This window comes from Streptomyces sp. VRA16 Mangrove soil, assembly GCF_017377775.1.
Classification (GTDB): Bacteria; Actinomycetota; Actinomycetes; order Streptomycetales; family Streptomycetaceae; genus Streptomyces.
The window spans coordinates 1250385-1305936 of the sequence record NZ_JAFVLN010000001.1 but is presented as its reverse complement, the minus strand read 5'-3'; the positions used below and the strand labels follow the sequence as shown (position 1 = coordinate 1305936).

General features: G+C 69.2%; 56 protein-coding genes and 1 riboswitch (2 of these 57 only partly in view). Of the genes, 17 read left to right on the top strand and 39 right to left on the bottom strand.

Annotation, left to right across the window (positions count from 1 at the left end; genetic code table 11):
• The 5 genes from J3486_RS05865 to J3486_RS45155 form a co-directional block, all read right to left on the bottom strand.
• Positions 1–344, bottom strand: partial view of a transporter substrate-binding domain-containing protein gene (locus tag J3486_RS05865; RefSeq protein WP_207818833.1) — the 5' end (the start) only. Its footprint begins 679 nt before the window's first position; 344 of the gene's 1023 nt are visible here — the first part of the coding sequence; it begins with the start codon at positions 342–344; its stop codon lies beyond the left edge, outside the window.
• A 114-nt stretch (positions 345–458) separates the two neighbouring features.
• The gene (locus J3486_RS05860) at positions 459–1256 is read right to left on the bottom strand and encodes an amino acid ABC transporter ATP-binding protein (RefSeq protein ID WP_207818832.1); all 798 of its coding nucleotides are present in this window, start codon (positions 1254–1256) and stop codon (positions 459–461) included.
• A complete protein-coding gene (locus J3486_RS05855; protein WP_207818831.1) occupies positions 1253–2233 on the bottom strand; it encodes an amino acid ABC transporter permease in 981 nt (326 codons plus the stop codon). The genes J3486_RS05860 and J3486_RS05855 overlap by 4 nt, the downstream gene beginning before the upstream one ends.
• Before the next feature lie 328 nt (positions 2234–2561).
• A riboswitch (SAM riboswitch) is annotated at positions 2562–2670 on the bottom strand.
• A 65-nt stretch (positions 2671–2735) separates the two neighbouring features.
• Complete coding sequence (locus J3486_RS05850) at positions 2736–3602, bottom strand: glutathione S-transferase C-terminal domain-containing protein (protein ID WP_207818830.1); 867 nt, start codon at positions 3600–3602, stop codon at positions 2736–2738.
• Positions 3603–3734: 132 nt separating this feature from the next.
• Complete coding sequence (locus J3486_RS45155) at positions 3735–3824, bottom strand: putative leader peptide (RefSeq protein WP_374194692.1); 90 nt, start codon at positions 3822–3824, stop codon at positions 3735–3737.
• A gap of 223 nt (positions 3825–4047) precedes the next feature.
• On the opposite strand from J3486_RS45155, the gene J3486_RS05845 reads away from it, so the two are divergent.
• Complete coding sequence (locus J3486_RS05845) at positions 4048–4473, top strand: hypothetical protein (protein WP_207818829.1); 426 nt, start codon at positions 4048–4050, stop codon at positions 4471–4473.
• A gap of 57 nt (positions 4474–4530) precedes the next feature.
• Here J3486_RS05845 and J3486_RS05840 read toward each other — a convergent pair whose 3' ends face one another.
• The 5 genes from J3486_RS05840 to J3486_RS05820 all read right to left on the bottom strand — a co-directional run bounded on the left by J3486_RS05840 (position 4531) and on the right by J3486_RS05820 (position 9143).
• The gene (locus J3486_RS05840; protein ID WP_207818828.1) at positions 4531–4944 is read right to left on the bottom strand and encodes a VOC family protein; all 414 of its coding nucleotides are present in this window, start codon (positions 4942–4944) and stop codon (positions 4531–4533) included.
• Positions 4941–5120, bottom strand: coding sequence for a hypothetical protein (locus J3486_RS45150; protein ID WP_374194680.1), 180 nt, complete (start codon positions 5118–5120; stop codon positions 4941–4943). The genes J3486_RS05840 and J3486_RS45150 overlap by 4 nt, the downstream gene beginning before the upstream one ends.
• A gap of 232 nt (positions 5121–5352) precedes the next feature.
• The gene (locus J3486_RS05830) at positions 5353–5832 is read right to left on the bottom strand and encodes a hypothetical protein (protein ID WP_207818826.1); all 480 of its coding nucleotides are present in this window, start codon (positions 5830–5832) and stop codon (positions 5353–5355) included.
• A 434-nt stretch (positions 5833–6266) separates the two neighbouring features.
• Positions 6267–8255 (bottom strand): glycoside hydrolase family 43 protein, encoded by a 1989-nt coding sequence (locus J3486_RS05825; RefSeq protein WP_207818825.1) that lies wholly within the window; start codon positions 8253–8255, stop codon positions 6267–6269.
• A 300-nt stretch (positions 8256–8555) separates the two neighbouring features.
• The gene (locus J3486_RS05820) at positions 8556–9143 is read right to left on the bottom strand and encodes a TetR/AcrR family transcriptional regulator (protein ID WP_207818824.1); all 588 of its coding nucleotides are present in this window, start codon (positions 9141–9143) and stop codon (positions 8556–8558) included.
• Between the two features lie 109 nt (positions 9144–9252).
• On the opposite strand from J3486_RS05820, the gene J3486_RS05815 reads away from it, so the two are divergent.
• Positions 9253–9828 carry a hypothetical protein gene (locus J3486_RS05815; RefSeq protein ID WP_207818823.1) on the top strand — a complete coding sequence of 192 codons (576 nt, stop codon included), beginning with the start codon at positions 9253–9255 and terminating at the stop codon, positions 9826–9828.
• Positions 9829–10008: 180 nt separating this feature from the next.
• On the opposite strand, the gene J3486_RS05810 is transcribed toward J3486_RS05815, so the two are convergent.
• The gene (locus tag J3486_RS05810; protein WP_207818822.1) at positions 10009–10314 is read right to left on the bottom strand and encodes a hypothetical protein; all 306 of its coding nucleotides are present in this window, start codon (positions 10312–10314) and stop codon (positions 10009–10011) included.
• 575 nt (positions 10315–10889) lie between these two features.
• Between J3486_RS05810 and J3486_RS05805 the strand changes: the two genes are divergently transcribed.
• A complete protein-coding gene (locus J3486_RS05805) occupies positions 10890–11252 on the top strand; it encodes an STAS domain-containing protein (RefSeq protein ID WP_207818821.1) in 363 nt (120 codons plus the stop codon).
• Positions 11253–11382: 130 nt separating this feature from the next.
• Here J3486_RS05805 and J3486_RS05800 read toward each other — a convergent pair whose 3' ends face one another.
• Positions 11383–11772, bottom strand: coding sequence for a peptidoglycan-binding protein (locus J3486_RS05800; protein WP_207818820.1), 390 nt, complete (start codon positions 11770–11772; stop codon positions 11383–11385).
• A gap of 404 nt (positions 11773–12176) precedes the next feature.
• Positions 12177–13172, bottom strand: a complete 996-nt coding sequence (locus J3486_RS05795; protein ID WP_307804699.1) for a helix-turn-helix domain-containing protein — start codon at positions 13170–13172, stop codon at positions 12177–12179.
• A gap of 358 nt (positions 13173–13530) precedes the next feature.
• Here J3486_RS05795 and J3486_RS05790 point away from each other — a divergent pair, with 358 nt between their 5' ends.
• Both J3486_RS05790 and J3486_RS05785 read left to right on the top strand, forming a co-directional pair.
• Entirely contained in the window at positions 13531–14394 is an 864-nt protein-coding gene (locus tag J3486_RS05790; RefSeq protein ID WP_229377432.1) for an aminoglycoside phosphotransferase family protein, read from the top strand.
• 436 nt (positions 14395–14830) lie between these two features.
• Complete coding sequence (locus tag J3486_RS05785; protein ID WP_207818819.1) at positions 14831–15595, top strand: alpha/beta hydrolase; 765 nt, start codon at positions 14831–14833, stop codon at positions 15593–15595.
• Between the two features lie 123 nt (positions 15596–15718).
• On the opposite strand, the gene J3486_RS05780 is transcribed toward J3486_RS05785, so the two are convergent.
• Positions 15719–16507 (bottom strand): trans-aconitate 2-methyltransferase, encoded by a 789-nt coding sequence (locus J3486_RS05780; protein ID WP_229377430.1) that lies wholly within the window; start codon positions 16505–16507, stop codon positions 15719–15721.
• Between the two features lie 115 nt (positions 16508–16622).
• Here J3486_RS05780 and J3486_RS05775 point away from each other — a divergent pair, with 115 nt between their 5' ends.
• From J3486_RS05775 to J3486_RS05765, 3 genes are all read left to right on the top strand, one after another.
• Positions 16623–17195 (top strand): helix-turn-helix domain-containing protein, encoded by a 573-nt coding sequence (locus J3486_RS05775; RefSeq protein WP_229377428.1) that lies wholly within the window; start codon positions 16623–16625, stop codon positions 17193–17195.
• A gap of 232 nt (positions 17196–17427) precedes the next feature.
• On the top strand, positions 17428–18225 hold the full coding sequence (locus J3486_RS05770; protein WP_207818817.1) for a thymidylate synthase: 798 nt from the start codon (positions 17428–17430) through the stop codon (positions 18223–18225).
• A gap of 14 nt (positions 18226–18239) precedes the next feature.
• On the top strand, positions 18240–18734 hold the full coding sequence (locus tag J3486_RS05765; protein ID WP_207818816.1) for a dihydrofolate reductase: 495 nt from the start codon (positions 18240–18242) through the stop codon (positions 18732–18734).
• Positions 18735–18884: 150 nt separating this feature from the next.
• Here the strand turns inward: J3486_RS05765 and J3486_RS05760 are convergent, their stop codons facing one another.
• Both J3486_RS05760 and J3486_RS05755 read right to left on the bottom strand, forming a co-directional pair.
• A complete protein-coding gene (locus tag J3486_RS05760; protein ID WP_207818815.1) occupies positions 18885–19772 on the bottom strand; it encodes a Sir2 family NAD-dependent protein deacetylase in 888 nt (295 codons plus the stop codon).
• A gap of 131 nt (positions 19773–19903) precedes the next feature.
• The gene (locus J3486_RS05755; RefSeq protein ID WP_207818814.1) at positions 19904–20569 is read right to left on the bottom strand and encodes a deoxynucleoside kinase; all 666 of its coding nucleotides are present in this window, start codon (positions 20567–20569) and stop codon (positions 19904–19906) included.
• A 469-nt stretch (positions 20570–21038) separates the two neighbouring features.
• On the opposite strand from J3486_RS05755, the gene J3486_RS05750 reads away from it, so the two are divergent.
• Positions 21039–21653 (top strand): TetR/AcrR family transcriptional regulator, encoded by a 615-nt coding sequence (locus J3486_RS05750; protein ID WP_207818813.1) that lies wholly within the window; start codon positions 21039–21041, stop codon positions 21651–21653.
• Here J3486_RS05750 and J3486_RS05745 read toward each other — a convergent pair.
• Positions 21634–22998 (bottom strand): MATE family efflux transporter, encoded by a 1365-nt coding sequence (locus J3486_RS05745; RefSeq protein WP_207818812.1) that lies wholly within the window; start codon positions 22996–22998, stop codon positions 21634–21636. The two genes, J3486_RS05750 and J3486_RS05745, sit on opposite strands and share 20 nt — an antisense overlap.
• Positions 22995–23981: a phosphotransferase family protein gene (locus tag J3486_RS05740; RefSeq protein WP_207818811.1), complete on the bottom strand. Its 987-nt coding sequence runs from the start codon at positions 23979–23981 to the stop codon at positions 22995–22997. Before J3486_RS05740 ends, J3486_RS05745 begins: the two co-directional genes overlap by 4 nt.
• A gap of 370 nt (positions 23982–24351) precedes the next feature.
• On the opposite strand from J3486_RS05740, the gene J3486_RS05735 reads away from it, so the two are divergent.
• Both J3486_RS05735 and J3486_RS05730 read left to right on the top strand, forming a co-directional pair.
• Positions 24352–24933: a sugar O-acetyltransferase gene (locus J3486_RS05735; RefSeq protein ID WP_207818810.1), complete on the top strand. Its 582-nt coding sequence runs from the start codon at positions 24352–24354 to the stop codon at positions 24931–24933.
• Positions 24934–24943: 10 nt separating this feature from the next.
• A complete protein-coding gene (locus tag J3486_RS05730) occupies positions 24944–25489 on the top strand; it encodes a TetR/AcrR family transcriptional regulator (protein WP_207818809.1) in 546 nt (181 codons plus the stop codon).
• Between the two features lie 353 nt (positions 25490–25842).
• Here J3486_RS05730 and J3486_RS05725 read toward each other — a convergent pair whose 3' ends face one another.
• Complete coding sequence (locus J3486_RS05725; RefSeq protein ID WP_229377425.1) at positions 25843–26382, bottom strand: hypothetical protein; 540 nt, start codon at positions 26380–26382, stop codon at positions 25843–25845.
• 184 nt (positions 26383–26566) lie between these two features.
• A complete protein-coding gene (locus J3486_RS05720) occupies positions 26567–27757 on the bottom strand; it encodes an amidohydrolase family protein (protein WP_207818808.1) in 1191 nt (396 codons plus the stop codon).
• Positions 27758–28153: 396 nt separating this feature from the next.
• On the opposite strand from J3486_RS05720, the gene J3486_RS05715 reads away from it, so the two are divergent.
• Positions 28154–28669, top strand: a complete 516-nt coding sequence (locus J3486_RS05715) for a hypothetical protein (RefSeq protein WP_207818807.1) — start codon at positions 28154–28156, stop codon at positions 28667–28669.
• A 106-nt stretch (positions 28670–28775) separates the two neighbouring features.
• Here J3486_RS05715 and J3486_RS05710 read toward each other — a convergent pair whose 3' ends face one another.
• Positions 28776–29129 carry a hypothetical protein gene (locus J3486_RS05710; protein ID WP_229377423.1) on the bottom strand — a complete coding sequence of 118 codons (354 nt, stop codon included), beginning with the start codon at positions 29127–29129 and terminating at the stop codon, positions 28776–28778.
• Between the two features lie 157 nt (positions 29130–29286).
• On the opposite strand from J3486_RS05710, the gene J3486_RS05705 reads away from it, so the two are divergent.
• Positions 29287–29886: a GNAT family N-acetyltransferase gene (locus J3486_RS05705; protein WP_207818806.1), complete on the top strand. Its 600-nt coding sequence runs from the start codon at positions 29287–29289 to the stop codon at positions 29884–29886.
• A gap of 55 nt (positions 29887–29941) precedes the next feature.
• On the opposite strand, the gene J3486_RS05700 is transcribed toward J3486_RS05705, so the two are convergent.
• The 8 genes from J3486_RS05700 to J3486_RS05665 form a co-directional block, all read right to left on the bottom strand.
• A complete protein-coding gene (locus J3486_RS05700) occupies positions 29942–30631 on the bottom strand; it encodes a pyridoxamine 5'-phosphate oxidase family protein (RefSeq protein WP_207818805.1) in 690 nt (229 codons plus the stop codon).
• Positions 30632–30933: 302 nt separating this feature from the next.
• Positions 30934–32220, bottom strand: a complete 1287-nt coding sequence (locus J3486_RS05695; RefSeq protein WP_207818804.1) for an RICIN domain-containing protein — start codon at positions 32218–32220, stop codon at positions 30934–30936.
• Between the two features lie 28 nt (positions 32221–32248).
• A complete protein-coding gene (locus J3486_RS05690; RefSeq protein WP_374194691.1) occupies positions 32249–34405 on the bottom strand; it encodes an RICIN domain-containing protein in 2157 nt (718 codons plus the stop codon).
• Positions 34406–34500: 95 nt separating this feature from the next.
• Entirely contained in the window at positions 34501–35898 is a 1398-nt protein-coding gene (locus J3486_RS05685; RefSeq protein ID WP_229377420.1) for a ricin-type beta-trefoil lectin domain protein, read from the bottom strand.
• 287 nt (positions 35899–36185) lie between these two features.
• On the bottom strand, positions 36186–37043 hold the full coding sequence (locus J3486_RS05680; protein WP_207818803.1) for an aldo/keto reductase: 858 nt from the start codon (positions 37041–37043) through the stop codon (positions 36186–36188).
• The gene (locus J3486_RS05675) at positions 37040–37474 is read right to left on the bottom strand and encodes a cupin domain-containing protein (protein ID WP_207818802.1); all 435 of its coding nucleotides are present in this window, start codon (positions 37472–37474) and stop codon (positions 37040–37042) included. Before J3486_RS05675 ends, J3486_RS05680 begins: the two co-directional genes overlap by 4 nt.
• A 69-nt stretch (positions 37475–37543) precedes the next feature.
• Positions 37544–38530 carry an aldo/keto reductase gene (locus tag J3486_RS05670; RefSeq protein WP_207818801.1) on the bottom strand — a complete coding sequence of 329 codons (987 nt, stop codon included), beginning with the start codon at positions 38528–38530 and terminating at the stop codon, positions 37544–37546.
• Between the two features lie 2 nt (positions 38531–38532).
• A complete protein-coding gene (locus J3486_RS05665; protein ID WP_207818800.1) occupies positions 38533–39426 on the bottom strand; it encodes a helix-turn-helix transcriptional regulator in 894 nt (297 codons plus the stop codon).
• A 151-nt stretch (positions 39427–39577) separates the two neighbouring features.
• Here J3486_RS05665 and J3486_RS05660 point away from each other — a divergent pair, with 151 nt between their 5' ends.
• The gene (locus J3486_RS05660) at positions 39578–39913 is read left to right on the top strand and encodes a carboxymuconolactone decarboxylase family protein (RefSeq protein ID WP_207818799.1); all 336 of its coding nucleotides are present in this window, start codon (positions 39578–39580) and stop codon (positions 39911–39913) included.
• A gap of 109 nt (positions 39914–40022) precedes the next feature.
• On the opposite strand, the gene J3486_RS05655 is transcribed toward J3486_RS05660, so the two are convergent.
• The 6 genes from J3486_RS05655 to J3486_RS05630 form a co-directional block, all read right to left on the bottom strand.
• The gene (locus J3486_RS05655) at positions 40023–40787 is read right to left on the bottom strand and encodes a DUF3472 domain-containing protein (RefSeq protein ID WP_207818798.1); all 765 of its coding nucleotides are present in this window, start codon (positions 40785–40787) and stop codon (positions 40023–40025) included.
• A gap of 212 nt (positions 40788–40999) precedes the next feature.
• Positions 41000–42862 (bottom strand): alpha-L-fucosidase, encoded by a 1863-nt coding sequence (locus J3486_RS05650; protein WP_207818797.1) that lies wholly within the window; start codon positions 42860–42862, stop codon positions 41000–41002.
• A gap of 87 nt (positions 42863–42949) precedes the next feature.
• Positions 42950–44707, bottom strand: coding sequence for an alpha-galactosidase (locus J3486_RS05645; RefSeq protein ID WP_307804698.1), 1758 nt, complete (start codon positions 44705–44707; stop codon positions 42950–42952).
• A gap of 34 nt (positions 44708–44741) precedes the next feature.
• Positions 44742–45593 (bottom strand): carbohydrate ABC transporter permease, encoded by an 852-nt coding sequence (locus J3486_RS05640; RefSeq protein WP_207818796.1) that lies wholly within the window; start codon positions 45591–45593, stop codon positions 44742–44744.
• Positions 45590–46540 (bottom strand): carbohydrate ABC transporter permease, encoded by a 951-nt coding sequence (locus tag J3486_RS05635; protein WP_207818795.1) that lies wholly within the window; start codon positions 46538–46540, stop codon positions 45590–45592. Before J3486_RS05635 ends, J3486_RS05640 begins: the two co-directional genes overlap by 4 nt.
• Before the next feature lie 2 nt (positions 46541–46542).
• The gene (locus J3486_RS05630) at positions 46543–47850 is read right to left on the bottom strand and encodes an ABC transporter substrate-binding protein (protein ID WP_207818794.1); all 1308 of its coding nucleotides are present in this window, start codon (positions 47848–47850) and stop codon (positions 46543–46545) included.
• Positions 47851–48147: 297 nt separating this feature from the next.
• Between J3486_RS05630 and J3486_RS05625 the strand changes: the two genes are divergently transcribed.
• Together J3486_RS05625 and J3486_RS05620 are read left to right on the top strand one after the other, a co-directional pair.
• On the top strand, positions 48148–49170 hold the full coding sequence (locus tag J3486_RS05625; RefSeq protein ID WP_207818793.1) for a LacI family DNA-binding transcriptional regulator: 1023 nt from the start codon (positions 48148–48150) through the stop codon (positions 49168–49170).
• A gap of 210 nt (positions 49171–49380) precedes the next feature.
• Positions 49381–50211, top strand: coding sequence for a hypothetical protein (locus J3486_RS05620; RefSeq protein ID WP_207818792.1), 831 nt, complete (start codon positions 49381–49383; stop codon positions 50209–50211).
• Positions 50212–50366: 155 nt separating this feature from the next.
• Here the strand turns inward: J3486_RS05620 and J3486_RS05615 are convergent, their stop codons facing one another.
• From J3486_RS05615 to J3486_RS05600, 4 genes are read right to left on the bottom strand one after another with little or no spacing between them, the layout of a single operon-like run.
• Positions 50367–51569, bottom strand: a complete 1203-nt coding sequence (locus J3486_RS05615) for a Gfo/Idh/MocA family protein (protein ID WP_207818791.1) — start codon at positions 51567–51569, stop codon at positions 50367–50369.
• Positions 51570–51597: 28 nt separating this feature from the next.
• Complete coding sequence (locus J3486_RS05610) at positions 51598–52935, bottom strand: ABC transporter substrate-binding protein (RefSeq protein WP_207818790.1); 1338 nt, start codon at positions 52933–52935, stop codon at positions 51598–51600.
• 22 nt (positions 52936–52957) lie between these two features.
• Positions 52958–53875: a carbohydrate ABC transporter permease gene (locus J3486_RS05605; protein WP_207818789.1), complete on the bottom strand. Its 918-nt coding sequence runs from the start codon at positions 53873–53875 to the stop codon at positions 52958–52960.
• Positions 53876–53893: 18 nt separating this feature from the next.
• On the bottom strand, positions 53894–54859 hold the full coding sequence (locus J3486_RS05600; protein WP_207818788.1) for a carbohydrate ABC transporter permease: 966 nt from the start codon (positions 54857–54859) through the stop codon (positions 53894–53896).
• Positions 54860–55024: 165 nt separating this feature from the next.
• Here J3486_RS05600 and J3486_RS05595 point away from each other — a divergent pair, with 165 nt between their 5' ends.
• Positions 55025–55552, top strand: partial view of an ROK family transcriptional regulator gene (locus tag J3486_RS05595; RefSeq protein ID WP_207818787.1) — the 5' end (the start) only. 633 nt of this gene lie beyond the right edge of the window; only the first 528 of its 1161 coding nucleotides appear in the window; its start codon is at positions 55025–55027; its stop codon lies off the right edge, out of view.

Genomic DNA, 55552 nt, shown 5'->3' with positions numbered 1-55552 from the left:
AGGTCGACCTCGGAACCGGTGAGGGTCTTCTGGTCGCTGCCCACGAAGCCCAGCGGTGCGGAGCCGGAGGGCAGGGTGCCGGAGCCGATCACCAGCTTGCCGCTCTTCTTGATCGCGTCGGGCAGCTCGGCGCTGATGGACTTCACCTCGGCGACCTTGAGGGTGGTCTCCTTGGCGGCACCGTTGGACAGCCGGCCGACGGTGACCGTGCCGGCGCTGTCGCTCGTCGTGGTGGCGGCGTCGCTGTCGCCACCGCAGGCGGCGAGCCCGGTGGCGAGGGCGGCGACGGTGGTCGCCGCGGTGATGCCGCGGAGCAGGCTGCGTCGGGTGAAGTGGGCAGACATGGCCGTTCCTTGTCGCTGGAAGTGATGGGGTGATGGGGTGATGCGGGTGTTGGGGGTGTTGGGGGTGACAGAGGTGATGAGGTGGGCGCAGAGGAGTCGAGCGGGTGGCGGGGGTCAGAGGACCTTGCTGAGGAAGTCCCGGGTGCGCTCGTGGCGGGGCTTGTCGAGGACCTCGGAGGGCGGGCCCTGCTCGACGATCCTGCCGCCGTCGATGAACACGATCCGGTCCGCGATCTCGCGGGCGAAGCCGATCTCGTGGGTGACGATGAGGAGCGTGGTGCCGCTGGTCGCCAAGTCCTTGATGACGGCGAGGACTTCGCCGACGAGTTCCGGGTCGAGGGCGGAGGTGGGCTCGTCGAAGAGGATGACCCCGGGGCGCAGGGCGAGGGCGCGGGCGATGGCGACGCGCTGCTGCTGGCCACCGGAGAGCTGGCGCGGGTAGGCGCCGGTGCGGTCGGCGAGCCCGACCCGGCCGAGGAGTGCGCGGGCGAGTTCCTGAGCTTGGGCCTTGCCGAGCTTCCCGGTGGCGACGGGGGCGGCGGCCACGTTGTCGAGGACCGTCAGATGGGGGAAGAGGTTGAAGTTCTGGAAGACGAAGCCGATCCGGCTGCGCTGGGCGAGGATGGCCCGCTCGTTCAGCTCCTTCAGCCGCTCGCCCTGCCGGCGTACGCCGATCGGTTCGCCGTTGATGCTGACGTGGCCGATCTCCGGCTTCTCCAGGTGGTTGACGACCCGCAGCAGCGTGGACTTGCCGGAGCCGGACGGGCCGAGCACGACGGTGACCTCGCCGGGACGGACGGTCAGGTCGATGCCGTCCAGGACCCGGTGGGTGCCGTACCACTTGTGCACGTTGTGGACCTCGACGGTGGCGGCCTCGACGGCGGTGAGGGCTTCGAGCGTCGTGGCGGTCATGCGGCTGTCTCCTCGCGGATGCGGGCCCGCAGGCCGGCGAGGCCGGCACGGAGCTTCTGCAGTGGTGTCGGCGGCAGACTGCGGGTGGCACCGCGGGCGTAGTGGCGCTCGACGTAGAACTGGATGACGGAGACCACGCTGGTCAGGATCAGGTACCAGACGGTGACGACCAGCAGCAGCGGCACGATGTCGCCCGGGTAGGTGGAGCCCATGGTCTGCGCGGCGCCGAACAGATCGAGCAGCGAGACGTAGAAGACCAGGGAGGTGCCCTTGATCAGGCCGATCAGCTGGTTGACGTAGTTCGGGACGATCGAGCGCAGCGCCTGCGGAAAGACGATCTTCCGGAACTGGTAGCCCTTGGGCAGCCCGAGCGCCGAGGCGGCCTCGTGCTGCCCCTGGTCCACGGAGAGGATGCCGCCCCGGACGACCTCGGCGGCGTAGGCGGCCTCGTGAAGGCTGAGGCCGACGACCGCGATGGCCATGTCGGTGGCGAGTTTCGACTCGTCGAAGGAGAAGAAGGCGGGGCCGAAGGGGACTCCGACGCTCAACGTCTTGTACAGCGCACTGAAGTTGTAGAGGAAGATCAGCACCACGATGAGCGGGACGGAGCGCAGCGCCCAGACGTAGGTCCAGCTGACCGCGCGCAGCACCGGGCTCTTCGAGAGCCGGGCCAGGGCGAGCAGGATGCCGCCTATCAGCCCCAACACGGCACTGTAGACGGTGACTTCGAGAGTGATGAGCAGCCCGTCGAGGATGGTCGGCCGCAGGAACCAGTAGCCGAAGCGGTCCCACTGGTAGAAGGGGTTGGAGATCAGGCCGTGTACGAACTGGGCGGCCAGGACCAGGACGACCGCGGTGGCGATCCAGCGTCCGGGACGCCGTAGTGGCTGAACTCGCTGAGGGCGCAAAGTGTTTGACGGTTCGTCGGCTACCGGCGTCACGGGCAGGGTGACGGTGGCGCCTGGGGGTTCACTCATGGTGGGCTCCGGCTGGGTGGGATCACCCCGGAGGCACGGCTGCATGCGGCGGCGTGCGCACGACGGCGAGGTACCGGGGGCTGGGAAGGCGACGGCACACCGCATGGGCGGTGTTCGTCAGGGGAGGCGGGTGCTGCGGGGGGGGGTGTCAGCCCCGGCAGCGGGCACAGCCCGGTGCGGTACACAGTGCGCTGTTCACGCGGAGCAGATCGACGGTGCGATCGGCGACGAGGAGGTTCGCCGACGCGCGTACGCAGCCCGGGGAGCGGCGCGTGGCCGTCCTGGGAGCTGCGTACATGGCGTCACCGTCACTGTTCCGGCCCTGTGGGCCTCGCGCTTACCGAAACTTCATCGGTCGGGTCGTCACCTGGGGCACCCCACCGCGCTGGGAGGGTTGCCAGTCAGCCAGCCAGGGCTTGTCGCTGACACTCATGACCGTTCTGGTCCGTAGTTAAGACAATGATCCGAACGAATGTCAACGTCCGTCCGTCAGGTGGAACCGCTAACTCGCCGCGTGTGCCGCCCAGTCCAGGATCCGGACGGCTGCTCCGGCGGCCTCCAGGCCGTGGCAGCGGGCGTGGTGGCCGCGCTCGATGCCGTCGAGGTCGAGGTGGGCGCCGAAGCCCGGGTGGGCGGTCAGGCGGCGGGCGTAGGCCCACAGTGCGGGGTGGTCGGCGATGCGCTGGGCGGCACGGGCGTCCAGGTGGTGGAGGTGCACGGTGTCCAGGTGGACCAGCGCGACCCACAACTCGACGTCGGCGGCCGTGACTTCGTCCCCCGTCAGGTACGCCCGCCCGGCCACCCGGTCTTCCAGCGCACCCAGCGTTTCCAGCAGGGTGTCCAGCGCCGCTTCGCGCACGGGCTGTTCGGCGCCGGCCGATCCGGCGTCCTGCGCGGCCCGTTCGATGCCCTGCGTGCACATCCGCTCGACGGCTTCGATCTCCGGCTCGGCGCCGCACGGGTAGAGCGAGGGGCCGTCGCCGCCGAAGCGGTGGGCGAGGTCGCGCATGATGCCCGGGACGTCGGTGCTGACGATCCGTCCGGACCAGTCGTCGCTGAGCACCGGCGCCATGGCCGGACCGGTGTACCGGTGCATGCTGGCCTCGTAGAGCGGGCGCAGCACCGAGTGGCCGTCCTCGGAACGGTCGGGCACGGCGGGCAGGAAGGTGACCGGACAGGCGCTGTCCAGAACGAGCAGACGGTGGACGACGGCGAGACGCAGTCCGTCGGGACACGCGGTCGACAGATACAGGCGATAGCGGCCGGGTACGGCGTAGTGGCCGCTGCGCGCATCTTTGCCGATACGTCCTCGGAACGCGGCGCGCTGCGGCCGGGCGGCCGTGCGGGCGGGCGGCGGTGTGACGGTCATGAGTCTCCCCTGGAGTGGGCGCGGACCTGCGCGCGGCAAGAACGTCATCGGGTGGAGGGAGCGGAGCTCATCAGTGCGCGCCGGGCGGTTCGCGCAGGAGGGGCGATGTCAACGGCGCGGGACGGGCGTCGCTCAGCCCTGGAACCTGATCGCGCTGCAGACACGTTGCAGGTCGATGTGACGGCGCGTGGTGAGAAGGAGGGGTGAGCGAGTCGCGCACACGGTGGCCTGTTCGACACCCTTCACGATTCCCTACCTTTTCACTAGGATTCCTCAGTGAGTGTCGAGCCCGCCCACTTCGGCGTCAAGAGGTCCTCCCGCATCGTGGACACTCCATCGGCTGCGGATGGTCGTGCGGCAGGCCGGTCCTGGAGAACGACGTGACGAGCGCCTTTCGGCGCGGAGTCCGTCGGAAGACCCCGGCGAACCCCTGGGAGCGCACAGCGTGAACGCACCGACGAAACTGCTGCCGGCCCTGCTTACGGGCGTCCTCCTGCTCGTCGGCTGCGGCTCCGCCGAATCCGGCGAGGGGAATGAGGGCGTGAGCCTCTCTGTCAGCGGCGGCTTCGCCGGAGTCCGGCACGGGGTGGAGATCACCTCCGGCGACGAGGTGTTCCTCACCGGCCGCGAAGGGGACCGCAGACAGGTCGGCGGCCTGACGCCGCAGGAGAAGACCAAGCTCGATGCGCTTCTCGAGGCGGTGGAAATGACCGCTCTGCCTGCGCGCAGCATCGCCGAGGACGCCCGGGACCGCTTCGCATACCGTCTGCGGCACGACGGCCACACGCTGGTCACGGACGGCACAAAGGATCTGGGCTCGGCCAGTGATCTCATCGCTCACCTGGAGAGCATCATGGCGGCGCGGCGCTGAACGACCGCGGTGACCGCCACGACAACAGTTCGCGCTCCGCAGACCGGTCCCGGCGTCTCACGCGAAGTCTGCCGGAGTGATGCCGTCGGAGTGTCCGGACGGCCACTCCACCATCTCGATCCGGTACCCGTCCGGGTCCGTGAGCCACAACGTCTTCGGGCCGTCCGCGCCGCCCGGGTACTGGACAGGTCCCGGGCCCAGACCGGCATCGGTCAGTGCCTGCAGGGTGGTGGCGATTTCCTCCACCTGGATCGCGAGGTGGTCGAAGCCGGTGCCCACCTCGACCGGTCCGTCGCCGGGGCGGTGGACCAGTTCGAGGGAGGCCGCCGGTTCGCCGGGGAACTTGAGGATCACGAGCCGGGCCGCGTCGCCGGCCTCGACTCTGCCCAGTTCTTCGTAGCCCAAGGCGGTGTAGAAGCCGAGCGAGCGGTCCAGGTCGGTGACGCGGTAGGAGACGAAGAGCGTCTTCACGCTGCCTCCTCGGGTCGGTGCACCCGGAAGCGGAGGTGCGTGACGTCCCGGTCCTCGGGCCGTCGGACGAGGTCGAGTTCGAGGTCGCGTTCGATGTGCTCCTCACCCAGCTGATCGAACAGCCGTCGGCCGTCCCCGAGAAGGACCGGAACCAGGTGGATCTCCCTCTCGTCCACCTGCCCGGCTCGCAGAAGTGCTGGGGCCGGCCCCTGCCCCGGCCGATCGTCCGGACCAGCGATACAGCCGTCCAGCGACAACGACATGTACAGCCGAACAGGAGTGTTCATCCTGACCTCATCTCTCCTCCGCGACAACGGGGATCCGGCCTTCCCCGATCCGTCGGCGCGGCGGGGCTGTCACAGGAAAGACTTCACGCAACGGGCCAACTCATCGGCCCGACGCGCAGGCTCAATCGCAACGGTCCGCCTGCGGGTACGCGATCGACAGGCTCCACGCCCCGGAGGAGCGCACCTGGTAGTAGCCGCGCCCAGGCCACTGGAACACGTGCTCCCCGGCGCGGCTCTCTGCCACCGGGCCCTGGTAGACGAGGCTGCCGTCCAGCGCTTCCAACTGGATCCGGTTCGGGCCCGCATAGTGCAGGACGCCTGGACCAGGTCCGCCTCGATAATGCACGAGGTCCGAACCGGTCCCGCTGATCTCCTCATGGAAACGCGGGACTTCGCGCAGCGGCGACGCAGCCGCCGTCCACGCGTTCCGGATGCCGGCAGTGAACACGCGGAACGAGACCTTGTCGCTCCCCACCGGCAGCGGAATCCGCGCGGCGACAGGGGTTCCGTCGCCCGACAGTCGGTAGAGACGCGAGGAGCGCCCTTTCAAGCCGACGAAGCGCAGATGCACGTGTCCCGGTTCCGTGGTCGAGAAGACCATGACGGCCGGACGGTACGACGGCATCGCCAGTCGATGCGTCCTCTCGTCCCGGCCCCCCTCTCCGCTGACCTGCGGCCCACGGGCACCCGCCGCTTCGGCTCGCACCTCATCGGCAGGACCGGGCGGGCCGTTGCTGAAGGGGCGGGCGTCCTGAGACTCGCCGGACGAGGTGATGCCGGCCTTGATCTCAGAGCGCGTTGCCTCGTCGCGCCCGCGCCATGGCCACAGTCGGCGCAGCCCCTCTCCTGCTCCTCTACGCATGGTGGCCATACTGCTGCAACAAGGGCCCGCCGACTCCCCGACGGGCTTCTCGGCCTCGCCGCGCACCTCAGCATCCTCCGGGCCGTCGCAGCATGGCCCGGAGGCGTACGCGCCCCCGGTCGCCGAACACCGCGTCCGCGGCGCACGGCGACCGGGCACGCTCACCGCCTGGTTCAGCGTTCCTCCGCCACCATCACCCAGCTCAACTGGATGTCTGGGGACCGCGTCGGGATCACGTCGAGCGTGATGACACCGTCCGCGTCCGGACTGATCCCGGTGTACGCGCCGGCGACCGGCTCATCGGTGAACAGTCGCTGCTCGTCGACGACCGTGCCGTTCACGGTGACCCGTGCGGCACGGTTCGCCCACGGCCACGGGTCGTAGTAGCCGGTGTGCACCGTGTACCTGCGGGAGGTGTCGAGGCCGCCGAGCGTGTACGTGAGGGTCCGCCCGGAGACGGCGTAGCGCAGCGTGGTGTAGATGTCGCCGCCGGAGACACTGCGCGCCTTGCTGCCCTCGCCGGTGTAGCCCCAGGTGGCGCCGGTGGTCGCGTCCGCGCCGAGCGCCTGCTCCGGTACGGAGTTGAGGACGGTGCCCGAGCGCCGTGCCACCGCGACGATCCGGTTCCAGTCGTCGGTGGTGTTGCCGCCCGCGTTCACCGCGTACCGCAGTCGCTTCGGCACGACGAGCAGGTCGCGTGTGAAGGTGCGCCCGGCGAAGTCGACGAGTGTGCCGGTGACGGTGCAGAGCCCCGGCCGGACGAGTCCGCTGGTGTCCCAGGTGACCCGCGAGACGCGCTGCCTGCCGCCGGAGACGTACGCGACCGTGCTCGGCAGGTCGGGGGTGGTGCCGAGCCAGACGTGGGCGGGCAGTTCCGCGTCCACGGTGTAGCGGGCCTGCGCCGTGAGGTCGTCCTCCAGGGTCCAGCTGTCGAGCCACGGCAGCGTCATGGAGTCGCCCTCGCCGAACCTCAACGGCAGCCATATGTAGGGCGAGTTCGCGAGGTCGGACGGGGTCCACCGGTCTCCCATGTACACGTACTTCCCGGCCTTCGGATCGACCGGGATCACGGAGGTGGACTGCGACGTGTACGTGGTCGAGGCGCCGGTGTCGGTCGCCGGGTTCCCGTGATCGGTCCACTCTCCGAGGATGTCCGTCGCGGTGGCGTAGGAGGCCGGGTTGGGGTCCCAGCCGGTGGCACCGGAGGTGATCAGGTAGTAGGTGCCGTCGAACTTGAACAGGGCGGGGGCCTCGCGGTGCGCGCCGATGTAGGGGCGCGTGAAGTCGACGCCCTTGACGGCCTGTTCGGGCGCGGTGGCCAGGTAGGTGTAGTCGGCGTCGAGACGCGAGACGAACAGCGAGTAGTTCTCCTCGCTGGAGTAGATGATGTACGCCGTCCCGTCGTCGTCGACGAAGAGGTTCATGTCGCGGGCCATGCCCGGGCTGGACGGGTAGTAGTTGTCCTCGCCCTCGGGGGCGACGTGCAGCCGGTAGCTGTCGATGTAGCGGAACGGTCCGGTCGGCGAGTCCGCGACCGCCACACCGGCCCGCGCCTTGGCGTACTGGGCGTTGGAGGAGGCGGAGGGCCCGTCGGCGTGGATCCACATGACCCACTTGCCCGTACGGGCGTTGCGGATGACCTTGGGCCGCTCGATGATCGCCGGATTGACGCTGGTGCTGACCTGGTGCGTGCCGAGGTCACGGTAGACGGCGGCGCGCTGATCGGCGTCGTAGTCCGCGTACAGGGTGCTGAAGTACGTGTCGCTGTCGAACTGGTCGGCCGACTCCATCGCGCGCAGCGCGAGGCCCTCGTCGGCCCAGTTGCGCAGGTCGTGCGAGGAGTACACGTGCACGCCGGGGCTGTTGTAGTAGCCGTTGCTGCGGTCCTCGCCGTACCAGTACCAGATCCGGGCGCCGTCCTTGTCCTGGGCGGCGACGACCTGGCCGCCGTGGGCCTGGATGACGTTGCCCGCGGTGTCACGCCACGGCTCGCCGGGAGTGAAGGCGGTGCCTTGTGCGGCATCGGTCGAGGCCGCCGATGCGTCGGTGGCGGGCAGCGCGGCGACGAGCGGCAGCGCGGCGAGTCCGGCGGCGGCGCGCAGGACGGAGCGTCGGCTGGTGCCGGCGCCGGCGGGCGTCGTCGTGAAGGGGCGTGGCAGCAAGGCGGTTCGTCCGATCCCTTGAGGGTGAAAGAGGTACGCGGAGGGGGCGGCTGCGCCGGACGTTAATCAGGGAACGGGAGTTATTCAATGGGTTAGCCCAACACTCATTTAAATAGGCACCGAGGTCCGCCCGCACCACCCGGGCGGACCTCGGCCAGGTGTCCCGCCGACGCCGCCCACCAGCGCCCCCTGCCACCCAACTCCTCGCAGTGCCCGCCGCCTTCGCCCATGGCCTCCCCCGTCAGGCCTGTCGAGTCGAGGAGTGTCGAGGCGACGGCGAGCTGCGCCTCAGGTGTCCGTTCAGCTTGCCGAACGCGCCTGCAGGATCCCTTCGACGCCCTCCAGGAACGTCTCGGTGACCAGTCCGGCATCGGAAAGGCATCCCGCGGCCATGGCTCCGTCCCGGAGCATGACGAAGTGCCGCCCCGCCGCCTCGGCGGGCGCGTCGCCGACCTGCGCCAGCAGGTCCGTGACCATGTCGAGGAACCACTTCCGGTGAGCGAGAACGGCCTGGTGGATCGGATGTGCCGGATCGGGGTACTCGGCTGCGGCGTTGAGGAAGGCGCAGCCGCGGAAGCCCTCCGACCGGATGCCCTCCGCGATGGCGCGGCCGACCGCGCGCACCTTGCCGTCCGGGCTCCGAGCACCCTCCTGGGCGCTCGCCAGTTGCGCTCTGACGCCCTGGTCGGCCTGGTGGAGGTAGGCGAGGACGAGATCTTCCTTGCCGGAGAAGTGGCGATACAGGGTGGCCCGGGTCACCTGCGCTTCCTCGATGATCCGGTCGACGCCGACGGAGTGGATCCCCTCCGCGTAGAAAATCCTGACCGCCGTCCCGAGCAGCCGCGCTCGGGCCTCGGACGTGCTGCCCTCTTTTGTCTTCCGGCTCATGGATCCCACCTTACAGCCGAGGGAGAACGTTCGGTCTTGACATCGAACAGGAGGCCCTCAATGATGAAATGAGACCGAACGTTCTCCCTCACCTGGAAGGCGGTTCGCCATGAACACCGTCGTCAGTCAGCAGCCCGCTCCCCTCACCGGGACCCCGCTGCCCGCAGCTCTGCGCAAGCTTTACCTCCTGCGTTTCGCGTTCGCTGCCGTCTGGGCGGCCCTGCTGTTCACGACAGCCGACAGCCTGAACCTGGCCGGCCGGACGCTGCTGGTGCTCTATCCCCTCTTCGACGCGGCCTGCGCGGTGGTCGACCTGCGGTCGACCCGGGCGGCCGGCAGCGCCCTCACGAGGCTGTACGTGAACATCGGGCTCAGCGTTCTCACCGCTGTCGCCCTGGCGGTCGCACTCGCCTCCGGCATCCCGGCCGTCCTGCGGGTCTGGGGCGTCTGGGCCGTCACCGCGGGTGTCACGCAACTCGCGTTGGGCCTGGTCCGGCGCCAATGGGGCGGACAGTGGCCGATGATCGTGAGCGGGGCCATCTCCACCCTCGCCGGCGTGAGCTTCTTCCTCCAGGCCGGCAACGGCGCCGCCACGCTCAGGAATCTCGCCGGATACGCGTTCCTCGGCGGCGTCTTCTTCCTCGTGTCGGCGCTGCGCCTCAAGCCTGCGGGCCGGAACGACTGAGCGCCCCAGCCTCGTCCCAGGGCCGTGAAGACGGGTAGGCCGACGCGATGGAGGACATGAGCCAGCGGGCCTCTTCGGTTCCTGGCCGGCCAGTTGTTCAGCTCCGGGGCGAGCGCGTGGACCGTACCGACGAGCCGACTGCGGCGTCGCCGGTGTGCTGCCCAGCGCCGTCGAGGTCAGTCAGGCGTCCATGGCGGCGCGGATCAACGGCTCGAACTCCCGCCGCACATAGGCATCGAAGGGGGCTGTCAGCGCTCCGTCGATCACTCGGCGCACCTGGTGCCGCGCGGCGAACCGCTTGAGTTCCGCGCGGGATTCGGACCCCACACCCCCACCGATGATCAGGACTGCGAACCGGCCGGTCTCAAGGAGTTTCCTGGCCTCGTCGTCGGCGCTCACACCCTCCGCGTCGAATCCGTCCGCGCGCAACGTGGCCAGCACCTCCGTGACCCTGGCGGGCGTCCTGCCGAGTACGAGCGTCTTCATGAGCATCCCTCTCGGGTCCGTCGGCATCGGCACACGCCACCGTAGAACCTCAACTGGGCTTGAGGTCAATACCGTTCAAAACAGGCGGTCGTCTTCACGGACCTCGGCAGAGCAGTCGGCACCCACGACCGGATCCAGCCCGCGTCCTGGACGTATCCGCACGCGCAGGAAGGGTGCCAGCCCGGAGCGTCGGCGTGCGGACGATCCCCTCCCCAGTAGTGCCGTCCGCAGCTCACGGGCTGGCTGCGCTCAAGGTGGGCCGAGGTGCCCTGGTGGCCCCACGAGCGCCCCTGGGATGCCACGGACAAGGTCGGGAGATGGCGCCCCAAGCGGTTTGTCTATCGCAGTACTTGGGCGTAATCGACCGCGCATCTGGCCAACTTGAGGGCAAAACAAAGAATGCCCTGCAAGGCCTCGGGCATATGTCAAGTGGGTGGACTGCATTACACGCGAAGGTGCGAGGAGATGAGGAGTGCCCTCGCAGCGTTGGCGCGAACTGTAGGCTGACCAGCCCTCAGGCGCCCCCAGACCCCGGCGCGCTTCGGATTTCGTTGCACAAAGGGGGAGTTGCATATATGCACATGCCGAAGGCATTGAGGTCGGACAGACTGCGTCAGTACGTGCGGGCCGGGCATGTGGTGCTCGAATTGCACGGCGAGATAGACATCAGTGCTGTTCTGTGGATCGGGCCGATCCTTGACGAGGTCACGGCACAGCCGGGGATCCATCTCGTCATCGATCTGTCCCCCGTGCGGTTCATCGACTGCACGGGGATGGAGCTTCTGTGCCGTGCGAACCGGCGTGTTCTGGAGCGGCGAGGCTCCTGGCGTCTGGTCTGTCCCCATCCCTTCGTACTGAGGCTGATGAGGCTGGCCGGGCTCACGGGACGGCTTCAGCCGATGCCGACCCTGACGGAGGCGCTCGCACTCCAGGAGTGACACCCGGCTCAGCAGAGCCGCCACGCCTCCCCCACCGGCGACCGCGCAAGGCAATCCGCGGTCCCGGACTGAGTGTTCCCCGGCCGCCGACAACCGGGGAAACTCAGTCGTCCGCTAGCTCTACGATCCGTCAGCGGTTCGTAGGAACGTACTGGTAGCAGTAGCCCGGAGAGTTGATCGTGCCCATGTAGTAGGGGTCCCCGTAGTACATGAGGTCGTAGCCGGTGTGCGGCCCCACGTATCCGTCGGGAGTCAGTCCGTCGATGTTCTTCTGGAACGCGATCACCGCGGCCTTCGTCGCCGGTCCCCACACGCCGTCCTCACTGACGATGGGCACCTGCGGGTACTGGCCCGCAGCGTTTCTGCTGAAGTAGTTCAGGCTCTCCTGGATGCACCACACAGCGTGCGTGTTGTTCGCGTACCCGTCTCCGACGGTGGGAGCGGTCGTACTGGCCTGGGCCGCGCCGCCGCCCACCAGGACGCATGCGGCGAGCGCTGCCGCCACACCGAGCCTGGTCATGCCCTTCCCCGTTCTCATCATGGACTCCTGTTCGGGCCTCACCGGGTTTGCGCGGTGGGGCAGTCGATCTCCGGTCGCAGTGCCCCCGTACGTGCCGAACGTCCTACGTCCGTCCGGGGCAGCCCGATGCTATGGCGCACTACACCGTGCGCGATGTGCACTGCATGCACGGTTACTTGACTCTCCGTGCGGACAGGGCGACCGCGTATGCCGCGGGCCGGAGCTGCGGCGTCCAGTGTTCTGTCCGGGAAGGTCACTGGGTCACGGGGCAAGCGTTCAGTGCGCTGCATGCGCGGCTGGTGGTCCGTGACCTGCCGGCACACTGTCTCGGCGCCCTCTGTGCAGAGGACGAAGATGCCCTCCGCACCGGTCGCGATCGCGGCCCTCACCCCTCGACTTCATGCTCAGCCGGACACACTCTGGGTCTCGTCCGCGTGCTGCAGGGCGTGGGCTCGGTAGTCGTGGGGAGTGATGCCATAAGCGGCTCGGAAGGTGCGGCTGAAAGCGGTGGCGCTGGCGAACCCCCAGCGGGCGGCGATCAACTGGATCGGTTCCCGACTCATCTCGGGGCGGGCCAGATCGTCTCGGCAGCGTTCGAGCCGACGGCGGCGGATCGTGGCGGCGACGCTTTCGGGCTCGTCCCGGAACAGGGCGTACAAGCTGCGCAGGGAGAGATGGTGCCGTTCGGCTACGACGCGCGGGGTCAGATCAGGGTCTGCCACGTGGTGGTCGATGAAGGTGCGGATCCGGCGAAGCAGCAGATGGGATCGGAGCTCTGCAGGCTGTTGGGCCGTGGCGCCGAGGTGTCCCGCCAGGCATGAGGCGGCCAGATCCACCACCATCGCCTCCAGCACGTCGAGTTCGCCGGGCAAGCAGTCGGGGCCCTTGCGCGCGAGATCGGTCAGGAAGCCGGCCAGAATCCCGGACAGGCCCGCGCCACCGCGAATGCGCCGGGCGAGGAGTCTGTCCATGTGCTGGGAGCGCAATGGCATGCTTTCCTTGGGGATCTGGAGGACGAGGACCTCCACGCCGCGGCCGTCCGTTCCCGAGCCGGACCGGTAGGGGCGGGAGGTGTCCCACAGTGCCATGTCGCCGACCGCCAGCTCGGCTTCTCCGCCCTGCTGCGCGAACCAGGCGGATCCGCCGGTGACGAGAGCGAGTTGGTACTGCTCCGGATCTCCCTGACGGATCAGGGCCGGGGTACGCCGCGAGTGCAGCGGGGCGTAGGCGAAGCGGGCCAGCCGGGCCTCACCCAGGGCGAGTTGTCCACCGTGGGCGTAGAACGCACTCGGGTCCGGGGTCTCGAAGGCGGTGGGCAGCAGTACTTGGGACACGGTCTGCGCGAACCACTCGAATCTGTACTCCGGCGGCACGTCGGCCGCCGTCATCTGCTCCCACACCGTTCGTACTCCCCCGCTTACGGCCATGGGACGCAGGGGACCCCCTCCCCCGCCGGCCGTCAGCAGTTTGATCTATCAAACAAGATCGCGCCACTGGCCACTCCGCGTCCCTCAGCAGGCGGGGGCGCCGCTGGTCCAAGGCCGCTTCCGGGTCTTGGTGCCGTACCGGGTGAGCGGGCGGTGCACCCTGTGTCGCTCCCGCTGAACCGGGCACGGCTCAGGGGGCTGACGCGGGGTCAGCTCCGTCCGGGCCAGCAGACGATGGGCCGTACCGGGGTATTCGCGAGGCCACGCATATGTGCCGTGGTCGCGCTCCGGAATCTTCCTTCGTAGGGTTCTCGCTGTGACAGTTCGGCGAATGCCCGCTGCAGAGGTTCCGGTCTCAGTCGAGTTGGTGCGCCGTCTGCTCGACGAGCAGCACCCCGACCTGGCGGGCCTGCCGGTCGAGGTGCTGGCCAACGGCTGGGACAACCTTGTGTGTCGGCTCGGCGAGGAGTACCTCGTCCGGTTGCCGCGGCGTGCCCTGGCCGGCGAACTCGTCACCCACGAACAACGGTGGTTGCCGGAGTTGAGCGACCGCCTGCCGCTGCCTGTGCCGGCGCCTGTACGTGTCGGGCAGCCGACGGACCAGTACCCGTGGTCCTGGAGTGTCGTGCCGTTCTTCCCTGGCCGGATCGCGGCGCGATCGGAGCCCGACGACCCCTGGTCGGCCGCGGCGGCGCTCGGCGGTTTCCTGGCCGCACTGCATGTACCGGCCCCTTCGGAAGCACCCGTCAACGCGTTTCGTGGGATTCCGCTGGCCGGACGTGCCGAGGGAGTCCTGAGCGGACTGGCGCACGTCGATCCGGCCGACCGTGCCACCGCGCAGCAGGTCTGGGAGACGGCCTCCGCCATGCCGGATTGGGACGGGCCGCCGGTGTGGCTGCGCGCGGACCTGCACCCGGCCAACATCCTGGTCGACCGCGGTCGGATCAGCGCCGTGATCGACTTCGGCGACATCATGTCCGGTGACCCTGCCGCCGACTTGTCCGTGGCCTGGATGCTGTTCACGGCGGAGCAGCGTGCTGCCTTTCGACAGGCGTACGGCAGCGCGGACGACGCGACGTGGGAGCGGGCCCGCGGGTGGGCGCTTGCCCTGTCCCTGGTCTTCCTGACGCACTCGGCTGACAACCCACTGATGCTCGGCATCGGCGAGCGTGCCTTCCGCGCGGTGCTGGAGTAGGCGCACGCCCTTGCGGATGCCGCCTGGAAGGGCGTGGCGCCGTGCACTCCAAGGGCTTGCCTTGAACGAGTCGAGGCGGCAGCGGCCGCCTTCGGTCGTCAGGTGGCCTGGGAGGCGGGCACCTCGTCGACGGCGCGGCGGAGGGTCTCGCGGGCGGCCTCGGCGTCGTCGAGTCCGACGGACTGGAAGGCGCCGTCGTGGAGCAGGGCGAGAAGCCGCGCGGCGTGGTCGTGGCGTGGCGGGGCGTGGCGGGGAAAAGCGTTGAAGGGATGATGATCAGGCTGATAGCTTCAGTTGACCGTGGCATCGGCCCAAGGAGGTGAGACCCATGAACGCTGTACCTACATGGGTGCTCTCCCTTGCTGTCACGGCTGGCGGTTGACGTAGATCTCGCCGGGAGCGCTCTTTCACAAGGCACTCTCGAAGGGCAACTGCCATGAACACTTTCCTCTTCACCGCCGAGTCCACCGCGCACGGCATCGTCGAGCGCGACTTCACCGTCAACGGCGTCCCGGGTGTCCTCTGGTCTCCCGAGTCCGGCGGGGACCGTGCGCCGCTGGTCCTCCAGGCCCACGGGGGCGGCAACCACAAGAAGCACCCCGCGATGTCGGGCCGAGCCCGGCACCTGGTGCACGGCTGCGGCTACCACGTGGCGGTCCTCGACGCGCCCGGTCACGGCGACCGGCCGCGCACCGAGCACGACGAGCAGGAGGTCGCCGCGCTGTTCGCGGCCCGGGCGGCCGGCGAGCCGGAGAGCCCGATCGTAGTCCGCTACAACGACCACCTGGCCAAGCTCGCCGTGCCGGAGTACCACGCACTGCTGGACGCCCTCCAACAGCTCCCGGAGATCGGAACCGACGGTCCAGTCGGCTTCTGGGGCATCAACATGGGTACCGCGATCGGCGTGCCGTTCGTGGCCGCCGAGCCCAGGATCACGGCCGCGGTCTTCGGCCAGCACTGGCCCGACGTGCTGGCCGGTTACGCGGAGCAGATCACCATCCCGATCGAGTTCGACCTGCAGTGGGACGACGAGCACATCTCCCGCGAGGAGGGCCTGGCGCTGTTCGACGCTTTCGCCTCGGCAGAGAAGTCCCTGCATGTGAACTCGGGCAAGCACAAGGAGCTGCCCCGGTTCGAGGTCGACAGCGCGGTCCGCTTCTTCGCCCGTCACCTCGGCCGAGCGGTCAACGCGTCGGCCTGACGTGCGCGGTTGAGGCGTCCGGCCTGCCCGGCAGGGCGATGTTCACGATGGTGGTGACCAGGACCACCATCAGCTGAGCCAGGCCCAGCATGGCCGGGGCTTTGGCGCGGCCCGCCCTACGGATCAGGGGCGGCGCGCGATCCAGGTGGTGCGGGTGGTGTGCACGCGCAGATCGTCACGGTGGGCGACGCTGTTCGGCTGTGCTTCGTCCAGCAGGACGTCCAAGGCCGCCAGGTCATCCGCTTCGAGCAGGTCGGTGGCGTGGGAGCGCAGCTTGGCCAAGAAGGCCTGGGCATAGGCGCTCACGGACGGTCCCGCCTGGGCGTGGTCGAGACGGATCTCGAAGGCCCGCTTCTCGACGATGAACCCGGCGTTCTTGAGCTGGTCGGTCCACTCATGGTCCGGTTGGGTGTTCGTGACGGCGTGCAGGCGGGCCTCGAGGCCGGGCCGGCCGACCCCTGTGTCCTCGGGCAGGCAGAGCGGGAAGAAGTCCATCTCGCTGACGGCCAGGAGCCCGCCCGGCCGCAGCTGCTCGAAGGCCTGGGCCAGAGTGCGGGCGGGGTCGGTCACGTGGTGCAGGAACGAGGCGGCCCAGATCAGGTCGTACGGCCCGTTCTCACCGATTTCGTCCCAGGGCCCGTCTATGTTTGCCTCGACCGTGCTGATCCGGTCGGCGACGCCGTGTACGGCGGCCTGCTTGTTCAGGCGGTGCAGCATCTGCGGGGAAAGGTCCACCGCCGTCACATGCGCCGAGGGGAACTGGCGGGCCAGAGCGAAGCTGCCGGTGCCGGGACCACTGCCCAGATCCAGAATCAGGGCCGGGCCGGAGGACGTGAGTTCCGCGAGCCAGCCGGTCAGCTCAGCGAGGTAGGGAGCGAGGACTTCAGCATCAAGTTCGAGCAGTTGCGCCATCGCGATGTCGGAACCCGCCGCCCGCTCATGCCCGATATGACCGACAGTGTCGTGGTGTGTGTTCATACCCCCGACGGTAAAGCGACCATTGCTTGCCCGTCATAGACTCTTGCCGATGGAGCAAGAATCGACTTTGGACGCCATCGTCAGGATGCGGATCAGATCTCTGCGCAAGGCGCGCGGCTGGTCGCTGGACAACCTTGCCGAGCGCGCGGGCATCAGCCCGTCGCAGCTCAGCCGCATCGAGACCGGGCACCGCCGCATCAGCCTCGACCAGCTCACCGCCATCTCCGGGGCGCTGGGCAAGTCGCTCGACGAACTCGTGGAGTCCCCCGATGACTCCGACGTTGTCATCCGGCCCACCCACGACGAGGCCCGCGGCCTGACCACCTGGCTCCTCACCAGGGGTGACGGGCCCCAGGGGCTGACCGTCGCCAAGATGCGCATCACCGACCAGGCGGGCAGCGTCACGCCGGACGACATGGGTGTCCATCCCGGCAGGGACTGGTTCACCGTGCTGTCCGGGACCGTCGTCCTCTATCTCGGCGAACGCGTCATCCGCGTCGAGGCCGGCCAGGCCGCCTCGTTCTCGACCATGACCCCGCACGCCGTCCGCAGCGACCGCGGCCCCGCCGAGGTCCTGGTCATCCTCGACCACGAGGGCGAGCGCAACCATCTCCAGACCTGAACCGACCGCAGGTGTCAACCCGGACACCACCGTCGCCACCGAGTACGCCGGTAGCGACGGCGGTCGACCGGTTGCCCATGACACTGAGCAGTACCTGCCTCGAAGCCGGCGCTCGGGCGCGCCTCCGAGACGTCGATGAGGTCCAGGCCGACACGCGAGACGACGGCCCTCTCTCCCTGCTCCCTGGCCCCTTGGCCCAGACACCTCGCTCGGGCGATTAAGCTTTCGGACCGTGGTGAACACTCAGTACGAAGACCTGTTGAAGCACGTCCTCACGTCCGGAACGGCCAAGGCCGACCGCACGGGCACCGGCACCCGAAGCATCTTCGGGCACCAGCTGCGCTACGACCTCTCCCAGGGCTTCCCCCTGATCACCACCAAGAAGGTCCACCTCAAATCGATCGTCTACGAACTGCTCTGGTTCCTGCGCGGCGACTCCAACGTCGGCTGGCTCCAGCAGCACGGCGTCAGCATCTGGGACGAATGGGCCGACACCAACGGCGAACTCGGCCCCGTCTACGGCGTCCAATGGCGCTCCTGGCCCACCCCCGACGGCCGGCACATCGACCAGATCAGCCAGGTCCTCGACACCCTGCGCGACGACCCGGACTCCCGCCGCATGATCGTCTCGGCCTGGAACGTCGCCGAACTCGACAAAATGGCCCTCGCCCCCTGCCACGCCTTCTTCCAGTTCTACGTCGCCGACGGCCGCCTCTCCTGCCAGCTCTACCAGCGCAGCGCCGACCTCTTCCTCGGCGTCCCCTTCAACATCGCCAGCTACGCCCTGCTCACCCACATGATCGCCCAGCAGACCGGCCTCGAACCCGGCGACTTCATCTGGACCGGCGGCGACTGCCACATCTACGACAACCACCTCGACCAGGTCACCACCCAACTCACCCGCACCCCCTACGCGTTCCCCGAGCTCAAGCTCCACAAAGCCGACTCGATCTTCGACTACACCTACACCGACGTCGAGATCCACGGCTATCAGCACCACCCCGCGATCAAGGCCCCGGTCGCCGTATGAGCACTATGGACGGAATGAGCGGCACGGCAGGTCTCGGTCTCATCTGGGCCCAGACCTCCGACGGCGTCATCGGCGCCGGCAACACCATCCCCTGGCACCTGCCCGAAGACCTCGCCCACTTCAAGGCGACCACTCTCGGCCACCCTGTCATCATGGGCCGCCGCACCTGGGACTCCCTGCCCACCCGCTTCCGGCCCCTGCCCGGCCGCCGCAACATCGTCCTCACCCGCGACCGGGCCTGGACCGCCGACGGCGCCGAACGCACCGCATCCGTCCCGGAGGCTCTGGCCTTCGTGGCCGGGCCCGCCTGGGTCATCGGCGGCGGCGAGATCTACCGCGCCGCCCTCCCGCACGCCACCAGCCTCTCCATCACCGAGATCGACACCAGCGTGGACGGCGACACCCACGCCCCCGTGCCCGGCCCGGAATGGAAGATCACCCAGGACCACGGCTGGCAGACCTCCACCACCGGCCTGCGCTACCGCATCCGCCTCCACACCCGGGCCTGACCCCCGGACCGGCCCGCCCACGGCTGTCCGCCTCGCGTGCTCGACGCCGCGGGTACGCACCAGGTTCCCTGGGTGCGTCCCCGCGGCCAGCCGCGTCCGCCCCTCCCGCGCCGAGACGTCAAGGCCCCTCAGGTGAGACAGAACGGGCCTCTACACCTGTGCCAATACGTCCCGCAGCGCCTCCCCCAGCGGCAGCTCGACACGCACCGCCCATCGGTCGCCACGCGTCACACCCTGGTTGACGATCAGGACCGGTGTGCCCGCCTGTGCGGCCTGGCGTACGAAACGCAACCCGGACATGACGGTCAGGGACGATCCGAGCACGAGCAGCGTGCTGGCGCCGGCCACGCGGCTGCTGCACATCTCGACGCGGTCGACCGGCACGTTCTCGCCGAAGAAGACGACATCCGGCTTGAGGATCCCGCTCCCGCACACCGTGCACGGCACGATCACAAAAGCCCGGACCGCCTCGTCCGGCAGATCCACGTCACCGTCCGGATTGACCAGCGCCGAGCGGTACCGCGTCGCCGCGGCCTCGAAGTCCGGGTTGGCCTCGCGCAACCGCCGGTCGAGCTCCGCGCGAGTGGAGAGCGCACCACAGTGCAGGCAGACGACCCGGCTCAGGCTGCCGTGCAGCTCGATCACATCGGGCACACCTGCGGCCTGCTGCAACCCGTCGACGTTCTGCGTGATCACGCTGGTGACCAGTCCGGCTTGGGCAAGCGTGGCCACGGCCCGGTGTCCGACGTTGGGCTCGGCGCGGAGCATGGCCCGCCACCCCAGCTGGCTCCGCGCCCAGTAACGCTGCCGGGCCTCGCCACTGCCGGTGAAGTCCTGGTACGTCATCGGGACGTGCCCGCGGCGCAGCGAACCCAGCTCCCCGCGGTAGTCCGGGATGCCCGACTCGGTGGACAGGCCGGCCCCGCTCAACACGACGACGCCGCCCGCACGGACGGCATCGATGACGGGCCGCAGATCGGTCGTGGCGGGCGGCAGGTCCTCGGGCGGTTCCCAGGTCAAGGTGGGACGGGTACGCATGCCAGCAACCTTACGCACGGCAGGCGACACGTGGCGGGTCAGCCGCTTCCTCCGCATCCGCATCCGCATCCGCATCGAAGCCCTGCCCAGCCTCCACCGTCATCTATCGGGCGAGGCCTCCGCACCACCGCTCACGCCACCGGGCGACGGCTCTCCGCGAGGGCGCCCCTGACCCTGTCGACCACTCGGGCCGCGTCCTCGGCGTTGTTCACCACATCAGTGCTGTTCATGTCGATGACGAGAACCTCGCTGGCCGAGTAGTGCTGGTGCACCCAGTCGTCGTAGCCCGACCACAGGGTCCGGTAGTAGTCGACGAGGCTCGGGTCCTGCTCGAAGTCGCGGCCCCGCAGACCGATCCGGTGCAGCACGGTCTCGAAGTCCGCCTTGAGGTAGACCATGAGATCCGGGGCCTTGCGGTACGGCAGGCCGTCGATCTCGCGCATCATCTCCTCGAGGAGCCCCTCGTACACCTGCATCTCCAGGGAGCTGATGCGGCCCAGATCGTGATTGACCTTGGCGAAGTACCAGTCCTCGTAGATCGAGCGGTCCAGGACGCTGTCGCCCTTCTTGTACGCCTCCTTGATGGATGCGAACCGCGTCTTCAGGAAGTACAGCTGGAGCAGGAAGGGGTAACGCTTGGCCTGTATCTCCTCGGGGCTCGCCGTGTAGAACAACGGCAGGATCGGGTTGTCCTCGACGCTCTCGTAGAAGACGTCACCGCCCAGTCCCTTGGCGATCAGTTCGGCGACACTCGTCTTACCGATCCCGATCATGCCTCCGACGCAGATCACCGGCACTCCTCGCTTCTCCTTGAAGTCCTGTGGCCACGCGCAAACCCACCGCCCCCACGAGCCGCCGTGAAGCCTAAACGACGACCTCGTACAGAGGCGCCGGGGGCCGCCCGAGCTCCACGACGGACCACGAGGGACCACGAGGGACCACGACGAGTGAGCCGGAACCGGCTCGGATTCGGGCATGGCCGGTGTGCGGCAGTTCCTGAGTGGTCGAGGAGTGGCCGTGAGGGACTCGATCCTCGGCACGCGGGAACTGCTCGGCGCGGGACCGACAGCCCTCGGGCGAGGCGAAGGGAATCGTGCTGTCCAGTCCTTCACGGGATGAGGAACGGGAGCGTCATGAGGTGCTGGTGCATGCGCTGCTCGACGGGCTGGTCCAATTGACTGCCGCAGAGTGATCGGCCGAGCCGGTCAGGAGAACCGCCTGGGCCACGGTCGTGGTCCGACAGGCTGCTGCTGCGATGATGGGGACATGTCTGCTGGCAAGGCGCCCGGGAAGCACGGCGGGTATGCGAAGGGACGCCTTCGTCGTGAACAGATCGTGTCGGCTGCCGCCGAGGTGTACGCGGATGTCGGCTACCACGGCGCCTCGGTGCGGGAGATCGCGAAGCGAGCCGGGATCAGCCACGTAGGGCTGCTCTACTACTTTCCCGACCGGGAGGCGCTGCTGACGGCTGTGCTGGAGCGGCGGGACGAGGAGGACCGTGCGCACGTCGCGCCGAAGGACTCCTCGCCGCAGGCAGCGGTGCAGTATCTGGTCGATCTGGCCGATCACAATGCCCGGCGTCACGGGATGGTCGACCTGTACGTGCGCCTGGCGGCCGAGGCCATCACCGAGGACCATCCGGCGCACGGGTACTTCCAGGCGCATTACGCGACCACGCGCGCGTACGTGCGTCGGGCGCTCGGGGAGTTGGCCGAGCAGGGAGCGTTGCGCGACGGCGTGGAGGCCGAGTCCGCGGCAGTTGCCTTTGTGGCGTTGATGGACGGGTTGCAGGTGCAGTGGCTGACCAGCCCGCACGAGGTGGACATGGCGAAGGTTCTGGGCTCGTTCGTGCAGCAGCTCCTCAGGGAGCCTTCGGCGTAGCGTCGCGCAGTCGCCACAGGAGAAGCACCGCTGCGGCTGCGGTGGCGAGTTCGCCTGCGGCCAGTGCGGCCCACACTCCGCTGGTTCCCAGGTGCCCCAGGGTGGCGACGAGCGGCACCTTGATCAGGAGGAGGGCGCCGATGGATATCAGGTACGCGGGGGTGGGCCGCCCCAGGGCCTGGGCGTAGGCGGCCACCAGGGGGCCGATGCCGGCGGCGGTCAGACCGATGGCGATGACGCGTAGTGCGTGCGCTGCGGTGGTGATGGTGTCGGGGTCGTTGAGGAACAGGCGGGCCAGGGGCTCGGCGAGCAGGGCCAGGGCTGTGGCGGTGAGCAGTCCGTACAGCAGGGAGGCGAGGAGGGCGAGGTTGCGGGCGCGCAGGGCGCGGTGGGGCAGGCCGCGGCCGCTGTTGTAGCCGACGATGGGCTGCAGGCCCTGGCTGATGCCGGTGTGGGGCATCAGTACGAAGGTCTGCAGGCGGGCGCAGACGGCGTAGGCGGCCAGTGCTGTGGCCGATCCGGCGGTCGCGAGGGTCGCGTTGACGAGGACGGCCAGGAGCGTGACGCCGGTTCCGGCCAGGAACGAGGGCAGGCCCACGCCGAGCAGGGCCCGCAGCGTCGGGCCGTGGGGACGCAGGTCTTGCAGGGTGACGCGGTAGGGGCGGCGGCGCTGCACGAAGAAGAACCACAGGCTCATCGCCGCGGATACGGCCTGCCCGCCGACGGTGCCGAGGGCCGCGCCCCGCACTGCCATGTCGAACCCGAAGATCAGCAGGGGGTCGAGCGTGATCTGGACGGCGACGGGCACCAGCCACAGCAGCGTGGAGTAACCCATCCTGCCCTCGGCGCGTACGAGGCTGGAGAAGCCCGTGGACACCAGGGCTCCGCACAGCAGGACCACGGCGTAGGGGCGTGCGCTCTCGCGAAGTCCGCCCTGGGCGCCGAGCAGGGTGAGCAGCGGGTTGAGGAAGATCAGGCCGAGCACGGTGGTGGCAGTGGCGCAGGCCCAGAAGAGGGTGAAGGAGTTTCCTGCGGCTCGGGCGGCGGCCTGTCGGTCTCCTGCGCCGAGGGCACGGGAGACGAGTGAGGCGCCGCCCGCGCCGACGGTGGTGGACACCGCGCCGAGCAGCAGCAGGAGCGGGGCGACGAGGTTGACCGCGGCCATGGCCGTGTCGCCCACCCCGTGGCCGACGAACCAGGCGTTGGTCAGGGCGTAGATGCCGTAGGCGCCGACGGCGGCGGTGGTCTGGGTGCAGGCCCGCCACAGCAGCCGGCCCACCGGCTCGATGCCGAGCCGTGTGGTGTGGTCGGTCGCCGTGGCAGGTGCGGTACGCCGGCATATCACCGGCGGGTGCGGCCGAGCAGCGCCATCGCTTCGTCGAGGCGGGTGCGGGCCCAGTCGTACTGCTTGGTGTCGGTGTGCCCGCGGAACACCGTCTCGATGACCATGATCAGCATCAGGTGGAGGCAGTACAGGCGGCGGCGTACCTGTTCGGTCCCGGTCGGCTCGGCCTGGCCGTAGCCGCGCAGGAAGGGGGTGGCGTCACCGAAGGCGGACATCTGGGTGCCGGTGAAGCCCGCTTCGATCAACGGGTCGCCGTAGAAGGCCCGTTCGTGGTCGATGATGCAGGCGATCTTGCCGTCGCGGACCATGACGTTGCCGTCCCACAGGTCCCACTCGACCAGGCGCGGTTCGGTCACCTCGTCGAGGGCGGCTGCGTGCTCGGCGACCACCGCGCGCACGGTGTCGTACTCCCATCCGATGTCGACACAGCGCCGCTCGCCGTCGGCCAGGACGTCTTCGACGATGCCGGTGAACACGCGCCGCCAGCTCGGGTCGTGGGGCCCGGCCAGCGGGCCGAATCCGGTGCCCCGGATGGAGTTGATCTCGCGGTTGGCCGCGCCGAGCTGCTCCATGCAGGCGTCACGCTCGGCTGCGGGCAGTTGCGCGGAGATGATGCCGAGATTGTCGGCGTCGATGTACGGCATGAAGAAGTAGTCCGCGTCGCACAACTCGTGGCTCTGGTCGGCGAAATGAACGTCGGGGACCGGTACCGACGTGTGGGTACGGATCAGGTCCAGCGTCCTGAGTTCGATCGACATGGCGCCGCGTTCGTAGGTCATCACCTCCACGTGCGGGGGCGGGGCGATCTTCAGGACGACGTCGGCGCCGTCGCGAAGCCGGATGCGGTAGGCGACGTTGAACCAGCCGTGCCCCAGCTCTTCGGCCCAGCCGTCTCCGGTGGGGACCTGCCCGGCTCCGTAGGCGCGCTCGATCATGGTGCGCAGCACCTCCGGGGACTGCCGGTTCTTGGTGATGCTCTCCACACCCTGTCCTTTCGGTGATGGCGATCGTTCGCGGCGCCGCCGACGGGCGTCGGATCCCCGGATTGAGTCGACGGCCGGCCCGGATCGGGCTGACAGGCGGCAATGCTTACCACGTGGTCTACATTCTCGCCCGCGCGAGTGTACGTTCGTACGCGCAGAGAGCGAAAGGGGCAGGGAGGAAGCCGCGGCAAGACTGCCACCGGGCCGTGACGGGGCGGCCTTCGGCGACGCCCGGGCCGCATCCACGGCGGGACGCCCCCCTGCACCCCTCCGCGCTCCTCCACACACACCTCGCCCCCGCCGTTACGGCGGGACAGGAGGACTCGCCCGGGAGTGTACGTTCGTACGCTCCATGGATAGGGTGGAGTCCATGCCGACGGACTACTTCGCGCAGGATTCGCGCACCAACCTCGAACGCATGCTGGCCGGCGACCTCTACATCGCCGACGATCCCGATATCGCCGAACGGCAGCAGCGGGCCGTACGCCTGGCCGCCCACTATCAGGCCGCCTACATCGAGGACGTCCGCGCCGCCGAGCCGGTACTGGCCGAACTGCTGGGAGCGGTCGGCGACGAGGTGCATGTGCGGCCGCCGCTCCACGTCGACTACGGCAGCAACATCACCATCGGCTCCCGTACGTTCGTGAACTACAACCTGACCGCGCTGGACGTGGCGGCGATCGTCATCGGCGAGGACTGCCAGATCGGGCCGAACGTCCAACTGCTGACTCCCACACACCCGTTGGAGCCGCAGCCTCGGCGCGACAAACTGGAGGCCGCACAGCCCATCACCATCGGAGACAATGTGTGGCTCGGCGGCGGCGTGATCGTCTGCCCCGGCGTCACGATCGGAGACAACAGCGTGATCGGCGCGGGGGCCGTGGTCACCAAGGACGTTCCCGCGAACGTCGTCGCCGTGGGAAACCCCGCCCGGCCGATCCGCACACTCTGAGGGACAGCGCATGACCACCGGACACACCGACCCGCAACGCCGCGAGCGCATCCTCGCCGCGGCCCTCGACCACATCGCGGACGAGGGCGTGGCCGGCGTGTCCCACCGCAAGATCGCCACGCGTGCGGGCGTGCCGCTCGGCTCGATGACGTACCACTTCAGCGGTAAGGACGAGTTGCTCCGTGAGGCCTTCACGAGGTTCGCCGACCAGATCGTGACCGTCTTCGAGAAACACCTGAGCCGGCCCGCGACACTCGAACAGGCCCGACAGGCCGTGACCGACCTGGTGCACACGCTGTCCGAAGGCCCGCGCCGCGACCTGGTCCTGGCCCAGGAGCTCTACACCCTGGCGGCCCGCCGCCCGGAGTACCAGGAACTGACCCAGGCGTGGATGCGCCGCAGCCGCCAACTGCTGGAGCGGCACTTCGATCACGACACCGCCCGCCAGCTCGACGCGCTCATCGAGGGACTCACGCTGCACCGTGCCCTGGACAACGGCGCACCGCACAGCCGCGCGCTGACCGCCGAAGCCGTCAGGCGCATCACGACCGCCTGAGGGCGGCCTCCGAACAGCCCGTGGGGCGCGACCCTGACCCCGCGCCCCACGGGCCTCGCTGTCCCCTCCCCCACCCTTGGACGCTCCCGCGCCGGGGCGCGCCCGGCGCTTGCGCCAGCATGAGCAAGGTGCGGGCGGCTTCGTCGAGTTCGGCGGTCGCCGGTGCCCTGCGTCGCACGCTCGCTGAAGATCGTCGGGGCCGAGGGCGCCGGTTCCGCTGCCGCGCGCATGTCCGGGCTGTCCTCGAAGTCCGCGACGTTCGCACAGCTGCCACACCCGGCACACCCGGCACACCCTGCAAGGATGGACGAAAACCTCCGCGCGATCGCCAACACGACGAACGCGGCCTGGCGCTAGGAGCCGTCGTCCGTGTCGAGGGCGTGTTCCTTGAGGTAGGCGCCCGCATGGGCTGCGGCTTCTTCCGCGGTTGGGTGGCTCGCGCCATCGGTGTTCGCGGCGGATGCTCCATCAGCGCCCACGCCTGTCCAACTCCACTCGCCGGAAGGCGCCTGCACCAGTTCGGCGGTCCCACCGAAGAGCGCGAGCGTGCTCACGCCTGCCGTCGCGGACGTTGCGCGACGGACGGCGTCGGGCCACTTCTTGCGGGCGCCCTGCCGTGTGATGCCCCAGACAGCCCCCAACTGCTCGTAACTGGCGCCGTAGGAGCCAGCGGTCGCTGCCGCGTGCGCGGTCAACCGTTTGACCTCGGCGTCCATCACCTTCCAGGCGGCCAGGACGGACAGCGCCACGTCGACGGGATCCGCATCCCACATGCGGTCCGCGGGCAACCCGGCTTGTCGGAGGCGGATCGCCGAGGCCACCGGATTCAAGGCGTCGTACAGCGCCTCGTCGAGTTCCGCCTGCTCTTGCGGGGTGATCTCAGAGATCGTCATGCGACAACTATAGTTTCCAACTCGCCGCAGGGGAACTAGAGTTTACGTACCACCTCGCCGTATGCGCTCAACCACGGGAAACGTCGGCGAGAGCAACACCGAGGCCGAGCTGTCCACCCGGGAGCAGGGGCGGGCGGTGCGGCCGGAAGGTGCTGCCGCCCATGGCGGCGACGTTGGACGGCCGCTACACGGTGCGTCCGGGCTGATAGTGCTTGCCCGCTGCGACAACCGTCCTCACCGACTTCAGGGCGGCCAGATCGGCGAGCGGATCCCCGTCCACCACAAGCAGGTCAGCGCTGTGTCCCGTGGTGATCCGGCCCGTCACGTCACCGAGGCCGAGGGCGTCGGCGGCCTCACTGGTGGCCATCGCGATGATGCGCTCCGCGGGCAGTCCGAGATGCTCGTAGAAGCCGAGGCTCGTGGGCAGGCCGTCGAAGCCGGCTCGTTGGACACCTGCGTCCGTGCCCGCGATGAGCCGGACCCCGGCCTCCGCCATCCGTCGCACCGCACCGAACATCGCCTCGGCTCGTTCGGCGCCGAACGCCTTGGGCAGCATCCGCCAGTCGGGGCTGACCGTCGGGCACACCCGGATGCCTTTCTCGACGATCCGGGCGAGAACGTCTTCCCGTACCTCGAACCCGGTGGCCGTCATCCACGAGCAGTGCTCGATGGTGTCGACGCCCGCCTCGACCGCGGCGACGATGCCGTCGGTTCCGTGCGCGTGTGCGGCGACCGGGAGCCCGGCCTGGTGGGCCTCGTCGACCAGGGCCGCCAGATCGGCCGGGGCGAACTGCGTCTCCCAGCTCTGGGCGCCGCCCTTGGTCAGGCCGCCGCCCGTCTCCATGACTTTGATGACCTGGGCACCTGCGGCGCTGTTGCGCTGCACCAGGGCACGGATCGCGTCCGATCCGGAGACCTCGCCCCCGAGGAACCAGCAGTGACCGCCGGGCGGGGTGACCGGGATGCCGGCGGAGACGATACGCGGACCGGCCACGGCTCCTTCCGTGATCTGCCGGGAGAGGCGAATCGCGAGGTGGTTGCGGTCGCCCAGGTCTCGGGCGGTCGTGACGCCCGCGGCCAGCAACTGCTCGGCGTGCCGTTGCATATCGGCTAGCAGTGTGCCGTCCTCCTGCCCCCGGAGCGTGGCGACCGGGTCGGTGCCGGCGTCGAAGCACAGGTGGACGTGCGCGTCGATGAGACCGGGCAGCAAGGTCGCGCCCGGATGGGCCAGGCGGGGCTCGCCCGGCAGGGAACGGCGCTGTACCTCCTCACGCGGTCCGACACAGGCGATCACTCCGTCGCGGATGAGGACGGCGCCGTCATGGATGAGATGACGCTCGGGGCCGGCCAGGACGCGGTCTGCGGTGATCAGCATGTGTCAGTCTCTCTTCGTCGTCGCGGGCGGGTCAGTACCCCGTGCTCGGGGTGTCCGACAACGCCAGGAGTTCATGGACTGCGACCTCGCGGCTGCGCTGAACAGGTATCGCAGTCAGGAGCGTCGACGGGACAGGCACGGCGGAAGCCCTGTCTCCGGCTCCGACCACCGCTCGTGGACGTTCGACGACGGGAGGGGCGTCCTTCCTCGCCGCCTCCGCCCGGCTCGGGATCCGTGATGCCACGGTAGCGACCGTATCCACCTCCTCGTGGACGGCGCCGAGCCCGCCACGACGGGGCATCGCCGGGCAGTCGCTTCCGGTCCGAGGATCCACAGGGGATGATCAAGGCGTTCCGGGCGCCTGCCCGGTCCGGCTCGCATTCCTCGGGGGATCCCTTGCACCGCCTCACTCGCCGTACGACCACGGCTCTGGCCACCGTCGCCCTCCTGACAACCGCGGCAACGGCCTGCTCCGGCTCTGTCGAGACGCCGCGGGCGGCCTCGTCCAAGGAGGAGGCCGGCGCCGCGGCCCCCTCCCCCGCCCGCACAGTGTCCCGGCCCGACCATGAGCGGCTCGACGACGAGGCCCGCAGCCTGCTCACCGGCACGGGCCGTTCAGGCACGGACGACGGCTTCGTCGCGTCCGGGACACTCGCGATCCCCGGGCAGAACCTGGACGAGACCATCAAGGCCGGCACCTCGCTCCACGTGGAGGTGGCCTGCGCGGGAAAGGGTACGGTCACGTTCACCGCAGAATCCGGCACGGCCGAGGCCGTCAGGCGGGTCGACTGCGCGCAATCGGTGACGACGAGATTCCGCTTCACCACGGCAGCACCCCGCCTCGCGGTCCGGGCGGACTCCGCCACGCCCGAAACCGTAGGCACTGCCTACGTGGTGCGCCGCGTCGACTGAGGTCGCTTCCAAGACGCCCAGAGTGAGCGCCACCGCATCCGTGCACGTACGACGACGAGGACGAGGACGAGGGATCGTAGTCGGAGATCTGCACCTGGTTCCGGCGTCATCGGATGATGCAGATGTCCGGCAACGGCGCGTCGTCCCTTTCACCTGCCACCGCGAGGACTCCTCGCGCCGACTGCCGGGCCCGTTCCCATCGCGCGTCGGCGGACAGTGCCTCCCTTGTCCACGGATCCGTCCCCGCGGCCTGGCTCATCTCGCTGAAAACCTCGTCGATCATCCGCAGATGAGGCAGCGCCTCCAGACCGAGCTGCCCCTCCTCGACCAATCGCCCGGCGAGCCGGAAGGCGTCATCGAAGGCCAAGGCGATTTCGTCCGGCGGTACGTCGTGCTTCTCCAGCCAAGCCGACTGAGCCGGCGCGGCTGCCGCGACCACGACAACCGAATCGAGGAGCATGCGACGACGTGGCGATGGGCCAGGAGTGTTCACGTCGTCATCGTGACACGGGCTCCCGTTGAGCCGAGTCGCACCGCGGACGTACGCGATGTGCGCACCCCAGCCCCCGGCAGAAACACATGGCCGGGAGCGCGCGTGCCGCGGCAGGATGATCCCTATGCCTCTGCCCACCCCTGAGCTGCACACCGCGCGCCTGCGGCTGCGGCCGTTCACCGAGACCGACGCGGCGCCGCTCTACGCCCTGCACAGCAGCGCCGACGTGCTGCGCTACTGGGACTCCCCGCCCTGGACCGCGCCCGAGGGCGCCCGGAGTTTCCTCGCGGCCTGCCAAAGGATCGAGGCCGAAGGAACGGGGGCGCGGGTGGCCGTCGACCGGCTCCGCGACGGCGCGTTCATCGGCTGGTGCGGCCTGACCAGTTGGAACCCGGACTTTCGCAGCGCGTCCCTGGGGTACGTCTTCGATGCCTCCGCGTGGGGCCAGGGGTACGCCACGGAGACCGCGCACGCCGTCCTGCGGTGGGCGTTCGACACCCTGGACCTGAACCGCGTACAGGCCGAGACCGACACCCGCAACGCAGCATCCGCCCGGGTCCTGAAGAAGCTCGGCTTCGTCCACGAAGGCACCCTCCGCGAGGACTGCATCGTCAACGGCGATGTCTCGGACTCCTGGGTCTTCGGCCTTCTCCGCCGCGAGTGGCACCCGGAAGCGACGCCGGTCACTCCGGTCGCGCCGGTCACGCCGCCGGTCGACCGTTGACGGGCACCACGGATCCGTCCCCCGGTCCGCTGGGGGACGGCCGTCTCGGGCGGCGTCAGCCCTGTCCCGGCCGGCGCCGGATCCGGCGCCCGCTGATCTGTCGGGGCGTCAGGACGAGCCAGCGGTTCCGGTCGCCACCGGCCCAGGGCTCGGTGAAGGCCAGGTCGGCGAGTGCGCGGGCGTCGTCCGCGTCCGTGACCGGCCTGACCGTACCGACCAGGAGCACGCTCCATCCCTCGCTCATCGCGTCGTCGACCCGGTCCACCTCGAACGCCGCTTCCTTGCCGGCCATGCCCTCGATGCTCGAACCGGGTTGCGTGCGGAACGCGACGCAGCCCTCCTGGGTGACCGAGTAGTTCACCGGCACAAGCACCGGGCCCCGCGGGAGCTGCGCGGCGATCCGGCCCACGCCGTGCGTCGACAGCAGGTCGCGGCACTCCTGCTCGGTCAGGGTCAGGAACTCGGGCTCCCGGGCCCCATCGGCCATGCCGGGCGGCCGGTCGAAGGTTCCGCCGCGCAGTTCCTGGGCCGTGGTCCCCAGTGCGTCCGCCAGACGCATGACGAAGCCCGTCGCCGGGCGCGCCGCCTGCTCCTCGACGTAGGCGATGTACGCGGCCGAGGCTCCGGTTCGCTCGGCGAGGTCCTGTCGGTCGAGACCCAGTTCCTGGCGGCGCGTGGCCACACGGCGCCCGAAGTCGCTGTGCTGCACCGACGTGACGCGGTCGGATCCTGCGGCCTCCGGCATGCCTGGCTCCTTCTGTCCCGCGCACCCGCGAGGTGCGGTGACGGCTCGGTTCCGCCCGGAGCGACTCCTCTCCGGGCGGCCCTTCCATGATCGGTCACATCTCCAGGCACGGCATCCCGTCCGTCCAATGGGATCCACAGCCTCAAACTCGGCACGTCGTACGCCGACGTCGGCTGCGGGGCCGACGGAGTCGGCAGGTACACCAGGCGCAGGTCGGCCTTGACCGTGTCGTCGTCATGTGCGGGGCGCCCTGATCGCACAGGGCACCCCGCACAAGACGCTGGTCTCTTCTCCTTCGCCGCTCAGGCGGCAGTCGTCGTGAAGCTCTGTGCTGCCGTCCCGTCACAGGTGCGTTGGGTGAGCTGGACGCTGTTCGCCGCAGAGGTCGCCGCCGTGAGGCATCGGCCGCTGTGGCGGGCGGTGAAGTGGTAGCGGCCGGTGGCTTCCTTCACCGGGAGCCACTGTTGGTTTTGGCCTCCTCCGTAGGCCCAGAGTTGGAGCGGTGCGTTGTCGGCGGCCGATACGTCGGTCACGTCGATGACCTGTTGGGAGTTGAGGCGTACCCCGATGCTCCGGTAGCCGCTGTCGGTCGTGGCGAGGCGGAACTGCTGGGCCTGGGTGCCGTTGCAGGTGTACTGCTGGATCGCGGTGCCGTTGGCGGTGGCGGCCGCGCGGGCGTCGACGCAGGTGCCGTTGCCGACGTTCTTCAGGGAGTACCAGGACGTCTCGGAGAGGGTGTCGTCCGGTGGCGGCGTGGTGCTGTCGGCGCCGCCGAGCCACTTCAGGCCGTCCAGCAGGAAGCGGTTCTGTGTCGCGCTGGCGAACGTCGACGACGTACGGGTGTTCGTGTCGTAGTTCATCGCGTTGTGGCCGAAGTTCGCGTACAGCATCTTGTACTTCGTGTTGGTCCACAGGATCGGGTAATAGCCGCTGTACCAGGACTGGTCGGGGTCGGTGCCCAGCGGGAAGCTGCTGGGGTCGACGGAGGCGAGGATCTTGATGTCCGGGTTCTGCCGCAGGTCGTCGGACCAGCTGTACCACTCGCTCACCGACGACGTGAACGTCGCGGGCAGGTTCATCGTGGAGGGGTGCGTACGGTCCTCGACCTTGAGGGTCGCGGACGTCGGGCCCCAGGTGTTGGACTTGAAGTTGCCGCTGCCCAGGAACGTGTTGTGGTACCAGGACCAGCTCGCCGCGTCCGTCGTGAAGGCGGAGACGTGGAAACCCATCCAGGCGCCGCCGCCACGCATGTACTGCTCGAATCCGGTGCGCTGGGCGGCGGTCTGCGGGAGGTCGTCGAGGAACAGGACGACCTGATAGGCGTTGACACCGCCGTTGGCGAGCAGGTTCCAGTCGTTGCTCGCGGTGTACGTGAAGCCGTTCGCTGCCGCCTGTTCGGGCAGCCAGTCGTTGGCCTCCTTCTCGAAGTCGATGTGGGCCGCGTCCCAGGTGCCGCTGTAGAGGCCGAGCACCTTGAAGGGGGCCGCCGCTGCCGCTGTGTCGCTCGTGTGGGCCTCGGCGGCCGATGGCGCGGCCAGAGCGAGCAGGGTCGCGAGCACCAGGAGGGTGCGTCTTAGGTGTCGATACATCGGGTGTCCGTCCTTCCGGTCCGGTCGTCTACGGGTAGGTGGTGAGGTAGGCGACGTTGGAGGTGGCGTTGGACGGGCCTCCCGTGTTGTTGATGACGTGGCTGATCGTGCCGGTGCCGCCGAGCGAAACGGTGACCATGTCGTGGAACCTGACCCCGGAGGTGTTCGGCACCTCGAAGGCGCGGTCGGCCACCACGCTGGAGTTGGTGCTGAAGTAGCAGTAGCTGCCGAGTCCCCACGCCTCATGGCTGGTGACGGAGTCGGCGACCTTGTAGGCGGGGTAGCCCTTGCCGCTGCCGTTCATCCACGCGGCCTGGTTCGGCGGGTCGTAGGGCATCTCGTTCTGGAAGAAGTAGGTGCGGCCGCCGTTGCCGTTCCAGAGGACCTGGGTCTTCTGGAAGTGCTCGACGAACAGGCCGTACGCGGTGACGTCGGCGCCGTTGACCACGAGGCCGGTGTCGGCGGTGTTGGTGGTCCAGCCGACGGTGCCGCCGTTGCCGTGGTCGGCCCGCCAGATCCAGGTGTGGTCGATGATCGTGTTCGCGCTGTTCACGACCAGGGAGTTGGTCGCCTTGCCGACAGTGGCGCCGCCGACGCGGACGAAGAAGTCCGAGAGCTGGATCGGGTCGGCCGCGTGGTTGCCCGAGGCGCCGTTCGGGCCGATCCGCACCAGGGTCTGGGAGCTGGTGGTGCCCGCGTCGATGAGGAGGCCGGCCAGCTGGACGCCGTCGACGTCCGCGGTGCTGATCGCGGTGATGCCGCCGTCCGGTACGAGGGTGGCAAGGCCCATGCCGAGGACGACCGTGTCGGGGCGGGTGATGTTCAGCGTCTGGTCGAGGTGGTAGACGCCGGGGGTGACCAGGAGGTTCTTACCGGCGGCGAGGGCCGCGTTCATGTCGGCGGCGGTGGCGCCGGGCTTGACGATGAAGAACTGGTCGAGCGGGAGCGAGGTGCCCGCCGGAGTCTTCCCGCTCCAGGTCGTGCCGGTGGCGTTGGTCCGCAGGGCGGGCACGAACACCTTGTAGGCGCCCGCCCCGTCCACGTACAGGAAGGGCTTCTCACGGATCGTCGGGGTGCTCGCGACGGTGGTGTACGTCGGGAAGGACTGGGCGGGCGCGCCCTGGTCGCCGACGAAGACCATGTTCCAGTTGGAGCCCGACCAACTGCCCATCTGGGAGTTGCGGGTCAGGAACTGCTGCTGGGAGCCGGAGCGGATCTGTCCGTCGATCTTGCTGTCGGAGATGAAGCCGCCGCTGGACCAACCGCCGTCGTCCAGGGCGAGGTTGCCGCGGACGTGCATGCGCCGGTACGGGGCGGCCTGCGAGACGGCCCAGCGGTCGGTGCCGCCGGTCGGGTTGACCGACAGGTTCTCGGCCGAGCGCCAGAAGTTCTGCGTCGCGTTGCCCTGGAACCAGTCGGCCTCCGCGTGCACGGAGCCGTTGACGGTCACGTCGTCCGGGGAGAGGCCGAGGCCCGCGACCTGCGTGTAGAAGCCGACGTTGGCGTCGGCGCTGTACGTACCCGGCTTGAACAGCAGGGCCTGGCGGGCCGCGCCGAACTGGTTGGTCTCCTGCTGGGCGAAGACCGAGTTCAGCTTGGACTGGATGCTGGAGGCCGACATCGATGGGTCGAAGACCGTGACGTTGGGGCCGAAGTCCGGAGTGCCGGGCGGGTTCGTCGCCCCTCCCCCGAGGGTGAAGGACTGCGCGGCCGTGCCGTTGCACGTGTACTGCGCGAGTTGCACACTGTCGGCGGTGGAGGCGCCGGGGACGTCGAGGCACTTGCCGCTGTTGCGGTTCACGAAGTGGTACGAGCCGTCGGCCTCGGCGACGGGAAGCCACTGCTGGTTGGCGCCGCTGGAGTACGACCACAGCTGAACGGCGGCGGAATCGGCGGTCGACACGTCGGTGACGTCCCACGCCTTACTGCTGTCCAGGGCACTGTTCACGCGGTAGTAGCCGCCGCTGGTGGCGACCAGCTGCCAGTTCTGGGCATTGCTGCCGTTGCAGCTGTACTGCTGGACGGCGGTGCCGTCGGCGCTCGCCGCCGAGCGGGCGTCGACACACTTGCCGCTGCCCTTGTTGATCACGGTGGTGTAGCCGGCGGGGAGGGCGGCGGCCATGGTGGGCTGCGCGCTCGCCGGTGTCCGTACGGCGACGTCGATGCCCGTCGCGGTGGTCGCCACGAGTGCGACCGCGGTGAGGACTCTCGGTATCCGGCGTCTGAGCACGGATCCGGTCACGGATCTGAACACGGAGGTCTCCTGTGGGGGGTGGGCCGTCAGCCGGTGTACTTGGCGAGGATGCCGGTGAACTGCCAGGCGCTCTGGGACACTCCCGAGCAGGTGTCGTCGTTGGGGTAGGCGCCGGGGCAGGGCCTGTCGCGGTTGGCCGACCAGAACGTCAGGCGCGCGAGGTGGTGCTGCTGCGCGTAGCCGAGGATCGTCTCGAAGTCGGCAGGGGTGACGGTCTCGTTGTCGTCGGTGATCCCGTTCATGGAGGAGATGCCCATGCCCCGGTACGCCTGGTCGTCGCTGTAGCCGTACGCGTTCTTGAGGGCGTTCTTGAGGCCCTCGGCCGCCTTGAGGGTCAGCGTGCCCATGTTCTGTCCCGCGCCGCCGAAGTCGAACGGCATGATGGTCCAACTGTCCACGCTGAGGCCGGAGTTGGCGGCGCGGTTGATCAGACTCGTGTCCGGGCCCGACTGGCCGGTGCCGATGGTGACGTACACCTTGATGCCGGGGTTGTTCGCCTTGACCGTCTTGAGGGCGTCGACCGTGCGCTGCTGCACGGTCCCGTTACTGTAGGCGTCGGCCTCCAGGTCGATGTCGATGGCCTTGAGCCCGTAGGCGTCGATGACCTTCTGGTAGGCGCCGGCGAGGGCGGCGGCGCTGGTGCAGGAGCTTTCCAGTTTGTTGCCGCTGTAGCCGCCGAACGAGGGGATGACGTCGCCGCCGTTCGCCCGCACGGTGTTGACGGTCTGCTGGTCGACGCCGCCGGTGAGGGGGCGGCCGCCGTCCCACTGGGGGTTGCAGCTGCCGTTGCTGAGGACGAAGGCGAGGGTGAACCATCTGACGCCGGTGGCGTTCATGATCGTGGTCGGATCGGGCGGGCTGCCCCAGCCGTTGTAGAGGTACGGGGCGACGGCCATCGGCGCGGCGACCGGCGGGGTTCCGCCCCCGCTGCCGGGCGCGGTCCACTTCTGGTTGGCGGCTCCGGTGCAGCTCCAGATCTGGATCGGGGTGCCGTTCGCGGAGGTGTTGTCGGTGGCGTCGGCGCACTTGCCGGACTGCTGGCCGACGAGGTCGCGGGCGGCGGTGACGGTCCATTTCTGGTTGGGGGCGCCGGCGCAGTCCCATATCTGGAGCCGGGCGCCGTTGGCGGTCGAACCGCCAGTGACGTCGAGGCACTTGCCGAGGGCGCCGATCGTGCCGTCGGCGTTGACGGTCCACTGCTGGGCGGCGGTTCCGTTGCAGTCGTAGAGCTGGACGGCGGTGCCGTTGGCGGAGTTGGCTCCCGCCACGTCGAGGCACTTGCCGCCGAGTCCGGTGATGGTGCCGGTGGCCGCGGCGGCGGGGGTCGCGGCGAGTGCGCTCGCCGTTCCCGCGAGCAGCGCGGTGGCGAGCACGGTCCGCAGCGCGGTGGAGCGGGTGAGCGCAGGTCCGGGCAGGGGGGACATGGGGGTTCACAGCCCTTCATGGGAGGCCATTGATGGGGGGTTACGGATGTTCAGGTAGATGAACACCGGGTGCATTCATGAAGCTGTGGCGAACGGGAACCTAAAGGTCTGCACCACAGCCGTCAAGAGATGAAACCAAGATGGCCGTCAACGGATCTGCGCCCGCAAGGACTTGAACACGACAAAGCCCCCGGGGGCCTCCCGGGGGCTTCAACAGTACTTAATTCAAGGCTTGTTAAGAAGGGTGCTGCCGAGGTTCGTCCGTCTCCGGCAGCACTCCTCCTCCATCACTTGCCGCTGTAGACGGGGAACGCACTGTGTTCCCCGTAGTCCACGTCGGACAGGCTCCGCAGGACGTCCATGTCGGCACCGGAGATCTCGAAGTCGACCTCGGCGTTGGCGCGCATGTGCTCGGGGTTCGCCGTCTTGGGCAGCGAGACGGTGCCCAGCTGCAGGGTGTAGCGGATGCACAACTGCGGGACGGACACGCCGTACTGCCGTGCCATCGCCCGGACCTCGGGGTTCTCCAGGATCGCTCCGTGCGCGATCGGCGAGTACGCCTCGACGAGGATTCCCTTGCCCGCGCAGTGCTCCAGGAGCTCCGCGGGGGTGTTGCCGGCGTGGACGAGCAACTGGTTCACGTGCGGTACGACGTCGGCTCCGCGCATGATGTTGTCCAGGTCCTGCTGCTGGAAGTTGGACACGCCGATGGCGCGGATCGTGCCCGCCCGGTACGCCTCTTCGAGCGCGCGCCAGGCCGCGCGGTTGCCCTCGGCGTAGTCTCCGCCGCGGAAGTCCGCCCACGGCTGCGGGCTGTGAATGAGCATCAGGTCGATGTACTCGATCCCGAGCTTCGTCAGTGACGCGTCGATCGCGGCGACCGCCCGGTCGTAGTCCTTGACCTCCGCGGCGAGTTTCGTCGAGACGAAGAGCTGCTCGCGCGGCACACCTGCGGCGCGCACGCCCTCGCCGACACCGCGCTCGTTGCCGTAGGCCTGTGCGGTGTCGATGTTGCGGTAGCCGATCTCCACGGCCGCGCGGACCGCCTCGGCCACCTTGTCGTCGTCGATGAACCAGGTGCCGAGCCCCAGCTTGGGGATCTCGACGCCGTTGGACAGCGTGTAGGTCTCGTCCAGGATGGTCATGCGTTCGCTCCGTTCCTCGGCAGCGTCCCGTACACCTCGTCGGTGACGGGCTCGAGCCATTCGTTGCTGACGTCCTCGCCCGGGGTGATGAAGGCGATGTGGGAGAACCACGAGTCGGCCTTCGCGCCGTGCCAGTGCTTCGTGCCCGCGGGGACGCGGACCACCGTTCCCGGCTCCATGCTGAGGGGCTCCTCGCCCTCGGCCTGGTACCAGCCGCTGCCCGCCGTGCACAGCAGGATCTGGTCACCGCCACCGCCCGTACCGTGGTGGATGTGCCAGTTGTTGCGGCAGCCCGGCTCGAAGGAGACGTTGCTGACGGGGACACCTCCCCCGGCGAGCGGCGCCAGGTAGCTCTGGCCGGTGAAGTACTGCGCGTAGGCGTCGTTCTTCTCCCCGAGCGGGAAGATCTGGTCGAATGCGGTGGCAGTCATGTCGTGCTTTCTCTCTGTTCCGGCGCGTCCCGTGGTCGCGGCGCGCCCGTCGGTTCTGCGCCACGCGGGCTATCGGTTGACGTACGCCATGTGCTCGGCGTCGTAGCGATCGCCGCTGACACCGGCCCGCGCGGCCAGCCCGTCGAGGTAGGCGATCTCGTCCGCGGACAGCGCGAGGGCCGTCGCGGCGTTGTTCTCCCGGATGCGTGCCGTGCGGCGGGTGCCGGGGATCGGCACGATCCAGGGCTGTTGCGCGAGCAGCCAGGCCAGGGCGACCTGGCCCGGCGTCGCGCCCCTTGCCTCGGCGAGCCGCCGGACAGGAGCGACGAGTTTCTGGTTCGCGGCCATGTGCTGCGCCTCGAAGCGCGGGACCCGGCGGCGGATGTCCCCGTCCGCGAAGGGCGTGGAGGTGTCGACGGCGCCGGTGAGGAAGCCCTTGCCGAGCGGGCTGAACGGCACGAAGCCGATGCCGAGGCCGGCGAGCGTGGGCAGCACATCGTCCTCGGGATCCCGCGTCCACAGCGAGTACTCGCTCTGCACAGCGGTCACGGGGTGGACGGCGTGAGCGGCGCGGACGGTGGCGGCCGAGGCCTCGGAGAGACCGAAGTGCCTGACCTTCCCCTCGGTGATCAGCTCGCCCACCGTGCCGGCGACGTCCTCGATCGGCACGTCGGGGTCGACGCGGTGCTGGTAGAAGAGGTCGATCACGTCGGTGCGCAGCCGCCGCAGGGACGCCTCCGCTACGCGTCGGATCCGCTCCGGGCGGCTGTCGAGGCCGACGCTGCGGCCGTCCCGGATGTCCCATCCGAACTTGGTGGCGATCACGACCTGGTCGCGGATCGGCTCCAGCGCCTCGCCGACCAGTTCCTCGTTCGCGTACGGCCCGTAGACCTCGGCGGTGTCGAAGAAGGTCACGCCCTCGTCGGCGGCGGAGCGCAGGACCGCGATCATGTCGTCGCGACTGCCCGGGTTGGGGCCGTAGCTCTGGGACATGCCCATCGCTCCGAGCCCGATCGCGGACACGTCCAGGCCCTGTCCGAGTTTTCTGGTGTGCATGATCAGCTTTCCTGGGTCGTGGCCGGGCGTTCGCCGTGCGGCGATCGTGCGGTGGACGTCGCGGCGAGGCTCGCGAGCAGCTGCAGGCGCTCCTGGCTGGGCGAGCCGGGCTCCGCGGTGTAGATGAGGAAGGAGAGGCCGGGCTCGGCGGTCAGCTCAAGACCTTCGTAGGTCAGCGTGAGGTCGCCGACCTCATGGTGGTGGAACTGCTTGGTGCCCGAGCCGTGCCGACGCACGTTGTGTGCTCCCCACCGGGTGCGGAACGCGTCGCTGCAGGTGGACAGCTCGCCGACCAGGTCGTGCAGCACTTTGTCCCGGGGGTCTCTGCCCGCCTCGGTGCGCAGGATCGACACGGTGATGTCCGCAGCCGCCTCCCAGTCCGGGTAGAACGCCCGGGCCCGCTCGTCGAGGAAGCAGTGGCGCGCCAGATTTCCCTGCCCGGAGCCGTCGAACACCTCGTCGTAGAAGGCACGCCCGAGAGCGTTGGTGGCGAGGACGTCCATCCGACCGTTGCGCACGAAGGCGGGCCCGAGAACGACGGCGTCCAGCGCACGGGTCAGGCTGTCCCTGGGCACCCACTTCTTCGGCCTGCGCCTGCGGACGGGCCGGGCCGCTCCATTGGCGGCGCGGGCGAGGTCGAAGAGGTGCTCGCGCTCGGCGTCGTCCAGCTGGAGTGCCCGGGCGACCGACTCCAGGACGGCGTCCGAAACGCCGGCCAGGTGGCCGCGCTCGATCTTGGCGTAGTACTCGGGGCTCACGTCCGCGAGCATCGCCACCTCGCCGCGGCGCAGGCCGGCCACTCTGCGGTGCCCGGAGACCGGCAGGCCGGCCTGCTCGGGGGTGAGGTTCGCTCGACGGGACATGAGGAACTCCCGTGCTTCGTTCCTGGCGTCCATGCGTTCCACGCTAAAGCGCGGAGCCGCTCTGAGGGATGCCCTGTCAGTACGCCCCTCACCAGGGACTCCCCCGCCCGGCAGGTCCGGCGGTCCCCTGGGCCTTGCGCCGGTACGGATCGGCCGACGGCGTCTACGCAGGCAGGGAGAGATCATGACGGAGCACACGAGCAGCGGCTGGACCGGCGGGAAGAACGCCTTCGGCGACTTCGCCCCGGGGATGGTCCATTACACCGACCGGGTCCTTTTCGACGAGGTGTGGGAGCGCGACGGCCTGTCCAAGCGTGACCGCAGCCTCGTCACCGTCGCGGCTCTGACCGCGCTCGGGAAGACGGATCAGCTGCAGTTCCACCTCGGCTTCGCCCGCCAGAACGGCGTCACCGACAAGGAACTGCAGGAGGCCCTGCTGCATCTGGCGTTCTACTGCGGATGGCCTCATGGCATGGCAGCGACAAGCGTGCTGAAGAACATCGTCGAGCAGCAGGACTGAGCGGCCCGGACGTGGCGGTACCGGCGCCTCACGAGCCTCACCAGCGCGGTGTGGCCCGGTCGTCGCGCGATCCGGGCCACCCTTGCCGTTGCGCCCTTCGCTCCGTCGGTCAGGACACGAATCCGCGGGTGACGTGCGTCCCCGATCCCGCGTCCTGCGCCTGATAGTTCGCCTCGCCGACGCAGTCGCTGTACTCGTACTCGGCCCTGGTGGTGCCGCTCAGGCCGCCCGCGTCGGTGGAGGTGGGGCCGCCGAAGACGCCGTCCGTGCGAGGCATTTCGGCGCAGCTGGGGATTCCCGCGTAGTACTCGACGAAGCCGACCTGTGAGCCCTTGAGGTTGCCGCTGCCCGCGGGGAGCGTCCAGGTCCCCAGGTGGGTGGCGGTGCCGGTGACGCTGTCGGTCGCCGTGCCGGTCCAGGTGTCGGTGCCGGTACGGGCGACCTTGATGTCGTAGCGATGGCCGTAGACCCCGTCGAAGTCCACCGCGCAGGTGACGCCGGGGCCGCCGTCCGCGCCCGCATGGCAGAGCGGGTCGGTGGTGCTCGCGCCGGCGGTGAACGTGGAGAAGCGTGCGGACAGGCGCTCGGTGCTGCCGTTGTTCGCCCTGGGCTGCAGGCCGGTGTAGCCCATGGCGTACTCGAAGTCGTACTGCTGGGCGAAGTAGGTTCCGGCCTGGTGGGCCGTGGCGGGGTTGACGGTGATCGGGAACGTGATGTTGCTCAGGCCTCCGGCCGGGGTGCCCGGGACGGACCAGCTGACCAGGACGTTCCCGCCGCCGACGGAGGCGCTCGCCGATGCGGGGGCGACGACCGGCAACAGCGCTGCGGCCAGGGAGAGTACGGCACTTCTACGGAATGCCGATCCTCGTGACATGTCCTCGAACTCCTTTGCGTGGGGGGAGTCATGGCGCCCCCTCACCGGAACGGACACCATGACCTCGAGTCGTTGAACTTCCTATGGCTCCGGGGCCGGCGGGGCCATGGACCAATGCTCGACCGCACTTGGACTCTCGGGGGATCACGGCTGCGTCCGACGCGGCAGTGGGCCCCGCGTCCCGGCCGGGGATGCGGGCCCACTGCGTCGTGTCACTCGGGGCTGTGGCCCCTCGGGTAGGTCCGGCCGACCGTGATCTCGTCGATCTTCAGCTGGTTGTAGTACTTGGTCACCGTCGGCGCCGCCCAGATGCTGTCCACCTCCAGCTTGATGTAGCGGGTGGTGGTGTCCAGGTCGATGTAGCGGGTGGAGCGGGCACCGTCCATGACACCGGTCTTCACCGGTTCGCCCCAGTGCTCGCCGTCGTCGCTGACGTAGACCTTGTAGTCTTTGATGCGGGCCGAGTCCTCCTTGCGGCCGAACGACTCCCGGTTGTACGTGGGCGACCACTCGGTCTGGTCGATGCCGACGTACTGCGCCTTCTTCACGTCGCCCAGGTCCAGGGTGATCGAGACGGGGACCTTGCCGTCCGCGTCCCACAGCTTCGTGGCGTCACCGTCGGTGAGGTTCGCCGCCGGGTGGCCGTCCTTGGCCGAGGTGGCGGTGGCCGTCACCGAACCGGGCGCGTACAGGCCCTGCTTGTGGCGGAGCGTCGTCACCTGGAAGACGGTGTCGTACGGGTCCCAGTCCTTGATGCCCTTCAGCGTCACGCTGCCGTCCCGCTGGTCGAAGGCGATCCGCCGCCCGGTGCGCAGGTCGGTGATCCCCTCGACCTTGTGGCCGTTGTCGCGGAGCCGGACCTGGTCCGTGCCGGTGGGCCGGGTCGTGACGTGGATGTACTGGCGCGTCGGGTCGCTCTTGCTGACCGTCGTGTAGCCGTACGCGCCGTCGTCGAAGGCGCCCGGACGCAGGCCGCCGTAGAGGTAGCCGCCGCCCTCGACCCCGTTCACCGACTTCCAGATCGGGTCGATGTACCGGTCGAACGTGTCGATGAACGCCTGCTGTTGCGGCGGGAAGGTGCCGTCGACCTGCGCCTGGAAGTCCATCAGGGACTTGTAGGAGGTGCCCGCGTTGGCGATGTAGCGGCGGATGTTGAGCGCGGTGTCGACCGGGCGGTCCTGGCCGTCGTACCACCAGGCGCCGGTGGAGGGCACTTTGTAGCAGGACTCGGTCAGCCGTGGCATCGACGTCATGTACGCGGCCGGCATGTCGTAGTCCGGGGTCATGCCGGTCTTCTGCTCGTTGGACACGGTGTCCATGATCGGCGTGTCCTCGTTGTTGTTGCTCAGCAGCATGTCGGGGCGCTGCTCACGGATCTGCTCGTAGAGGTGGTGGTCCTCCCAGTACTCGTTGTCGTTGTCGATCCAGAAGCCCGCGAGGTCCTTGTACCGCTTCATCACCTCGAAGAAGTTGTCGTAGCTGAACTCTCCGAAGCCGGGGCGGGTCGTCAGGTCGACGTTCTTGCCCTTGTACGCGGAGTACGCGCCCGAGTCGAGGGATTCGGGGCCCGCGTAGTCGTGCCACTGCGGGTCGTCGGTCATGTAGAGGATGACCTTGATGCCCTTGGCCTTGGCCGCGTCGATGAGTTCACCGAGGATGTCGCGCCGCGTCGAGCAGCTGCCGGGAATCTTGGAGGGCCAGGGGCGGGCGTAGCCCAGGCGGCTGTGGAAGGTGGCGAGGACGATGTACGAGCCGTGCAGCTTCTTCGTCTGGTCGACCCAGTAGTCCGGGTTCCAGCCGCTGTCGTTCACCGCCTTCTCCCAGGAGGCGCAGTCGTAGTGCTTGGGCTCGGTGTACATGCCCCAGTGCAGGAACAGGCCGCCGGAAGCGGCGCGCAGCCAGTTCTGGCGCGGGTTGTACATCCCGGGGACGGCGTCGTCGGCGGTGGCCGACGCGGTCGGGGCGGCGGCCGCCGGGGCCGGCGACGGAGTGAGCAGGAGTGCGCTGAGCAGCGCCGACAGCGCTGTTGCCAGGGCCGCGAGGCGGCGTGGGCGGTGCGGGTCTCTGTGTCTCATGGCGGCAAGGGCCTCCTGTGGGTATGGGTGATGCGGTCGTCGTACGGTCGAGTGACGTGGGACGAGGTGCGCGAGGCGGGGTGACCGTCAGTGGTGCGCGGCCAGAATCGACAGCAGCCCGGAGCGGGGCACGGTCAGGGCCATGGGTCCGCCGAGGGTGCGGACCCACGATCCGGTCACCCTGCCGCGGGCGTCGTACGCGGTGATCGCGGCCTCCACCGGGCCGTGCGGCACGTTGCAGACCAGGGTGTCGGCCCCGGTGGCATTGACGAGATCGGCCCGGGGGTGGCTGAGCAGGTCGAGCGGGACGGGGCGGTCGGCGTGCACGACGGCGACCTGGTGCTCGCCCGCGTGGGCCTGGAGGACGGGGTAGAGCTCGTCGGGGCGGCCCGGCTCGACGTCGCCGTCGAGCAGCGTCGGCGCGAGCCGCTTCCACTGGCGCAGCCAGAACGCCAGCGCCTCGTGCTGCGAGGCCGTCAGGTCGCCGATTCTGCACGACAGTTGGGGTACCGCGTGGAGGACGGCCAGGAGCTGGCGGACCGCCCATTCCGGTTCGGCGTCGGGGTCCCACATGAGCATGTCCGAGTGGACGGCGCCGCCGATCGCGGTCAGTGCGGCGTCGACGGTGCGGACCCGGTTCGCGGTGGCGTCGGCCGGGCAGTCGGTGGCGCGCAGCAGATTCCCGTACGCGCTCATGCCGGGGCCGAGGTAGGGCTGGCGCAGCTCGATCAGGGGGCCTTGCGGGCACAGGGCGGTGAGCGCCTCCCGGATGTCGCCGAGCAGTACGGCCATGGCCTCGGCGACGCTGCCGCCCGCGTCCGCGTACACGGTGGCGTCGTCGAGGAAGTCCAGCTTGAGGCCGTCGAGGCCGTGGTCGGCGACCAGTCGGGTGCAGGTGTCGACGACGTGGGCGCGGACTTCGCAGTGGCGCGGGTCGAGGACGTACGCGCCGGGTGCGGTGGGACTCGGGACGAGGGCGTACGGGGACAGCCGCTCCCACGCCGGCGACGCGGGGCCGAGCAGCAGGGGCCCGAGCCAGGCGATGTACGCCAGGCCGAGTTCGTGCACGGTGTGGACATGCCCCGCGAGGTCGGGGAACTTCTCGGTGTCGACCTGCCAGTCGCCGGCCCAGGCGTATCCGCGCTCGCGTCCGCCGCGCTGCCAGCCGTCGTCGAGGATCACCAGGCCGCACCCCAGGTCGGCGGCGAGGCGTGCCTCGCGCTCCACCCCGGCGGCCGTGACGTCCTGGCCGAACGAGTACCAGGTGGAGTAGGCGGGTGTGCGTCCTGCTCCGGGCAGCGGCAGCGGGGCCAGGGGCGAGGACGCCAGGAGCCGCCGGCGCACCACGCGCAGCGCGGCTGCCGGAGAGGCGCTGCGCGGTGCCAGGATCACGGTGTACGGCTCGTCGCGCGCGGTCAGTTCGAGGTGGACGACGAACTGTTTGTGTTGCTCGGAGACGCCGAACACGGTGCGGACCTCGGCGCTGTGGTCCTGTGCGGCGAAGGTGAGCAGCGTCGCGCCGGACGTCTCGTAGAGGCAGCCGATGGCCGCGCCGCGCACGAGGCAGGTGTCGAGCGCGCCGGCCCAGTCGGGGGGCAGGGCGCGCTGCCAGCCGCAGTCGGGGTACCAGTAGCCGACCGCGTCGCGCAGCGGAGTGGAGAGGCGGATCTCGACGGCCGCGCCTTCGGGCGCGGACACGTCGAGGGCGTGTGTTCCGTCGGGCAGGGAGCGCACGGCAGGCTGTAGGGGGGTGCCGTCGACGAGGACGGCGACGCGGACCTGGTCGAGGAGCCGGTGGGTGGGGGCAGGCGGTCGCTCTGCGGTGGTGACCGCGGTGGATGTCACGTGAACTGCCTTTCGGGTGCGGGAGATCGCTCGCTCAGCCCTTGGTGGCGCCGCCGGTCAGCCCCTTCACGAACTGCTTCTGCAGCACGAGGTAGAGGACGAGGACCGGGAGTGTGGCGAGGAGCATGAGGCCGAAGACGGTGCCGAAGTCGGCCTGGTACTGGCCGATCGCGCGGTAAATGCCGGTGGTGACCGTGGTGCCGCTGCCGGGGCCCAGAATGATCAGCGGGTTGAGGAAGTCGTTCCAGATCCAGACACCGAAGAAGATCACCGAGCTGGCCGTGGCAGGGCGGAGCAGCGGGAAGACGACCTGCCAGAAGGTGCGGAACCAGCCCGCCCCGTCGATCGCGGCGGCCTGTTCCAGCTCGACCGGGATGCCCTTGACGAACCCGGCGAACACGAACACCCCGAAGGGCACGTAGTAGCCGACGTTGAACAGGACGAGCCCCTGCACGGTCGCCATCAGGTCGAACGTGCGCAGTACCTGGGTGAGCGGGAGCAGAATCACCTGGGGCGGGATCATCAGTCCGCAGAGCAGGACGAGGGTGGCCGCCTTGCCCCAGCGCGAGGCGGTGCGGGCCAGGTAGTGGCCGAGCATGGCCGACAGCACGGTCAGCACGATCACCGACAGGGTGGTGACGACGAGGCTGTTGGTGAGGCTGACCCAGAAGAGGTGGTCGGGCCGACTGACGACCTTCGTGAGGTTGTCGAGGGTCGGCGGCAGCGGCAGGTTCGCCGGGTGCGGCGCGATGTCGGAGCCCTGCTTGAAGGCGTTGGCGAGGACGACGTACAGCGGGACGGCGAAGACGCAGCCGAGCACGGTCACGACGAGGGGGCGCAGCCAGGGCGCGCGGGTGGCGGTCACGGTTGTGCGGGTGGCGGTCACAGTGCGACCTCCCTGCGCTGCAGGAGCCGCAGGGCGAAGGCCGCGACGGTCGCGACGATCACCAGCATCACGAGGGCCATGGCGGAGGCGTAGCCCTGGCGGTTGGCGGTGAAGCCGGTCTGCAGGATGACGAGGGCGACCGTGGCGGTGGTACCGGAGCCGGGGCCACCGCCGGTGATGACCTGGATGTGGTCGTAGGCCTTGAACGCGGTGATCAGCAGGACGACGGTGTTGACGGTCAGCGCGGGGGCGAGCAGCGGCCAGGTGACGTGCCGGAAGCGGGCGAGTGGACCCGCGCCGTCGATGGCGGCGGCCTCGAGCAGCTCCCCGGGCACGGACTGGAGTCCGGCGAGGTAGACCACCACACAGAAGCCGAGCATCTGCCAGGACATGATGACGCCGAGCGAGTACAGGGCGAGCGAGGGGTCGGAGAGCCAGCCGACGGGGTCGATACCGATCCAGCCGAGCGCCTGGTTGACGACGCCGTCGTCGGCGAGGAGCCGGGTCCACACGACGGAGACGACGACCGAGCTGAGCACGACGGGGACGAAGAACACGGCCCGCCAGGCGTTGTAGAACCAGCCCTTGCGGTCGAGGAGCATCGCGATGCCGAGCCCCGCGACGTTGGGCAGCACCACCATCATCACCGTGAGCTGCACGGTGACCTTGAGGGACTGGAGGAACTCGTCGTCGTGCAGGAGGAGTTGATAGTTGTGCAGGCCGACGAACTCGGTGGGCGGGCTGAACGGGTTGTAGTCGGTGAGGCTGTAGCCCAGGCTGAGCAGGACCGGCGCGAGGACGAAGCAGGCGTACACGAGGAGTCCCGGCGCGCCGAAGACGGCGAACCGGCCGAGGGCGGAGCGCAGCCTGCGGCGGCGCCCCGGTCGCGCGGCGGCGGACGGGGCCGACCTCCGCGCCCGTGGCCGCAGTTGGGTGTCGGTCGCCATGGTCAGGAGGCCTTCTCCCACTCGGCGTCCAGGTAGGCGGCGGCTTCCTTCGGGCTCTTGCGCCCGAGGATCACGTCCTGGGCCGCCGCGTGCACCTTGGCATCGAGTCCGGGCAGCAGCGCGTCACCGCCGGTCTCCCAGGCGAAGGCCTTGACCGTGGCCTTCTGCTTCAGCGATGTCTGCCACAGGTCGTAGGACTCCTTGTAGACCGGGCCCGTGCCGGCCGGCGGCGTGTAGCCCTTGATCGCCGGGAACAGGGCGTCGGACTTCACGGAGTTGTCGAGGTTGGACTTGTCCAGCTGGAAGGCGAGGGCGAACTTCTTCGCCGCTTCCAGGTGCTTGGAGTGCGCGTTCACCGACAGGCCGCCGCCGGTGTAGCCCGAGGAGAGCACGGAGCCGTCGTCGGTGGGCCAGTTGAAGACGCCGATGTCGTTCTTGATCGGGCTCTTGTCGCCGGCCGCCGCGAACCAGCAGCCCATGGGGTACATCGCGCCCTTGCCCTTGAGGAAGGCCTGCTCGGTCGCCGCGTAGTCGAGCGAGATCATCTTCTTGTCGATGTAGCCCTGCCGCGCCAGCTTCTGGATCTTGGTGAGCGCGCCGACGAACGTGGGGTCGGTGAACCTCACCTTGCCCTCACGGCGGTGCACCATCCAGTCGGGGTCCTTCTTGTAGACGTCCGTGGCGACCGTGCCGGTCAGCGGCAGCACGCTCGGGAACGCGTCCTTGCCACCGCCCACGACGAACGGCTGCAGTCCTTGGGTCTTCAACTTGCCGGAGTCTGCGACGAGTTCGTCGTACGTGTGGGGAGGGGCGGTGATGCCGGCCTTCTTGAACATCGACTTGCGGTAGTACACGACCGGAATGGACTGGGTGTTGGCCGGCAGCTGGTACACCTTCCCGCCGATCGCGCCGCCGTCGGGGACCTGGAAGTCCTTGAGCTCGTCCGGCTGCCAGGCGTACAGGTTTCCCGCGTCGCCCAGCCCGGTCGGCGCCACCGCGATCATCACGTCGGGGAACTGGCCCGAGGCCAGGAGCTGCTTGGCGTAGGCGGTGCGGTCGGCGGTCGGCGCGACCAGCTTCTTCACCGTGAGGTCCGGGTACTTCTGCGTGACCCGCTTGATCGCCGCGTCCCAGTAGGCGGGGGTCAGGTTCGACGTCTCGAAGGTGAGGAAGGTGATCTGCTGCTTCCCCTTGCCCGACGCGCCGGAGCCCGTGCCCTCGTCGACGGAACAGGCGACGAGCGAGGTCAGCAGCAAAGACGCGGTGAGCCCGGTGAGAGCAGCCCTGCGGGTGTATGGCGTGATGCGCACGCGGTCCTCCGACAGATCGAGACACAAGGGGCGCCTGCTGGCCGGGAGCGCGGGCCACGATCGGCCCGTGAACGTTCCCGTGAGCGCTCACGGAGAACCTTGAAGGCAGCGGGTGTACACGTCAATACCGGTGCACACAAAAGCTCGAACGCGTCGATCTGCGGGGCAACACCACTGATCCACTCGGCCGTTGACACCTCGGAACCGCCTGCCGAAGATGGCCGTGAGCGCTCACGTGAACCATCCGACCCGAGGGGTGGGGCGACACCTGGGCAGACAGGAAAGAAGGCACCACTGATGCCCACCCCCCGCACCTCGCGCAACGGCGCGCGCCGCAGCGTCACGATCGAGGACGTGGCCCGCTCCGCCGGGGTCAGCCGGCAGACCGTCTCGCGCGCCATCAACGACAAGCCGGAGATCGATCCGCAGACCCGGGCGCACGTGCTGCAGGTCGCGCAGACGCTCGGCTACCGGCCCAACCGGCACGCCCGCGGCATGGCGGGTTCGAGCCTGACGACGCTCGGCCTGGTCGTCGCGGACGTCCTCAACCCGTTCTTCCCCGAGGTCGTGGCCGGGGTGATGGACGCGGCCGACGAGCGCGGCTGGCAGGTCGCCGTCTACAGCACCGGCTCCGCGCTGGAGCGCGAGCAGACCGTGGCGGCCACGATCGCCGACCATGTCGACGCCTGCATCGGGTACTTCGACGACGACACGGCGGTGGAGCGGGTCCGGGCCAGTGGGATCCCCCTCGTGCTCCTCGACCACGACACGCGTCCGCCCGGGGTCGGCGGGGTCCGGATCGACTTCGAGGCCGGAATGCGTCAGGCCCTGGGGCACCTCACCGGGGCCGGGCATCGTCGGATCGTCATGCTCGACGACCAGGGGCGCGACGACGCCGCCGCACCGCGCACCCGCCACCACCTCTTCCGCTCGCTCGTCACCGAGTACGGCCTCGACCCCGCCGAGACGTGGGTCGTGCCCGTCGCCAACTCGGTCCAGGGCGGCGCCGACGGCATGGACCGCGTCCTGGCCGACCATCCCGACGCCACCGCCGTGCTCGGCTACAACGACCTGATCACCGTCGGAGCGCTGCGGCGCGCCCGGGAGCGTGGACTCGTCGTGCCGGACGACTGCGCGTTCGTCGGCTGCGACGGCCTGGCGCTCGCCGAACTGGTGGAGCCGCCGCTCACCACGCTGTACGTCGACAAGCGCCAGGTCGGCCGGGCCGCCGTGGAACAGGTGGCGGCACTGTTGCGGGGCGGGCCCGCGCAACCCGAGACGGTGATCGTGCCGAGCCTCGTGGTGCGCCAATCGACGTGATGACGATCAGTCATCGGATCTATCTCCTCGGGAGCTGATGACACCCCCTTCTTTCGTTCGCAATATCGAACAATTGCCGCCCTGTCGTCACTGCTCAGATCATCACCAACCGCGCTCAACAGGGGTGTTGCGCGGCGTCCCCGCCGTGTATGGTTCCGGCGTTCATCCCAGAGACATCGGATGTGTTGGCTCGAGAAGGGTGACTCGGACATGACGAACCGTGAAGCACCGCACTCCCTCACACGCAGAACCGCGCTGCGGACCCTCGCCGCAGGCGCCGTCGCCGTACCCCTCGCGGTCGGACCGCTGGGCTCGGCGTTCACGGCATCGGCCGCCACCCTCGCCTGGTACCCCGACGAGGTCGCCGACGGCCTGAACGCCTTCGAGGGGCTGGAGGCCGACCGCGTCGGCGCCCACCCCGAACGCACCTACGCGCTGGTCGAGAACAGCGACCACTACCGACTCAACATCTGGGCCGACGACCTCGACAGCACCGGTGGCGGAGACCGCCAACGCACCGAGGTCAAGGGCATGGTGCAGGACGGCACCGCCATCGAGATGCACGACGGCGAGACCTGGCGGATCGCCTACGAGATGTGGATCCCCACCTCGCTCCACGGCACCAGCCACTTCACCCACATCTTCCAGACCAAGACCCCGGCGACCAACGACGGCCCCTGGCTCACGGTCGACCTCACCCGCGACAGCGACGGCACCGAGCGGCTGCGCGCCCGCGCCTACGCCAACTCCGGCTCCCCCACCATCGCGTCCTGCGCCCTCGCCCCGATCCGTGGCCACTGGACCACCGCCAGCTGGCAGATCACTCCCGGCCAGAGCGGGGCGGCCTCCTTCACCCTGCTGGACGGCACCGGCGACGGCGCGCCGGTCGCGGCGCAAGGGAGCATGACCGGGGTGATCAACCCCGACGAGGGGGACTACGTACGCCCGAAATGGGGGATCTACCGCTCGATCCTGAGCGACCCGGCCGACATCATCGACACGAAGATCCTCTTCCGGAACATGACGGCGACCCGGCTCTGATCCCGCTCCGCCCCCGCTCCGTCCCGCACACCGGCCGGGCGTCGACGCTCATGCCGATGCCTGCGCCGACGCGTGTCCGCCCGTGTCCCGAGAGCACGGACGGGCACGCGTCGCCCATCATCCGCGCCGCGCCATCGTCCCCTCACGCACCGGCATCACGCCTCGGGGGCGTCCCCGAAGTCCGGGATCTCCAGCCGGGTTCCGCCCTGCAGCGCCGACTCGTGCGCGACGATCCCCGGCAGGGTGTAGCGGGCCGCGACCCAGGCGTTCACCGACGGCAGCGACCGCGTGTGCACCGCCGTCACGAAGTCGTCGACGAGGAAGTGGTGGCTGCCCTCGTGGCCGTTGTGCAGATGGTCGAACTCCCGCGGCAGCCGCGCCCGGTCGTGGACCGGCGCCGAACCGGACGTGAAGGCGGCGCGGAGTTCCGGCGCGATGTGCTGAAGTGACGGATCGTCGGGCGACAGGGTGGGCTTGGGCTCCAGCAGCTCGCTGATGTCCTGCACCCCCTTCTTGTCCTGCCAGAACGCCACCGTCGCGAGCTGCTCCATGCTCGCGTCCGTCCCGAAGAAACGGAAGCGCGACTCCCGGATGTACGAGGGGTAGCCGACCCGCCGGAACTCGTTGGTGCGGAACGAGCCCCCGCCCGCCACCTCGAACAGCGCGGTCGCGTTGGAGAAGTCGTTGCCGAACTGGCTGACCTCCTTGTCGAAGACGCCGTCCCCGCGCCCGTCCACGACCCCGACGGCCGACACGCTCACCGCGTGCGTCTGCCAGGCCCCGAGCACACCACCCACCGAGTGCGTCGGGTAGAGCAGCGGCGGATAACTGGCGGTCTGCTTCCAGTTCTCTCCGCCGCTGTACTGGTAGGCCTCGTAGAACCCGAGGTCCATGTCGTGGACGTAGTCGCCCTCGGCGTAGAAGATCCGGCCGAAGGCGCCCTCGGCGATCTGGTTGCGGGCGTGCACGGTCGCCGGGTTGTACTGGCTGGTCTCCCCCATCATGTAGGTCAGTCCGGTCACCTTGACCGCGTCGATGATCGCGGCGATCTCGTCCCTGCTGATCGCCATGGGCACCGCGGAATACACGTGCTTGCCCGCCCTCAGTCCTTGCAGCACGAGCGGGCCGTGGGTCCACCGCTGGGTGAAGATGGCGACCGCGTCGACGGCCGGGGATTCCAGCATGGCCTCGTACGAGGGGAACGTGCCGGCCAGCCCTTGGGCCGCCGCGAGTTCCTCGGCCCGTTCCGGCAGCAGATCGGTGACGTAGACATCGCCGACGCCGGGGTGCGCCTGGAAGAGGGTGGCGAACTGGCCGGAGAACTGGCCGGCACCGACGATGCCGAGAGAGAACGTCATGTAAGGCATGTCCTTCGTTGTCGAGAGGTCACTGGGAGAGGATCAGATTGATCTGGTCGTTGGTCTGACCGAGGCTGCCGACGGAGCGACCGCTGCCGTACACGCCCTGCATCGCGGGGTGCATGAGCGCGTACACGTCCGCCGCGTAGTTGGTGATCGGGTAGGTGAAGGTGCTGAAGTCCTTCGTGTCGGCGACCGGCCGGGTGAACGCGCTGACGTCGATGCCCTTCTTCTTGTACGCGGCCACCGCGGCCTTCGTGCCGTCGGGCGTGGCGGGGAAGACGATGCCGTAGCCGCCGACGATCTTCTGGCAGGCGTCGGAGGACAGGTACTTCACCCACTTCTCGGCGCCCCGCTTGTTGTGGGCCTGCTTGGTGATGGAGTCGGCGAGGCCGTTCATCATGGTGGCCCGCTTGCCGGTCGGACCGACCGGTGTGAAGGCGGTGCCGACCTTGATGCCCTGCATCGCGGCGTACGTGGAGATCATCCAGGCGCCGTCGAAGGCGGTCGCCGCCTTGCCCGCGGCCACTTGCGCGTTGGCCGGATTGGCGCCGGCACTGAAGTCCGTGAGCGGGGCCAGGTACCCCTTGTCCGCGAGGCCGAAGTACCACTTGATCACGGACTGGAAGGTCTTGCTGCCGTACTGGTACTCGGTGCCCCACCGCTTCTTGTCGGTGTACTTCCAGCCCGCGGATGCGGCGAAGTTGCTCCACTGGGTCTGGCCGTCGCCGTCTCCGCCCCCGCCGGTCGCGAGGCCGTACACCTTGACGTGGTGCTTGTCGAAGCCGGGTTCGTCGCCGCGCTTGCCGTGGACGTCGACCGTGAGGTGGGCGATGGCCTTCTCGAAGCTGCCGCCGTCCTTCGGGTTCCACGACAGCGAGTTCAGCTGCTCCGGGGTGATCCCCGCCGACCGCGTCATCTTCCGGTTGTAGAAGAAGGCGACCGTGTCCCAGTCCTTGGGGGCGCCGTACCGATGGCCGTCCTCGCCGATCCAGTTGTCGGCGAGGCCCGCCTGGTAGTCGGCGGGGTCGATGTTCAGGTCGTCCAGCGGCTGGAGGACCTTGAGGTCGGCGAACTGGCCGAACTTCTGGACGTGGTCGGTGAAGACGTCCGGCTGGGTCCCCGCGATGAAGCTCGCGGTCAGCTTGGTCCAGTAGTCGCCCCAGCCCATCTGGCTGATCTTCACGTTCAGTCCGGGGTTCTCCTTCTCGAACCCCTTCGCGCAGGCCTGGTAGGCGGGCAGCTGGTTGGCGTCCCACAGCCAGTACGTCACCGTGTTCGCGCCCCCTCCCGCACCGGCGTTCTTCGCGCACCCGGTGGCGAGGGACAAGGCCAGCACTCCGGTCAGCGCGATCGCACTTCGCATCCCAACTCGCACACCTGTCCCCTTACTTGATGCCGGTGAAGCTGATGGTGCTGACGATGCGGCGCGCGAAGAACCCGAAGAGCGCGAGCATCGGCAGCGCGGCGATCAGGGTCGCGGCCATCAGGCCGGACCAGTCGTAACCCGTCTGCGGGGTCTGCGCCCGGAAGATGGCGAGCGCCACCGTCAGCACGCGCGAACTGTCGCTGTAGGACACCATCAGCGGCCAGAAGTAGTCGTTCCACGAGGTGATGTACGTCAGCACGCCGAGGGTGAGGATGGGCGTGGACGCCATCGGCAGGAGCACCCGGAAGAAGATCCGGACCTTGCCCGCCCCGTCCAGCAGGGCGGCCTCCTCCACCTCGCTCGGGACGTTCATGAAGAACTGGCGCAGGAAGAACACCGCGAACGGGGTCATGAACAACGTCGGCAGAGCGATGCCCAACAGCGTGTCCACCAGGTGGAGTTGCTTGATGAGCACGAAGTTCGGCAGCAGCGTGAAGATCGCGGGCACCATCAGCCCGGCGAGGAACACGGCGAAAACCTTGTCCCGGCCGCGCCACTTCAGCCGCGCGAAGGCGTAGGCGGCCATCGCCGAGAAGAAGATCTGGCAGACGGTGATCAGGGTCGAGACGATCACGGAGTTGAGCAGATAGCGCCAGAACTTCAGTCCGCCGCCCGCTCCGCCCTGGGCGATCGCCTCCTGGGCCGACTGCAGGCCCAGGGCCCGCTCGAAGCCGCCGGTGGTGAGGTCCACCGGGAGGGGGTCGCCGGGATGCGCGGCGAGCGCGGTGTTCGTGGACAGTGCGGTGCGCAGGATCCAGTAGAACGGCAGCAGGGTGATGAGCAGGATCAGGGCCATCACCGCCCAGGCGGCGATCCGGCCGAGGGACGTCCGGCGCCTGGTGGGCCGTAGGGGCGTCGCGGTTGCCACGGCAGCCATGTCGGTCACGTCCTTCCGTCAGCCGAGATCGCTCTGGCCGGCCCGGGTGAGCCGGTACTGCACGAACGTGATCGCGCTCAGCACGACCAGGAGAGCCACCGACATGGCCGAGGCGTAGCCGAACTGGAAGCGGCCGAACGCGGCACCGTAGATGTAGTACTGGAGCACGTTGGTGGCGTTCGCAGGGCCGCCCGCGGTGGTCACGGCGACCGTGTCGAAGACCTGGAACGAACCGATCACCGTCATGATCAGCACGACCGCGAGCACCGGCCGCAGCAGCGGCAGGGTGATCCGCCAGAACATCCGCCACTCGCTCGCGCCGTCCACCCGCGCCGCCTCGTACATGTCCGCGGGAATCGCCATGAGGCCCGCGAACAGCAACAGCGCGGTGTAGCCGACGTGCCGCCACACGTTGATCAGGGCGATCGTGGGTATCGCCCAGTGCTCGTCGGCGAGGAACGGGATGTGGTCGAAACCGAGCGCTCCGATGATCTGGTTGCCGATGCCGAGCTGAGTGTCGAGGATCCACAGCCACACGACGCCCGCGACGACGTTGGACATCAGATACGGCGTCAGCACGATCCCGCGCAGCACCGCCGACTGCGTCAGCCGCTGCATGAGCACGGCGATGGCCAGCGCCAGCACCGTCTGGACGCCGATGTTGATGACCACGTACACGACGGTGACCCGCAACGAGCTCCAGAAGATGGGGTCGTGGGCCATCCGCACGTAGTTGTCCAGGCCCACCCACTCGGCCGGGGTGAGCAGGTTGAAGCGGGTGAAGCTCAGATAGATGCCCCGCATCGTCGGCCAGAGCAGGAAGACGGTGAAGCCCAGCAGCGCCGGGGCGATGAACACCGCGGCCAGCCGACCGTCCCCCCTGCCTCCGCCATCCTTGACCCGTCCCGTCCTGTGCTTGCTCGCGGCCCTGTCGGCGTTGCCCCGCGGCAGACGCGACGGAGGGCTGCTGGAGGCGATGGTCATCGAGAGACTCCCTCGTCCGCGGCGGCTCATCCTCGGCCACTTACTTTTGTGGCGAAATAATCGAGCCGTCAAGACTCGTGCAGCGTTCGCTTGTTCGAACCTCTTGAGCCTCAGAGTGGATCCATTGGTTTTGTGGCAAAAAAAATCATGTGGGAGTCTGACTCCATGACCACAGGTGCGGCCAGCTGGCTTCCGCTGAGCCCCGGAGAGCGTTCGGTGGCGATCGAGGTGCTCGTCAACGGCCCGTTGTCACGTACCGAACTGGCCCGCCGGCTCGCTCTGTCCGCGGGCAGTCTCACCCGGCTGACGAAGCCGCTGATCGAGTCCGGTCTGCTGATCGAGGTCGCCGAGGCCGGCACCGCGGCGGAGGTCCGCCAAGGCCGCCCCTCACAACCCCTCGACGTCGTCGCCGAGTCCCGCTCCTTCATCGGCTTCAAGATCACCGAGGACATGGTCTACGGCGTCATCACCACGCTGCGCAGCGACATCATCGACCGCTACGACCGGCCGCTGACCGGTCTCGCCCCCGCCCAAGTCGCCGACCTGCTAGCCGAGATGACGACCCGGCTGGCCCGCGCCCACCCCCGCCTCGCCGGTATCGGCATCGGCGTCGGCGGCCTGGTCGGAGAGCGGTCCGTGGTGCGGGAGTCCCCCTTCCTGAAGTGGCGGGACGTCCCGCTCGCCGAGCTGGTC

Bases quoted from the DNA above. Each gene is read 5' to 3' on its own strand.
- J3486_RS05625 (WP_207818793.1), top strand. From the start codon at position 48,148: ATGCCCACCCCCCGCACCTCGCGCAACGGCGCGCGCCGCAGCGTCACG.
- J3486_RS05700 (WP_207818805.1), bottom strand. From the start codon at position 30,631: ATGCCGGAGGCCGCAGGATCCGACCGCGTCACGTCGGTGCAGCACAGC.
- J3486_RS05820 (WP_207818824.1), bottom strand. From the start codon at position 9,143: ATGAGCCGGAAGACAAAAGAGGGCAGCACGTCCGAGGCCCGAGCGCGG.
- J3486_RS05830 (WP_207818826.1), bottom strand. From the start codon at position 5,832: ATGGTCTTCTCGACCACGGAACCGGGACACGTGCATCTGCGCTTCGTC.
- J3486_RS05600 (WP_207818788.1), bottom strand. From the start codon at position 54,859: ATGACCATCGCCTCCAGCAGCCCTCCGTCGCGTCTGCCGCGGGGCAAC.
- J3486_RS05785 (WP_207818819.1), top strand. From the start codon at position 14,831: ATGAACACTTTCCTCTTCACCGCCGAGTCCACCGCGCACGGCATCGTC.
- J3486_RS05790 (WP_229377432.1), top strand. From the start codon at position 13,531: ATGCCCGCTGCAGAGGTTCCGGTCTCAGTCGAGTTGGTGCGCCGTCTG.
- J3486_RS05850 (WP_207818830.1), bottom strand. From the start codon at position 3,602: ATGACCGTCACACCGCCGCCCGCCCGCACGGCCGCCCGGCCGCAGCGC.
- J3486_RS05860 (WP_207818832.1), bottom strand. From the start codon at position 1,256: ATGACCGCCACGACGCTCGAAGCCCTCACCGCCGTCGAGGCCGCCACC.
- J3486_RS05610 (WP_207818790.1), bottom strand. From the start codon at position 52,935: ATGCGAAGTGCGATCGCGCTGACCGGAGTGCTGGCCTTGTCCCTCGCC.
- J3486_RS05780 (WP_229377430.1), bottom strand. From the start codon at position 16,507: ATGGCGCAACTGCTCGAACTTGATGCTGAAGTCCTCGCTCCCTACCTC.
- J3486_RS05775 (WP_229377428.1), top strand. From the start codon at position 16,623: ATGGAGCAAGAATCGACTTTGGACGCCATCGTCAGGATGCGGATCAGA.
- J3486_RS05800 (WP_207818820.1), bottom strand. From the start codon at position 11,772: ATGACCAGGCTCGGTGTGGCGGCAGCGCTCGCCGCATGCGTCCTGGTG.
- J3486_RS05675 (WP_207818802.1), bottom strand. From the start codon at position 37,474: ATGACTGCCACCGCATTCGACCAGATCTTCCCGCTCGGGGAGAAGAAC.
- J3486_RS05710 (WP_229377423.1), bottom strand. From the start codon at position 29,129: ATGCTCCTCGATTCGGTTGTCGTGGTCGCGGCAGCCGCGCCGGCTCAG.
- J3486_RS05750 (WP_207818813.1), top strand. From the start codon at position 21,039: ATGTCTGCTGGCAAGGCGCCCGGGAAGCACGGCGGGTATGCGAAGGGA.
- J3486_RS05665 (WP_207818800.1), bottom strand. From the start codon at position 39,426: ATGGACGCCAGGAACGAAGCACGGGAGTTCCTCATGTCCCGTCGAGCG.
- J3486_RS05805 (WP_207818821.1), top strand. From the start codon at position 10,890: ATGCACATGCCGAAGGCATTGAGGTCGGACAGACTGCGTCAGTACGTG.
- J3486_RS05685 (WP_229377420.1), bottom strand. From the start codon at position 35,898: ATGTCCCCCCTGCCCGGACCTGCGCTCACCCGCTCCACCGCGCTGCGG.
- J3486_RS05725 (WP_229377425.1), bottom strand. From the start codon at position 26,382: ATGACGATCTCTGAGATCACCCCGCAAGAGCAGGCGGAACTCGACGAG.
- J3486_RS05620 (WP_207818792.1), top strand. From the start codon at position 49,381: ATGACGAACCGTGAAGCACCGCACTCCCTCACACGCAGAACCGCGCTG.
- J3486_RS05605 (WP_207818789.1), bottom strand. From the start codon at position 53,875: ATGGCTGCCGTGGCAACCGCGACGCCCCTACGGCCCACCAGGCGCCGG.
- J3486_RS05670 (WP_207818801.1), bottom strand. From the start codon at position 38,530: ATGCACACCAGAAAACTCGGACAGGGCCTGGACGTGTCCGCGATCGGG.
- J3486_RS05855 (WP_207818831.1), bottom strand. From the start codon at position 2,233: ATGAGTGAACCCCCAGGCGCCACCGTCACCCTGCCCGTGACGCCGGTA.
- J3486_RS05680 (WP_207818803.1), bottom strand. From the start codon at position 37,043: ATGACCATCCTGGACGAGACCTACACGCTGTCCAACGGCGTCGAGATC.
- J3486_RS05730 (WP_207818809.1), top strand. From the start codon at position 24,944: ATGACCACCGGACACACCGACCCGCAACGCCGCGAGCGCATCCTCGCC.
- J3486_RS05650 (WP_207818797.1), bottom strand. From the start codon at position 42,862: ATGAGACACAGAGACCCGCACCGCCCACGCCGCCTCGCGGCCCTGGCA.
- J3486_RS05660 (WP_207818799.1), top strand. From the start codon at position 39,578: ATGACGGAGCACACGAGCAGCGGCTGGACCGGCGGGAAGAACGCCTTC.
- J3486_RS05735 (WP_207818810.1), top strand. From the start codon at position 24,352: ATGCCGACGGACTACTTCGCGCAGGATTCGCGCACCAACCTCGAACGC.
- J3486_RS05815 (WP_207818823.1), top strand. From the start codon at position 9,253: ATGAACACCGTCGTCAGTCAGCAGCCCGCTCCCCTCACCGGGACCCCG.
- J3486_RS05655 (WP_207818798.1), bottom strand. From the start codon at position 40,787: ATGTCACGAGGATCGGCATTCCGTAGAAGTGCCGTACTCTCCCTGGCC.
- J3486_RS05695 (WP_207818804.1), bottom strand. From the start codon at position 32,220: ATGTATCGACACCTAAGACGCACCCTCCTGGTGCTCGCGACCCTGCTC.
- J3486_RS05615 (WP_207818791.1), bottom strand. From the start codon at position 51,569: ATGACGTTCTCTCTCGGCATCGTCGGTGCCGGCCAGTTCTCCGGCCAG.
- J3486_RS05765 (WP_207818816.1), top strand. From the start codon at position 18,240: ATGAGCGGCACGGCAGGTCTCGGTCTCATCTGGGCCCAGACCTCCGAC.
- J3486_RS05635 (WP_207818795.1), bottom strand. From the start codon at position 46,540: ATGGCGACCGACACCCAACTGCGGCCACGGGCGCGGAGGTCGGCCCCG.
- J3486_RS05810 (WP_207818822.1), bottom strand. From the start codon at position 10,314: ATGAAGACGCTCGTACTCGGCAGGACGCCCGCCAGGGTCACGGAGGTG.
- J3486_RS05720 (WP_207818808.1), bottom strand. From the start codon at position 27,757: ATGCTGATCACCGCAGACCGCGTCCTGGCCGGCCCCGAGCGTCATCTC.
- J3486_RS05705 (WP_207818806.1), top strand. From the start codon at position 29,287: ATGCCTCTGCCCACCCCTGAGCTGCACACCGCGCGCCTGCGGCTGCGG.
- J3486_RS05760 (WP_207818815.1), bottom strand. From the start codon at position 19,772: ATGCGTACCCGTCCCACCTTGACCTGGGAACCGCCCGAGGACCTGCCG.